Below are 57,671 nucleotides of genomic sequence, written 5' to 3' on the forward strand. Positions count from 1 at the left end.
TCGTAAGGGTGGTAAATACACCGACTCTCTTATTAAGTTATTTTTCATTATTGGTCATAGGCAAAAGCCAAACTCCCTTATATCGGTCGTGTACATTTCTCCAGCTGCTTTGATAAGGTTTAGGCCCATGTAAAAATCCAGTTTGGGTATTTAGGAAAAAATCACCTTTATATCCAAGACTTTCGGCGGGAAACCCTTCACCAATATGAAAGCGACTGCGTTCGGATTTATTTAGCTCATGCGCATCTCCCCAACCTGTTGAGGTTTTAACCTGGTACGACATGGCATTGGTGTTGATGTACACATCACCAACACTTCCCAACTCGTTGGCAGGTAGTTCCACTCCGAAATGAAAAGCTCCTGCTTGTGTGAGAACAGTTTGGTGTAGTTCTAATTCTTCTTTGCTACAACCAAGCACAGCTATTATGAGGAGTATGTTTAAAATTCTTTTCATAAAAGCAATATTGTTTAAGTTCCTCCTTAGACCAACAAAATTAAAAAATAATTAGGTAGTGTTTCCCAAAGTATGATACTCAAATCCACCCAAAATTGATGTAGAAAAACACAATTTCAAAAGCTTTTATATGGTTATCAAACTTTTTTGAAAAACAACAAGTTTTCCTCACCGCTCGACGTATCCGATGTCTCAAAAGTGTGTTATTTCCTTCAATATCAGTAGTATGCTTTTTACCCACTTTATGTGTATATTCTTGAAAAACAGACGCAAAAGCTTCCCAATTATCTGTACAAATCTCATCAAAACTAACGCCCAATTTCTTCAATTTCTCACGAAGTTTTTGGGCTGTTTTTATGTTTCGTTTGCCCCATACCCACGCTACAATTTCCTTTGTTTCAGCAGAATAAGCATAAATCAACCACTTTTTATTCTTCTTTTTTCCCACAAAAGTCCAAAGTTCATCAACTTGTAACGATTTGTATTTGTTTTGTTTGGGTTTGATTTCTCGATTGAAATTTACCAAAACCGAAAGCACTTTTTTGATGCTAACTTTTTCAATTTCAGCAATATCACGAATACCTACATTTCTTGCCAAAAGCAAGAGAATTTTCGCAGCAATATGCGAAGCCCAACCTTTGTAGGTCAGATTATGATCGCCGATAAATTGGCGTTTACAGGTTTTGCAAAGATAGTTTTGTTTTTTGTTCTTTTTATTCCCATTTTTGACTATCTTTGTGCTTTGACAATTGGGGCAATGGAGTTTAATTGTTATTAGCATTCAACAAAAATACAACTTTATTCTCTGATTGTCAAATTTTTATACCATCATACTTTTTAAAACACGACCAAATAATTACATAGCATACAAAATTTTAACACTGGATTTTTTTTGGAATCCTAAGTAGGTTGATTTGAGTTTTGTTGTATATTTGTCCTTTTATTTACAAAAAATTGAATTTATGAAAAAGAGTGCTTTATTTTTACTTTTTATTGTTGTTTTTGGATGTACTTCACACGATTCTAAATTAGTAATCATCGGAAAAGCTCCTAAGTTCTCACTTACAAATCAACATAATCAAACTGTCACAAATGATACTTACAAAGGAAAGGTCTACGTGGCAGAATTTTTCTTCACTTCGTGTCCCTCCATTTGTCCGATAATGACCAAAAACACGGTGAAGATTCAAAATACGTTTCCTAATGAAGATAGGCTTGGTTTCGCCTCCTTCTCAATAAATCCAGATTTCGATACTCCCGAAATATTAAAATCATACGCTGACGTACAAGGAATTAAGAGTCCCAATTGGCATTTACTTACCGGGGAAGAGGATACTATTTACGATTTAGCCAACGAAGGGTTTAACTTACATGCCAAAGTTGACGACGCTGCTGAGGGTGGTTTTGAACACTCTGGATTGTTTGCCCTCATTGATACTAATGGAAACATCGTATCTCGTAAAGATGTCAACGGAAATCCTATTATATACTACAATGGATTGGATGAAGAACACATCAAAATGCTTATAGAAGACATCCAATTTCTGTTACAATAAAATGATAGTAGTAATATGAGACAATTATTGACATCTATCCTTTTAGGAATTTTTGCTTACTCCTTCGGACAAATTCAAGGAACAGTAACCGATCAAAATCAACAACCTATACCATTTGTAAGCGTTTACATCGAAAACGGAACGAAAGGAACCACTTCTAACGAAAAAGGAATGTATCTTTTGAATACAACCGATAAAAATCCGACTGTGGTTTTTCAATCTTTGGGGTATAAAACCGAGAGACGTGCCATACAAATTGATAAAACGCCCTATATTTTAAACATCTCGTTATCAGAGGAAAGCTACTTGCTCAGTGAGGTTACCGTTAGTAGTAAAGAAAATCCTGCTAACGGAATCATTCGCAATGCTATCAAACACAAGACGAGAAACAGTGAAAAAACAGACCGATTTGAAGCCGATTTCTATTCCAAAGGTTTTCTGAAGCTGATGAATGTCCCGAAAAAAATTTTAGGGCAGGAGGTAGGAGACATGGGCGGTAACATCGATACAATTACCCGCTCAGGCATTGTTTATCAGTCTGAAACAATCTCTAAAATAAAATTCGAAAAACCTCGTCAAATAAAAGAACATATCATCGCATCCAAGGTAGCGGGTAACAGTAATGGATTCAGTTTCAACACTGCAGCTTCGGCAAATTTCGATTTCTATGATAACTATATGAACTTCGATGCTAAAATGATTTCACCCATTGCCGATAACGCTTTTTCTTATTACCGATATCAATTAGAAAGTACGTTTTACGATGATCAGAAACGATTGGTAAACAAAATAAAATTGATTCCACGACGCGACAAAGAGCCTGTTTTTGAGGGATATATTTACATACTTGAGGATTCGTGGGCAATTTACGCTGTGGAAGTCACAGCTAAAGGCTATCGGATGAATAATCCTGCTATTTCGGAATTGCATATCGTCCAAAATTTCGGTTTTAATGAAACTTATGGGCTTTGGACAAAGAATTTACAACGTTTCGACCTTAAGGCTAAGATATTTATGGTTTCGTTGGAAGGTACGTTTTCCTACGTATATAACAACTACCAATTCAAGGATTCTTTCTCAAAAAACGAGTTTAAGGGTGAAGTTCGACGTTTTGAACAAAATTCAAATAAAAAAGACAGTATTTTTTGGCAAAAAAACAGACAAATTCCGCTTACGGAGGCTGAAATAGTCAATTATCGGAAGAAAGATAGTGTTGAAACTGTCAGAACTTCCGATAAGTATATCGATTCAGTTGAAACGAAGAATAACAAATTCGGTTTTTTCGATATTTTCACAGGATATTCATACCGAAAGACTTCCAAAAGATACAGATTTGGCTATGATGGTTTTATCGATCCAGGCAGTATGGGATTCAACACCGTACAAGGATACTTCCTCGGAACAGGATTCTATTTCAGCCGATGGAATAAAGAAAAAACTAATAGTACTAATATAGGAGTTGATTTTCAGTATAGTTTTTCCGAAAAAAGATTGCGAACAGCAGGATATTTTACGCATTTGTTCAATCGGATTAATTACCCTCGCTTATCCGTTAGAGGAGGTAGTGAGATTCATCAATTCAATCGTTCACAACCTATTTCAGGATTGGTTAATGAAGTAATGACCTTGTTTTTCCGTGATAATTATATGAAACTCTACCACGAAGAGTTTCTGTATTTGGGATACGGTCAAAACCTTACTCCAGAAACTTACATTGATGGCTCGTTACGATTTAGCAATCGTAGTCCGTTGAAAAACAATACTAATTATTCATTTTCGAAAAAGAATAAACCTTATCTATCTAACAATCCATTATTGCCGTTGAGCGATGAACCTTCTTTTGAGCCTCACTACACTCTGTCGGCTTCCATATATGCTCGGTTTCGTTTTAATCGAACCTATACCTCTTTCCCTGACAGAAGGATATATAATGAAAATGATAGGTATCCGGAGATTGTACTTGGGATGAAGAATGTGTTGAGTGCTAGTAAGAAATCCTATCAATATCAGCAATTACATGCTCGTGTCGATTACGAACCTTCATTTGATAATAAAGGAGATATGTTTCTTTGTCTCAATGGAGGATTGTTTTTCAATGCTAAGCATATCAGCTTTGTTGATTACAAGCATTTTAACGGAAATTTGACCCATCTGCAAGTAGAGGAAGATCCCAATGCATCGTTCTATCTGTTGCCTTACTATTCGCATTCCACTAATGAGGCGTATGCAGAGTTTCACGCACGCCATCGTTTTAGAGGATACATTTCGAATAAATTGCCTCTATTCAATAAATTACAATGGCATTTTGTTACAGGTTTTCACCAACTGCACCGTGAGGGTAAACGTCCGTACACCGAATTTACGATAGGTTTGGAGAATGTTGGCTGGGGTAAAATACGTCCATTGCGAGTGGACTATGTCCGTTCATTTGATGGTAACAAAGCTGTTAATGGAGTGATGTTTGGAATCAAACTGTTTGATTAAATTTTTATAAACGAACTATCTAAACGTAAAATTCACTTGAATGAAAAAAATATAGGCTGTATAGAAAGCACCGTACAGCCTATTTATTTGTTTGTTAGGTTTTTGTTAATATCTGTGTTAAAATTTCATTTCTCCTAAATGAATAATTTAGACTATTTTGATTTGTATAGTTTATTATTTTTTCTAATTTATCAACAATTTCAATAGACTCATCTTTCATTTGAAAAAGTAATTCTATGATAATATCCAATGTTTCTATATCCTTTCCATACGAGGCAGTTATCTCTTCAAATGATGATGTTATGAAGAAATCTATACCATGTTGTGTGTATTTTTCTGATAAATTTGATATTTCTTTAAATCTTGTTTCTTTTACAGTTTTCTTAGTTAGCACTGCAACTAACTCTTGAAAAAACAAATCTATCTGTTTTTTTAGATAATCCTTTTCTATCATAACACATACAAAATAATTTGAAATCCCGTTCTTTTTTAAGTTTAAAGTTATGGCATTCCGTTCAATCTTTTACCTTCAGAGAGCACAAACCGTACCTGCTAGATATAACACTGCCTTTCCTACAGCTATAGCTGGAAGAATTCCTCCTTCAATTTCTTGTAGCTCTCTTGCATCTAATGCTTGAACTCCTTTAATGTTGTCAAGTTTCTTCATACCTTGTACTTCTCTGATGTTTTACATAGTTGCTTTTCAGTATTATTACATTTCACTCAATAATGTTAAAATAAAGAAAATCATATTATATGCTGAATGGTACAAAATTATTTTTAAAAAATTAACTCTTTTTAATCGCAACCAAGTGAGTACGGCTCCCAAAAAAAATTTCGGAAATAACTTTTTAACTTACACAGATTATGGGATACTCCCTTTTTAACTGTGAAGTTTACTCAAGCAGAGAAGATACAGACTGTCCGAAAAGATTGATTTTCACAATTTTATGAAATTAACATATTGAAAATCAATCTTTTCGAACAATCTGTTTTTTTATACTAAAGCATTTCAATAGAAAAATCAAGTACATTTTTAGTTTTGCTATTGAATATTTTCCCTTGTACCTTGTACCAATGGAAATTATTATTTTCTTTTTTGTACAAGGTTTTTATTTGATATGGATTTTGGGTTTTATTTCCAGAGCTAAAAGATTCTATGTCAGTTATTTCTCCTGTATTGTTTAAAGTGACTAAAAAATAATATTCCATGTTTTCAGAATTACTCACTACTTTTTTTATTTCATTTTCTATTGCAGTGAACTTCCATTGATTTTCAGAAACTTTTTCACATTCAAAAATTTCTAAATGTTTCTTTATGAATTTTGTGTACGGAGTGAATGCTACAAAATTAATTCCCTTTATAATGGATAAAACTTTTTTCTCTAACTCTTGTGAAACTTCCTTCTCAGAAAATATATTAATCGCTGAAACGTTGATTGTTTCTCCACTTCCTGATGATTGGTATTCTCCTGCATAAACTTCTGGAGTATTCTCTTCTTTTTTTAGAACAAAAGTGTACAATACTTTTCTTTCGGAATACGTTACATCAATATATGATAGTTTACTTTTAAAATCCTCATTATCATATTTTTGACCAAAAACAGTATGTCCTATCAGTATAAAAAACAGGAAATATTTTAAAATCAAATGTCTCATAGTGCTAGTCTTAAATAGGGATGTTCAATCCAATGCCTCCCTCGTAGTATTGAAACTCTCCAGTAATTGGTTCTCTCTTCGCACGAAACCAAACACCTACATGTTTCCGAATCCACTTCCAAACACTGCCTCCTTCAATTTCTTGTAGCTCTCTTGCATCTAATGCTTGAACTCCTTTAATGCTGTCAAGTTTCTTCATACCTTGTACTTCTACTTGTTTTGTCAATTTGTTCGTCATTTTATAATGTTTTTAAATGTTTATAGGCACAAAGATAACACTGCTCCGTGCAATGACCTTGCACTGAGCGATTTTTTTACACTATATATCAAAATTCTTTTTTATATCTATTTAAATAGCTGATTTTCAACATTATTTTGATGTAAAATTTTCTTTAATAAAAATGAAAAATAATTTCCACCTTCAATAATTCGGGCTTCTCCATCACAAATTGCAGTTACCTTGTAATCAATACGTAATTCAAAATCTTGCTCGTAATAGTACGTTTGTCGTTTCCTACAATAAGAAATGGAAGCACCCATTTCGCGTAAACCATCAACCATATAAAAAAATGTACGCCTACTTACGCCCATTTCCATGTTTATTATGATTAAAACCACATAGGAACATAGAGTAACTCTCTACATCTCTATGTGGTTTAAAGTTAAATTCACAGAAACTTTATTTTTTATAAATTTCGGAGTTGAAAAACAGGTTAAATTAATAAATTAGAAGTGATAATTTTCATGCATTTAACCCAACACTTTACAACCTATTGTAAAACCTAATCTACTCGTTGTCTTTTTTACCAAAATCTCGGTATATTTTTTCGATAAAAAACAAGCAAATTCCTATGGTAACTCCAATAAAAATAGCAAATGGAGAAAGTATCTGATTGTCTTCAGGAATTTCTAATTTTTTATAAACAACCCCCCAAATTATAATACTTAAAGGTAAGTATATCCTTACATCTTTTTTTAACATTTCAATATCCTAAAAAATTGCCTGACCAATCCAAATTAGAGAGAAAGTAACTAACCTCTCCCATTTTTTCTCCTAACCAATTAGAAATATCTCTAACAGTATCTTTTATTTTTCCTCCACCTTCAATTTGTTTAAGTTCTTCCTTGCTTAAACAAACTATTTTTTTATTATCTTTCATAATTAAAACACATTTTTATACTTTTTTTCTGCGTTTTTCACACCTTTTGAGAAACCTTCTTCAAAAGCATCGAATCCTTCAAATATAATCCCTCCTACAATAGCACCGACAACGAACCATCCCAAAGGTCCGATTCCTCCCCCTTCAACTTCTTTAAGCTCTTTTGTGTCTAACGCTTGAACTCCTTTAACGCTGTCAAGTTTCTTCATACCTTGTACTTCTACTTGTTTTGTTAATTTGTTTGTCATTTTATAACGTTTTTAAATGTTTACAATGACAAAAGTAATATCGCTCCGTGCAATGACCTTGCACTAAATGATTTTTTTGTTTTACTTTTCAAAAAATATTTTGTATTTTGTGTAAAATGTTGATTTTCAAGCATGTTGTAGTGTGAAAAACTTTCAAAAAATTATGCATAATTTCCACCTTCAATAATTCGGGCTTCTCCATCACAAATTGCAGTTACCTTGTAATCAATGCGTAATTCAAAATCTTGCTCGTAATAGTACGTTTGCCGTTTCCTACAATAAGAAATAGTAGCCCCCATTTCGCGTAAATCATCAACCATATAAAAAAATGTACGCCTACTTACACCCATTCTACTTCCTAATGAACAAGGTCTACCCGTGTTCTCATTTTTTATATGTTCGTGCAAAATCAATAATTTTAAATAATCTTTTGGTTTGGTTCTCATAACTATACAATGCTTTGTTTATTCCACAATGAATGATAAAGTCCCTGTTTTTGTAATAATTCTTGATGGGTTCCTTCTTCTACCAGTAATCCTTTTTCCATTACCAAAATGGTATCAGCGTGGGCAATAGTACTCAATCGGTGTGCGATTACAAGTATAGTTCTTCCTTTTTGTTTGAATTTTTCAATAGTCTGTTTTACAATCTGTTCCGAAGCCGTGTCAAGAGCTGATGTAGCTTCGTCAAGTAATAGCAATTGAGGGTCTTTATACAAAGCCCTCGCAATGGCTATACGTTGTTTTTGTCCGCCTGAAAGGGTTGCTCCATTTTCTCCTACTTGGGTTTCAAATCCGTAGGGTAATTTTTCTACAAAATCTGTTATTCCAAGTTCTTTTGAAATATCGTGAATACGTTGTATATTTGGGAATGGGTCTCCCAAAGCAATATTTTCTATAATATTTCCTGAAAATAAATTCACTTGTTGAGGCACTATCCCTACAAACGACCTCAAACTCTGAACGTCAATATTTCGTACATCATAATCTCCAATAGTTACTTGTCCTTCTGTTATGGGATATAAATTTTGTAAAAGGGCAAATAAGGTGGTTTTCCCACTACCACTTTCGCCTACAATAGCGGTAATCGTATTTGCTTTTATTTTAGCATTAAAATTCTCAAAAACATCTAAACGTGTTCCGTATCGAAAAGATACATTTTCAAAAACAATATCCGTGAAATTTTCTCTGTTAAGCGTTATTTTGTTTTCGGTTTTTTCGCGTTCCAAATCCATTATTTCAAATAATCGGTCAGAAGCAATCATTGCATTTTGCACGGTTTTGTTCATTCCGATAAGAGAAGCGACCGGAGAAGTAAAATATCCAATCAATGCGTAAAACGAAAAAAGTTCGCCCGGCGTTATATCTCCTTTAAGTACAAACGAAGCTCCTGACCACATCAGAACCACAGTGAAAATAGAAGCCAAAAACTGTGTGGAAGTTTCTGCAAAAACACTATTTAACCCCGATTTGTAGATAGTGAAAAGTAATTTTATAAACTTATTTTCGGTTTTTCCGTCTGAAAAATCTTCTAACGAAAATTCTTTAATTGTACGTACGTGCGTAATGCTTTCAACTAATTGGGTTTGAAGTTCTGCACTGTTTTCCATTAAACGGCGTTCTACTTTTTTGTTGTATCTATTAATCAAAAAGTAAATCAGCGCATATAACGGAATGATTATTAACATTATAACTGCCAACTTCCAATTGTATATAAACATCAACGAAAACGAGAAAATCACAATAAAAATATTAACTACCATATCGATAGCCACATCATTAATAAATGCTCTGATTTTCACAGCATCATTTATTCGTGAGGTGATTTCTCCTATTTGCATCGTGTCAAAAAAGCGTTGCGGAAGCCGTAATAAATGCTTGTAATATCCTAATATCAAACGTGCATCGATTAGTTGTCCTGTTTTCATTACAAAAATGCTTTTCTTCGAACCGATATAAGCTTGTAATAAAATGACTACTATCATTATAACACTCAACAAGTTAAGCAGGTTTGAATTTCCGTCAACTAATACATAATCTGTTATTTTTTGTATATAAATAGACATACAAAGCCCTAAAAGAGTAAATACTATTGCTCCAAAAAGTGCCTGTGAAAGTACAACTTTATGAGGAGCTATTAACTCTATAAATCTCTGAAAATTACTTGTTTTTTCATTTTTTGAGACAAAATTTTCGGCTTTTTCAACCAACACTAATACACCAGACCATATTTTTGCAAAATCTTCAACAGAATACGTCTTCATTTTGCCTTCCCCTGGGTCCATTACGTGTATTGTGTCTTTTTCTACTTTATAAATAACTACAAAATGCTGTAATTGTCCTTCTAAAATTACGTGAGCAATGGTTGGAGTTGGGATTTCAGACAATGCTTCTAACGGAGCTCTTACTCCTTTGGCTATAAGTCCCATTTTTTCAGCCCCTTCTATCAAACCTAAAAGGTTAGTTCCTCGCTTGTCTGTATGAGCTAATTGACGTATTTTTGCTATGGGTAAATGTATTCCGAAATAACTACCTATGGAAGATAAACAAGCGGCTCCACAGTCTCTTATATCGTGTTGTTTTACTATGTATTTTTTTTTCATTCTGTGTTGAAAACTATTTTTATCATTGCTTTTCTACCTGTTTTTGTGTCAAGAAAAAAACCTTTGATATTAGATATTTCTATGCCAAGTGGGTTCTTCTGATAAAAAACATCAAAATTATGATGATGATACTCAGTACTTGTCATTTTTGTATTTATTTTTGTCAAATTACCTTTTTCGTCAAACTTAGGAGAAAAAGAATAAGTATCTTCCGTTAGAATTTTTAAAAACTTCTTTGCTTGAACTGTTTTTGCCTCAAAAATCCAACTATTATCATCTATTTTTCTTTTATTGAATAACGAAAGTTCCTTGTTTTCTTTAAGTAAGAAGAAGGGTTCCTTGGTTACATCAAGAGTCATTTTAAGTATTGCTTCTTCTTTTACAGATAATGTATTGTTTTTTGTATTTTTAGTCCGAAAATCCTTTAAGACGATTATTTCCCCTTCATATTTTTCAATTTCTTGATTGTCTTTTTCTATTTTTATTTCAAACTGTGCATACCTTCCTTCGGGATTTATACGTAATGACGTGTTCTGTAATTTTTTTATGTAATCTTCTTTTTCTTGGCTACTTACATAAAAACTTACAAAAAGAACCTATCTTGACTTTTTGAAAACAAACAAGGAATTATGATTTTTGTGGTGTGAAACATAAAAACCAAAGACCTTGTTTGTAGTACTGGACAAAGATACGATAGTAGAAGAAATTATCCCATATTTGCCTAAAAGAAAAAGAGGATTTAAACCAAAATCGCCTATTAGTGAGATAATTAACTGTATTTTATACAAATTGAAAACAGGTGTTCAATGGGCACTTTTACCAATGGAACAATTATTTTCAGAGGTAGTTCCGAGCTATAAAACCGTGTTTGGACATTACCGGAAATGGTGCAAAGAAGGTACTTGGCAGACTTGTTGGGTAGAAATTTTGAAGAAAAACAAATCGAAAATAGATTGTTCAAGTTGCGATTTTGACGGTAGCCAAACACCCGCAAAAAAAGGAGGGGAACAAGTAGGATATCAAGCTCGTAAAAAAGCAAAAACAACCAATAGTTTGTACCTGTCCGACAGACAGGGATTGATGTTAGCAATGTCTCAGCCTATATCCGGAGAACATCACGACTTGTATAATATAGATACTCATTTTCAGGAAATTACATCCGTTTTGAAAAAAGCTGAAATCTCCACAGAAGGTTTATTTGTGAATTTTGATGCAGGTTTTGACAGTGAAAATCTTCGGAAAATAACCGCCTCAGAAGGTATCATAGCCAATATTTGTGAAAACAAAAGAAACCAAAAATCACCCTCTGAAACGGAACATTATTTCGATAAAAAACTCTACAAAGAGCGTTACACCATTGAAAGAAGCAACGCTTGGATGGATAGTTTTCGTTCAGTTTTAAATCGTTTTGATACTACCGTAAGTAGTTGGATAGGTTTTAATTACCTTGCCTTTATCGTCTTAGGACTCAGAAAATTTAAACAAAAGAGAAAGTCGAGATGAGTTCAACATAAAATTATCATTAATATTTTAGAAGAAGCCGATGTACATCGGCTTCTTGATTTGTTAAAATGTAAATTTACCTCCATAAACTCTTCCTATTTCATTTCCTTCGATATCTCTTACCATTTCTGTAGTTGGTTTGAAATGTTTTTTCAACCATCTCCATATTCTACACCCTCCTTGAATCTGTTTCAATTCTTCCAAATTAAGCTCTTGAATGTCTTTAATTCTGTGAAATTTCGTCATGTTTTGCATTTCAATTTCCTTTTGTTTGAAAAAAAATCATATGTATAAATATTAAAATTACAATGTTTTCTGTGTTGGATTAAGCCAATCATCTACCTTATCAAACAACAATTCGTATAAACTTCTTCGATTAATGATAAAACGAGCCGTCAATGTCATCCCTTTGGTAATTTCGGCTTTGTATCCGTTTTTTAAAGATAATGTTTTGTCATTCAATGCACAACGAACTTTAAAAAAGAAATCGCCGTTATTTTGAGATACGTTTTTATCTATATCAATAATCTTTCCTGTAATAATTCCCCATTGATTATAATTAAAAGCATCCATTTGAAATTTAACCTCTTGGTTTTTCTGTATAAGCCCTATATCTTTGGGCGCTACATAAATTTCTGCGATTAAATCATTCATCGGTGATATGGTGGCAATGGATTGTGAGGGTAATAAAAAGCTACCTTGTTGCACTCCTGAAAAATTTTCAATGGTGCCTGAAATAGGAGCTTTTATAATATAATTTTTCTCTTCTGTGTTCAGTTTACTTAACGTGTTTTCTAATGAAGTTATTCGTTCTCTTGTTGCTATAATTCGATTATTCCAATCTGAAAAATATTTACTTTTCAAATTTTGCAACGAATTAACTAATTGATTATAAGAGTACAAATGCGTTTCATATTCAGATTTGGATATAACGTGCTTGTCGAATAGTTTTTGGTTTCTTTCAAATGTAACTTTGGCTTGTTCTGTTCTGTTTGATAATTCATTGAAACTTCCCTGATATGCTAAATATTCCTCTTTCAGAGAGGGTGTTTGTAATAACGAAAAGTTTTTTTGTTGTATTCGTTCTAAATCTGAAAGTATTTGCCTTTGTTCTTGAAGTATTTTTTGTGTGTTTTCTTTGTCGGAATTTATACTTTCTAAAGAAAGTCGAACAAGCGTATCTCCTTGTTTAATTAATTGATTGTTTTTTATGTTTATCCAATCAATACGGGCATTTATCATACTATTTATTACAACGGGTTCTGACTCACTACGGACAATACCCCGTCCCTGTGTGCTTACATCTACTTTTATGATAGGGAGTAACCCTATGCAAATCACTAAAACTGCTAAAACCACAAAGTAAAGAGAAAAGCTTTTTACTTTATTTTTATGCAGTAAATTTTCATAAGTATGAAACGGATCAGTAGAGATATTCATTTTATTGTTTTGGATTTAGATATATTTTTTTTAGTGAAATTATTTTATTTGTCTTTATTTTTAAAATCATTTCTTCGTTTAGAAATTCGTTCTCTATAATATTCAATAAATCGCAATTAGGAGCTGTTGTAGAAATTGAATTTATCTCTAAAATTTCATCAAAAACTCTTACTCCGTTTTTGTAAGCGATGCTGTTTATATAAACATCTGAAACAATCAATTTATCTTGGCTAATCATTACAGAAAAACCATATTTTTGTATGTTTTTTTTAATCTGATATTTATCCTGCTGTAAAATATGTATATAATTACCATCTTTTTCTAAAATCCACATAAAATCACTTAAAAAACCTATTCCTATGGAGGGTTTCAGCCTTTCTGAATACAGTATATTAGTTAAAAAAGAAACTCCTTGTATACAAATAGAATCATTTTTCTCAACTATTCTATCTATTTGTGAACCAAAAACACTCACTCTATCTGGAAATATGTGTCTTTTTTTAATGCTAATCCCTACATCAGACCCTGTGTCAAGCATTACTTCTTCTTCTTTATTATTATGCTTTATTTTTAAAAAAATCTTATCATATTTGCCCTTTCTATGGATAGGAACTGATAAAAAACTTGAAGTTTCAAATTTCTCGTTTGAAACTTCAAGTTTTTTGTTTTTCATATCAAATTTCCAATGAGCTTTATCTAAAATATCTCTTCCTATAATTCCAGAAATATCATCAACAATACAATTTTCTGTAAAAATATAACCTCCCTCAACATAATAAACATCCACCGAACCGAAATTTATGCTTCCTAGATTGAGTTGGGTAGGAATAACATACGCATTCATTTTTCCATAATAGCTATATACTGGTTTGTTGATATTAGCACTCCTATTTACTTGTATTATTTTAGAATTTATTATGGTTACATCTGAACCTGTGTCAATTAAAAAATTACCAGATATGTGTTCGCCGTTGATTGTTATGTTGTTGATATATATTTTTTTATTTAATTGGGTGAAATGAATAATTTCCTTGCCCTCACTAAAAAAGGGAATTATAAAAAAAATAAAACTCATTATGTTTTTCATGATAGAACAAAGGCCATTTAATTTCCTACTCTTCTTCCGTTTACCCTTGTCACTGTGTCAGGATTACCATCTGTTGCAGCACAATAAGCTATAATAGCTATTATTCCAATTACAGCCCATACTACCCAACCTCCCTCAATTTCTTTAAGTTCCTGTGCATTTAATGCCTGAACTCCTTTAATACTGTCAAGTTTCTTCATACCTTGTACTTCTACTTGTTTTGTTAATTTGTTTGTCATTTTATAACGTTTTTAAATGTTTACAATGACAAAAGTAATATCGCTCCGTGCAATGACCTTGCACTGAATGATTTTTTTGTTTTACTTTTCAAAAAATATTTTGCATTTTGTGTAACATGTTGATTTTCAAGCGTGTTGTAGTGTGAAAAATTTTCAAAAAATTATACATAATTTCCATATTCAATAATTCGGGCTTCTCCATTACAAATTGCGATTACCTTGTAATCAATGCGTAATTCAAAATCTTGCTCGTAATAGTACGTTTGTCGTTTCCTACAATAAGAAATAGTAGCCCCCATTTCGCGTAAATCATCAACCATATAAAAACGAGTTGTATTGTAAAAATTATGACACTATAAAAAGCTGAAAATCATCGAAATAGTAAAACACGTCCTCTTTTCTTCCTGTTTTATAAACTGGGATGCATACACCGCTTAAAGGTTACCAATCTCCAACTTCATCAATCAGATTTGCCACTAATGATGTCCAACCAGTTTGGTGTGATGCTCCGATGCCCCGACCGTTATCGCCGTGAAAATATTCATAGAATAAGATTAAATCTTGGAAGTTTTCTTGGCGATATACATCTGAATGTAATCTATTCACAGGACGATTTTCTTGTGCATCTTTTTGGAAAATACGAATCAATCGCTTACTAATCTCATCTGCTATTTGATTGAAATTCAATGTATTTTGTTCATTTCCTGTTGGGAATTGATAGGTTGTATCGTCAAAAAAGCGATATAATTCTCGCAGAGTGTCAATCAGAATATAGTTTATGGGAAACCAGATTGGACCACGCCAATTGCTATTCCCACCGAACATATTGCTTGTTGATTCTGCAGGATCGTACGCAATTTCATACATTTTTCCTTCCAAAGGTACACGGAAAGGATATGTGTATATCTTTGATAATGAGCGTATTCCATAGTCGCTTAAGAATTCTTTTTCATCGACTAAGGCGCGTACCATTTTATCCAATCGGTTCTTAGGAACTAATGAAAGTAGCATTCCTTTGTTGTTGTCCGAGGTTTGAATAATCGGATATTTAAGTTCGTTCATCAAGTGTTTTTGAAACCATGAAAAACTGTTTTTAAATCGAGGTAAGCGATCTAAGGTTTCTTGGTCAATATGCAACACAGCGATTAGAGAAAGCATTCCTGCTACTGAGCGTACTTTTACCAATTTGGAATTACCATCTTTGAATATAATCCTATCATAAAAAAATCCTTCTTTTTCGTCCCAAATGCCTTTATGTTCTTCGCTAATATGGTTCAATGCTTTGGCTATGTGGATAAAATGTGCAAAATATTTGGTTGCCATTTCCTCGAAAGACTCATCGTGTTTGGATATTTCCAAACTGATTTTCAGCATACATAGGCTGTACAAAGCCATCCATGCCGTACCATCTACTTGTTCCAAAGTTTCCACTCCTTCAATACCTTGTGTGCGGTCAAAAACTCCAATGTTGTCCAGCCCTAAGAATCCTCCTTCAAAAATGTTGTTCTGACTGGAATCCACTTGATTTATCCACCATGTGAAATTCAGGGACAATTTATTGAACATTCGTTTGAGAAAACTAATGTCGGATGTACCATTTTGTTTCTGATCAATATTGTAAATCATCAACGTTGCCCATGGTTGTACTGGAGGATTTACATCACTGAAGTTCCATTCATAAGCTGGAATTTGTCCATTAGGTCTCATATACCATTCCTTGGTAAACAGTAGTAATTGCTCCTTAGCAAACTGAATATCAATCATTGCCATGCTCACACAATGAAAAGCGGAATCCCAAGCGGCATACCACGGATACTCCCATTTGTCGGGCATTAGCAATACATCTGAATTTCGCAAAGTTGTCCAATCGGAATTACGACCTTTCCAACGTTCTTTAGGAGGTGCAGGATGTTTACTATCGCCTTTGAGCCAACGTTCAATGTTGTAGTAATAATATTGCTTACTCCATAACATTCCCGAAAGAGCTTGTTTTTGAATTAGATAGAGTTCTTCGTTTTTCGTTTTTAACCTATTACGGTAAAAAGTATCACACTCTTGTTCACGCGATGCAAATAACTCATTTACACCGTTAAAAGGATTTTCTTTTTCCTCATTAGTAAGACGTAAATAGATAATTCGCTGTTCTTTAGTCTCAAGTTCAAAAAAGTACATCGGCGAGAATTTCGTTCCATGGTTTCGTTGCGTAGCAAGTTCGAAATCACCTGAAATCACAGCATCGTGAAACAAATCTTTTTTGTAAGGATGTTTGTTTGGATGTCCGTGTAATTTTTCGTTATTACTTTCATTTTCAGTAAATAAACATTGGTCAGCTTCTTGAAAGTAGAGGTAGTAATCTTCCTCCAAAGCGTTCGTAATTTTCACGCTATTTTCATTTCCCTTTCGGGAGATTTTCGGCAGAGGGTCTGTATCAAAAAAACTCCAATGGTTTCGAAGTAATAATGTAGGTAATACAAAAATCGGAGCTTTTTCTTTACCTTGGTTGATGATGGTGATTTTCATAAAAATATCCTTTTCATCAGCTTTGGCATATTCTACCAAGACATCAAAATAAGCGTTATTCTCGAAAATTCCTGTATCAATCAATTCAAATTCAAGGTCTTGCAGTCCTTTCTCGCGATTTACGTTTTCCAAAAGTTTGTACGGAAATTCCGTTTGTGGATACTTGTAAAGATATTTCATGTAGGAATGTGTTGGCGTGTTGTCTAAGTAATAATACAACTCTTTGACATCCTCGCCATGATTTCCTTGATTGTTACTCAATCCATAGAGACGCTCTTTGAGAAAAGGATCTTTACCATTCCACAGAGCTACCGACAGACATATTTTGCTATGATTGTCCGAGAACCCTGCTAGTCCGTCCTCTCCCCAACGATAGGCACGACTCCGAGCGTGTTCATGAGGGAAATAATTCCAAGCATCTCCGTTTGCACTGTAATCCTCACGAACCGTACCCCACTGACGCTCACTTAAATAAGGTCCCCAAAATGACCAATTTTTAATCTTCTTATCTTTCTCTTCTATACGTTTTTTCTCTGCGTTCATTACGCTATTATTTTTGTTTTATGCAGAGATACTGACCAATACCTCCACTGAATTTTCTTAATAAATCTCAATTAAAATCCTCAATACGTGATTTTTCTTAAAACTCCATTCCCTCATCTGACGATGGATTTTTATGAATATTTACAAATATACATGAAATATCATTATCGTTGGATTTTTAACCTAATCTTAACTTTTTATTTTTACCATAAATTTGGTTTCGGAGATTTTGAAATCATTTGTAATATATTGATTTTTAACGATAAATATTTTCAAAAGTAATGATAAAACTCCAAAAATGCTTGTTTCAGTGTTTGAAGATAACATATGAAAACAGAAGAAGAAAAATAATTTTATTTTTCGGTATTTTATTTTGTAATTCAAAATATTTTTTATATCTTTGTATGAAAGTTTGAGTAATGAGAATTATATCCAAAAAAGCAATCGTAGATTTTTACACAGATCACGCCGACAGCCAAACGGCTTTGAGCAGTTGGGCAAAAAAGGTAGAAGAGACAGATTGGTCGAGTTTTACGGATATAAAAAATGATTTCAATAGTGCTGATTATGTGGGCAACGACCGATTTGTATTCAACATCAAAGGCAATCATTATCGGTTAGTAGCATTGGTGCTATTCATTCCCAAAAGGGTTTATATTCGATTTATAGGCACTCACGCTGAATATGACAAAATTCAAGACATCGAAAATATTTAAGAAATGATACAAAACGAAATACAATACAAGGCAGTAATGCAACGGATTGACCAGCTTTTAGATTTGGTTGGAAATGAAACACCTCCTACCGACCCTAATTTTATAGAGTTGGATTTGCTCTCGGAGTGGGTGGAACATTACGAAAGTATTCATTATCCGATTGTTGAACCAAACTTGGCAGACACAATAAAACTCCGTATGTATGAGATGAACCTCACACAAGCCAAAGTTTCTGAATTGATTGGGGTTTCGCCGTCAAGAGTGAGTGAGTACCTAACAGGCAAAAGCGAACCGACTTTAAAAGTGGCACGGAACATTGCTAAAAAACTGAACATTAGTGCCAATATCATTTTAGGCGTTTAATATTTAAGAAGGGCAATGTGGTAAAAAATGGTGCTTTTTTAATTGATAAAAAATGCTTATATTTCGCACGTTGATTGGAAGAGGAAACAAGCTCTGCTGAGGAATAAGCGAGAAAAAGCGAATAGCTTTTACGAAGGTTACGAACATAGTTCATTGTCAGTAATACAATCAATGTTCAAAACGATAGTTTTAGGGTGAGTTTTTCTCACCCTTTTTTATTAAAACTATCGGATGAACCCTATGGCTAAAAAAAAACTTACACCCCTTGATTTTTAAAATATAAATACCATTTTATAAAGTTCTTTTTAGCCTCAAAACGAAGTCCTCTATGCAAGGTTAATTTCTCCTTCAAATGCGTAAAATAGGCTTCTAAACGATTGGTAGTATAAGGGATTTCACTATCTTTCAGATATGCAAACATATTGGGTAAGGCATTGATAATATGATAAGTAGCTAAGTGTAGATTTTTATGTTTAAACCACTGAAATCCAGATTCTTCATTCATTGATTTTTCTTCTATAAAATATTGATTTTCAACATACCACTGGTAAAATCTATTTCCCCAATCGTTAGCCTGTTCATTGGTTTTTAGATGCGTAATTTCTTTGGATAAACACAAAAGCTGTTGGCTAATAAAATGTTTTGGGCTACCACTTAAATAGTTCTTAATCTGTCGTTTAATATGCACTAAACATCTTTGGATAATCACCTCTGGAAACACCTTTTTTACCGCTCCTAAAATAGATTTATGCCCATCGCAGGTTACACTGTAAACTGCCACATTCAGCTTCTTTAAGTTTTCCAAATCTTGCTTTATATCACGAAGTTTTTCCTTGTTGGTTTGGCGGTAAAGTTGCACATATCGAATGTCATAATCGTAGTAGAGTATCAGGCATAATCCATTGGAAAAGTAGGTGCCATCAATCAAGAGATGAACCTTTGTCTTGCTTTTGATGCTGATGGTAGGAACTTGTGAAAGGTAATGTTTAAAGAGGTTTTGAAGGGTAGATTGGCTCATTGTGCTATCCCTCGAAAGGATTTTATAGACTTGCCTTTCCATTATCCATTTTCTGAACCAAATGAATTGATTTTTTCTTTTTACACCAATGTTTTTAATGGTAAAATTTGCCTGACAATCTCCACATTGAAAGCGTTGTTTTCCATTTCTTTTTCCTTTTTTGATGATGTGATTAGAACCACAAACTGGACATTTTTTATTCGTTTTGGACATAAAATAAGAGTTATAACGAAACCACTTTCATTATAACTCTTATAAGTCTATAAAAGACAATGCTTTACAAGGTTTTTAAGCACCATTTTTTGTTATATTGTCTTAAGAAATAACCTAATTAGAGAGGTTACAGGTCATTCACTTGGCTTGTAGCCTCTTTTTTATTTATGAAAACAATACAGACAACAGCAATATATTCAAGGGTCGAACCTCGCTTTCATACTCGGTGCGTATTAAATAGCTACTATTCAAAACAAAAAAATACGCCTAAAAGCGTATTTTTCATATAGTTATAATTTTGGGTGGAATACCGGGCTCGAACCGGCGACCTTCGGAACCACAATCCGACGCTCTAACCAACTGAGCTAAAACCACCATTTTGCATTTGCGACTGCAAAGATAGAAATATTTTTTTAATTACAAAAATGTAAAGACAAATATTTTTGTTGATTTTTGTAAAATATTTCTTTTTATCTATTTAATTAGCTGATTTAAAGTGTTTTGTATTTTCTTTCTAAACAACTTCATTGATGATGTTTGTGATGTATTCAATCTGTTCGTCGTCTAATTCAGTGTGCATAGGCAGTGAAATTACTTCTTTCACAAGCTGATTCGTAGTCACAAAATCAGTTTCATTGTATGAATCGTTCGCATATGCCTTTTGAGCATGTAACGGAATAGGGTAGTAGATACCGTGAGGCACTCCTTTTTCTGTCAAAGTTTTTGCCAAATCATCGCGTTTTCCGTTGGTAATCCGCAGGGTGTACTGATGATAAACATGGTCGTAACCCGTTTTAACAAAAGGGGTTACGATGTTTGGGTTTTCCATAAGTGCTTTTGTATATTTTTCAGCAGCAATTCGGCGTTTTTGGTTGTAAGTATCCAAATGTGGTAACTTGGCTCTTAAAACGGCAGCTTGTAGGGAATCCAATCGAGAATTTACTCCCACAACATCATGATGATAACGCACGTACATTCCATGGTTTACGATACCACGTAGGGTGTACGCCAAATCATCATCGTTCGTAAAAATAGCTCCTCCATCGCCGTAGCATCCCAAATTTTTCGAAGGGAAGAAAGATGTTGCTCCTACATGTCCGATAGTTCCTACTTTTTGTTTACGTCCATCTGACCACGTAAAATCTGCCCCAATAGCCTGTGCGTTATCCTCAATAACATACAAGTTATGTTCCTTAGCAGTTTTCATAATAGCCTCCATGTCAGCAGGTTGTCCAAAAAGATGTACAGGAACAATCGCTTTGGTTTTAGGGGTAATTGCCTTTTTGATGGCTTCGATATTGATGTTGAACGTGTCGTCATAAACATCTACCAACACAGGAGTAAGATTTAACAACGCAATCACCTCAACGGTAGCAGCGAAAGTAAAGTCCGCTGTAATGACCTCATCGCCAGGTTTCAATCCTAATCCCATCATGGCAATTTGTAAGGCATCTGTGCCATTGGCACACGGAATCACGTGTTTTACACCCAAATAGGTTTCTAATTCCTTCTGAAAAGCATTTACCTGAGGCCCGTTGATGAAAGCCGTAGTGTCTAAAATTTCGTTGAAAGAAGACAAAACTTCATCTTTAATCTGTTGATATTGACCATTTAAGTCAACCATTTGTATTTTTTTCATAGAAAATATATTGTCTATATTTTGATATTCAAAATAGATTCGTTTACAAACCACAAAGGTACATAATTGTTGTGAATAATCAATATTTCATTACGCAGAAAAAATGAAAAAAAGAGGCTGTCCGAAAAGTCAAATTTTAGGATTTTCACAAAAATTAAATTGCTGAAAATCAGAGTTTTATTTTTGGTGTTTTGCCCAAACTGAACCTTTTCGGACAGTCTCTTTTCTTTGAGTTATTTTACTATTTATTTACAAACTTTTTGTACAAATCAAGGTAATAGCTGCCATCAAATGTATCGCTGACTCCTGAAATGCTTTCAAATGAAAATACGCCTACTGCGATTAGAACCAGACCCGCTACAAAAAAAGCAACTTTTTTTGAAGGAGAGGTTACGTAATAATACAGTAAAACAGCTCCTAATATACTAAATATCAGATAAGGAATTACAACTCTAATACCATCTGTAAAAAAAGAGGTTATGAGCAGTAAACCCAAAATAGGTGCATTTATCCAAATTAAATTATGGCGAACTTCTTTCTTTTCTTTGTTACGAACTACAAAATATGAAACAAAAATATTTAGTAGCAAAAAAGTGATAAACATATAGTGATGATAACCACTAAAAAGAATTCCCGCAAGTAGGTATAGTCCAATACCTATCAAACTATTTTTGATGATTTGTTTCATAATGAGATATGTTAAATGATTATACATCCCCAAATGTATGCATAATCATTTAAAACTCCAAATAATCATAAATTTTTCTCTAATTAAACGTATATTTCACGGATAACCCCGTACGGATGGTTGTCATCGGGAAAGCTGTTGAAATAGCTGATTTTGAGAAATTATATCGGAAATAGTACGAAGCCAGTAAGTTTCTGCTCAACGCATATTCTGCCGTAAAATCACCAATCCAGTTGCTTTGCCCTGCGGTTACTTGGTTGTTGGTAATTTCCATATTCCGGATAACGGTAAACTCATTCAGATGCGAGAGAGTTCCCTTAAGTATCAAATCACTTTTCAAAGTGGTTCGTACGCCATTCACTTTGGTTACAAAACGTAAATCTTTGATGCGATAGCCTAATCCCATTCGAAATTCCTTACGGATAATTTCGGTTAAATAGTCGTTGTCCAAACTGATGGATATAGTGCGGTCACGATTGATTTCAAACAACGCACTGATTGAGTTTTTCATTTCCATATCAGCACGAATCAGCGGATTGAATTGCTCTACCAAAGTTACGTTGGTGAATAGTTGCTGACTTAAATAATCACCTTTAGCATTGACTTTAAACAAATTATTAGGGTCGAATTCTAAATTCGTACGGAACTCACTTAGCACATAACTCGCATTATAGCCGTGAGCTAATGAAAATCTATTAAAATATCGTTTCATTGATTCCAATCGCCCCAATCCTGTGTAGGTTATTTTCCATTCAGGAACCGGAATGTTTTTAAAGGCACTCAACGAAGTGGAATTAGCATTTCCACCTGAATAGGCCGCAAAAAACGCCGGAATCATCACCGATTGACTGGTTTTGCTGTATCCCTTTGGAAAACCTTCTTGATCAAGATTATTTGGATCGTTCAAGTCTACACCTCTTTCTGAAGCCAAACGACGTGCTATTGTGATGCGATTTTCTTTGAAACGCTCAAACGGTACAGAGTTATATTCGTCTATTTTGTTGAAAGTGGTCGCAATCAAATTGGTTGTAATGTTGAAGTTACCTACTTGATTTCCTATAAGTTTATTATATGTTAGGTTGTTTACTTCAAAGGTCTCGGTGTAATTATCGGTATACTGACGTTTTGCTTTCAAATCAATTTGCAGATCAGGAATCGGTAACAAATTGGTAGTGAATGTTAAATCACGTTCCTTTGACTGTAGGAATTGATCGTTAAAATCAACAAAATCCGTTAAATACCCTTTTTTTGCCATTTCATAACGCACATCCGCCTGACTTCCAAACATGAAACCAAAAGAGGGTTTGGTTGTACCTAAGAATCCTACATTTTGAGTATACCCTGGCAAGGTTTTCCCATTGGTTTCAGCATAATTTACGCTAATGGTTTTCAGCATCGTAGCCAACGATTTGCCTACTGACGGCTTTTCACCGCGAGGAGTTGGTTTCACTCCCAAATAGCGGTAAAACTGTTCAAAGGATGCATTGACCATCAGGTTGTGCGTATTGGCATTTTGTAAAGTATTGATATCGTGTTTTGCTAACTGCAGTAAGGTTTGCGATCCACGTTGCCAATCGAAGTCGCCTGAGTAAGTGTAATTTGCTTTCATAAAATCCAAAAATGGAAATTTGGACAGGGGTAGTTCATAACTTATTTGTAGTTTTGACAAAAAGTGATTTGGATTACCTAAATCCCAGAAATCACTCCACAAGGTTACGTTTCTGTCATATGAAGCTACATCACCATTACTGTCGTAGATGTAATAATTTCGGATAATACTATTATTTGTAGCGTTGAAACTTGCTTTCAAAGAGCGGGTTAGGTTGTAGTTTACTCCGAATTGATAATTATGTAAATAGTTACGCTGTTGTAATTCGGGTAAGGTTTTTTGCAAACTCGCGTCTACTCCTTCAAAATACACATCGCGAAATAATTGTTTTGATAATGAACGATTTACATCGGAAGAGAACATAATGCTGGTAGGCAATAAGTTAAGATTTACATCTGCCAACCATTGCCAGTATTTTTTACCCGTAAAACGTTCCGATTTTTTGAAAGGTTCAATAGTTTTATTTTCAAATCCATAGTTGTACAAGAATCCCGCTCTGACGTTTTGTTCATCTTCATAACGGAGTTCATAATCATGGTGATGCATCTCGTTATAGGCGTAGTTAAACGTAAAGTTTTCAATATTGTACATACGTTTTTTCTGTCCTTCGGAAAAATTTTTCTTCACGCCAATCAGATTGATTCCTTTGCGAACAGTCAGATTTTCAGCCTGTTCCCTGATAGCTTTGCGTTCTTCTGGTGTTTGTGCAATATTCAAACGATCGTCGAGCTTAACATCTTGATATGAAGGATCATAGAACGGTGTAGAACGTTTTTGAGCATGATTTAAACTCACGGGGACTTGTATCTGCCATTTTTCGGGTAGTAATTTCCCTGCATTTATATTCATCACCACATCGTATTCTTGAGTGTTGTCAATTGAACGTTGGTTAGGTGTCTGGTCAACTGCACCGAAACCTACCGTATGCATACGTCCTGTAGCTGAGATGTTTAACAAATCGGCCGCATTCGCATCTAGCGCTCCGACCATTGCCCAACCACCTTTGTTGGACAATTCTGCTACCCGAAGTTCATTGAACCAAAATTCTCCACTTTGGGTATTTCCTGTAATGTTTTTCACTCCAATCATCACTGAGCGGACACTTCCTAATGAAGGATTTCCTTTGATTACATAACGATTTTCTCCTATGGTATAAGGCGTATTTTCGTTTACTACATTCAGATTGGTATCGTAATAAGTAGCGTTGTTCAGTGTTTGATTTCGAAGTCCAATGGCTTTCATTTTTGTTAGTACATCCATTGACACAATTAGCTGATTTTCAGTTGGCCATATAGCCATATCAGTGTTTGCTCCTGAAGGTGTGATTTTCAATGGTATTTCTACCTGATAGTAATTTTCGTTAAAATCCGTACCGATACGCATAAATGCTACCATCTGATTGTCAGATAATGATTTATTTTGATACGCTTCTGCATGGACAAACATTTTGATATATTTGTACTGACGTAAATCCAAATTCATCACCTTATAAACAGCGCGGCTATCTAAAGGCTCTAAGTTATTTACACTGTAGGATAATGATTGCTCATTCTGTTCAACCAAAGTATTGTTAGCGTTTATACGTTCGCGGTATACTCCAGGAGGCATACGATATGGAATAGGGGTACGTGTTTCATTTTCAATTAGATTCACTGAACCTATTTCCACTTGGGTGTTATCATCTGAAGGATCGTCTAAATTAGTTTCTAAGGTTTCGCTGTAGTATCGCCAATCTCCACGAACCAAATCTAAAGTTCCGAAACGTAACAACATTTCTTGTGAAAATCCAGTCATGTACATCCGCATATGGGTAATGGAGTTCATGATGTCAATTTCTTCGTTCGGAGCTAATGGGAATTTATAACCTTCACGCACCATTTGCCCTTGAGCAATCGGAATTTTAAACTGAATCCAACGAGCGGATACGGTTCTGCCATTAGGAGCTTCCACAGCTACCGTTCTAATATCGTTTACAAAACGGTCGGAACGCGTAATATTCGGACGGATCTTCACTCGATATTCATAGTAATTATTCTCCGTATTCATAGCGAAATCCCCATTAACATCTTCAATATCAGGATTTGTAGTTGCTCCTCGGTTACTTTCAGTTACGGAAACAGGAGAATTTGCTTGTGTTCCATTGTAGTTGAAATAGCGATTCAAAATGCCTCCACCACGACTCATGAAATACTCGTAGTTGTCCAATGCAGGGTCGTTCGGAGATTCGCTTAGATTGTTATTATAGACTGAAGCCTCATCACCATCGGATAATCCGTCTAAACCAATGTCTTGTAAGGCTCTGTTCGATGAATTGGTGTCAAACGCATAGAGTAGAGACTGAGCTCCGGGTACCTTGCCCCATGATGAGGAATTGACCGCTGCTGATGATGATAACCCCGGCAATCCGTTTTCATATTGCTTCCTGCCGTCCTTCAAAACGTCTTCTGAAATGTTTCCTAAGTTAAATACCAATTCTCCAGTTCCACTGTATTCACCTGAATGATAAGGATCTAACATCCAGAACTGTATATATTCAATATTACTTTCTTGAAAATCAGAATATGTTAATCCACGCATGATGCCTCCCCATTTCTCATCAGCATTGGCAGACTGAAAAGCTGGATTATTGTTGTACGAACCTTTATTATTTGGATAATATGCCAAATCCAAGGTTGTTTGTACAAGGGATTCACCCTGAGCTACTTGCTGTTCAGGGAATATTTCTTCTAAATAGATACGCCGTGTGCTATTTTTTGAGATTTCATCACCACTCACGTCGCTCGGTTTTTGTGATGAATAGAAAATAGGGTCAATGGTATACCATGCTAATTTGGCACGACCGTAGCCGTTTCGCATATTTTCAGGATCTTCAGGTGAAGTTCCGTATAACCTTCGTGGAGAATTTCCTGATCCTGAGCCAAATTCGAGAGGAGTACTGGCTAATTTCCATGCTAAAGGAGAGCGAATATCAATAGTTGCTTGAGCCGACTCAAAATCATCTAAGTAGACGGTAGTTTCTCCATCGAAATCATCTCCTTTAGGAGTTCCTGGGACAAGGTATGCAAATTCTCCTCGTACAGACAGATTAGAGGCTACATCTGATTTTATGGTAGGAATGCGATTTACCCAACGTGTCAAAAAAGGTAATTCAGTGGAGTATGTGCCACCAAAACCAAAAATAGTGTTATTGACCGACTCTTGTCCATAGCTTGTTTTTTGGGTGAATGGACGCTCACGCAGGTTCACAACCGATGCTCCCATAATGAATTTATCACTGAATTTATGTTCGATATTCACTCCCATGAATCGAGTGGTCTGCCCACCAAAAATCAGATTATTTTCCATGGATACTTGAATCGGAATGTTTGATGCCTCCAAACTCGGATTTGTAATTTCGACCGTTCCCGACATATAGTCCACTAAATAATCAATACCCTCTTCGAGAATACGCCCTCCTGCCGTTACGGTTACTGACCCTCGAGGTACGTTGAACGCTCCTAATGAAATGCCACGCCGTCCTGAGGATTTGTAGCGTCCTTTCATTTGGAATTTATTTTTACTACCGTCCATCTGAGCCTGTGTTTTGGTATTGGCATACAAACTCGGATAGACATATTTTCGTTGGTTTTCGTTATACGTAGCAGGGTCATCGTAATTTCCACCTCCTAAGGTTTGGTGAAGAAATTTTCCAAAAGGCTCTACTTTAGTAAAAAATATCTTTCCGTACTGTTGATCAATCGTAATTCCTGGGATAAAATCAAAAAATCCGTCACCTCCAGGTTGGGGATCTTGGTATTTATTTAATCGATCGAAATTGAACAAATTTAGTAGTATTTTGTCTTCCAATCCATTATCCCAACCCGCATCGGACACTTTTGAAATATAGTTTAGCGGGGATGGATCAGAGTAGTAAATATTCATTCTGAAATCCTCAGGGTCTAATTGCCCGGATCCTAGGGAATAGACGTTTTTCATCATTAAATCCCAGATAGGATCTTTTACGTTCAAACGATTACTCTTTAACATTTTCAGTACCAACAAATTATTGGTGATAGCGTTTTGGCTTGCTGAAGTGTTATAGGTTGTCGCTGAAATACCATCATTGGCAAATTCTCCTACTTGAAACACTTCACTCCCGTAGGTGTATTGATAAGCAACGGCCAGTACTTCATTGCTACTCAAGGCAACGTTTAGCGAAATGTATCCTAATTTTGTATCTACTTTATAATCAACCCCTTCCTCTAACTTACGAGCGTTTTCAATCACCGCATAATCATAGCCTTGGTTCACTAAATTGGAAATGGCACCGAAGCCTTGTTGTAAGGTAGCCACATCGCGAATCGCATCGGTTAACACCGAGGAACCTCCAATTTCAGCAGGGTCAAAACGGTTGGCAGCATTGGTTGGCATGTTGTTAGTTGTCGATGAAAAAAAACCTATGGGAGCATTTTGGTTGATGCGTGTGTTCAACGGATTAGCTTCTCCTAAATCCTGTAGTGCGAGTATGTTACGTATGTTTCCTGTACGGTTATTACGATTTGTAACCCATACCTCCAAACGTGTGATTTGTACTTTGCTGTTAATAAAAGGATAATTTTCTAAGGCTTTATCATAATTATCACGGAAGAATTGTGCTAAGAAAAAGTTTCTATTTTCGTCATAGTCCAATGCGGTAAACTCAAATTCGGTAAGTATTCCTCCTCCCTGGGCAGTCACTGTTTTCCGTTCGGACTTTTGTTCAGAAAATACTCCTGTAATGGTAGTGCGACCGAATTTTAATTCGGTTTTTACCCCAAATAGACTCTGCGAACCGGTGATTAGAGAGTTAGACATAGGCATACTGATATTTCCTAACTCAACCTTTTGGATAATATCATCCTCGTTAGGTTCGTATTCCAACTTAAAAACGTTCTGAAAATCAAACGAAGCCTGAGTGTCATACTGAGCGTTTAATTTTAATCGTGTCCCGACTTGCCCCGTAAGTCCTAAACTGATTCTTTGATCGAAATCTAACCCATAAGTGATTCTATTTCTTGGAGTTATAGCTGGGTTGTCATTTTTATTAACATATAAACCTAAATCAATTCCTACGTTTCCTTTAGGGATAAGGTCAATATTTCGCCCTCCAAAAATACTTTCAAATAACTCGGACTTAACATACAAATCAGGAAGCAAATCACGTTGAGCTTTATTTTTCTGCTCCTCTCCTTTGTTACCACTCAAAGCACTACTTTTTTCTCTAAAATAAGCACTTCGTTGTTCTCGTGTAATCAGCGCTTCATATTCTTCAATAGTAAGAATTTGAGGTACAGTCAAATCGGTTTCACCTAATGTTTGACGGTACACATAGCGATTCAATTGCGGGTTATAGGTATAGTGATTAGCAATGCTGGATGGTGTTCGCAATCCTATTTTGGGGATATTATTCTTAGTTTGTGTTGTATCTTTCGTAATTTCTTGTCCCCAAACCGATAGGTTAGTAAGAAATGTTATGAGAAAAATATATTTTAAATATCTATTCATCTTCAAGTAGTTAGATTTGAAATAGTTCACGCTGAAGTTATAAACTTTTCAGAGCTATTTTGATAATTTGTTCAACACTAAGTTCTTCCGAATCTGATTTGATAATTTTATCTACTACTTTTTCGGCTTGTTTACGCACAAATCCTAATACTTCTAAAGCTGCTAAAGCTTCCTCTTTGTTTGTATTTGATTGTGTAAGAGCTACTTCTTCAATATTTTGCACTTTCATCATCTTTTCTCGTAAATCCAAAATAATACGTTGTGCAGTTTTTGCTCCTATACCTTTAACACTCTGAATACTAGCAACATCTCCATTGACAATAGCTCCGCGAACTTGAGCAGCTGTCAATGATGATAGCATCATCCGAGCTGTACTCGCTCCAACACCTGATACGGAAAGCAACAGTACGAATATCTCACGCTCAGCACGGGTGAGAAATCCGTAAAGTGTATGAGAGTCTTCCTTGATTTGTAGATGAGTGTAAATTTTTATGGAATCAGCTTCAGGTAGAGCTGCAAAAGTATTTAAGGTGATGTTCACGAAATACCCCACACCGTTGCAGTCAACAACCACGTGAGTAGGGTTTTTCTCAATCAATTTTCCTTGTAACTGAGTAATCATGTTTATTTAGCGTTCAAAAAAGGGAAATTTTTGGCTAAAATAGAAAATATATTTCAATTACAAGGTAAATAATACATTTTTAAGGTTTGCTTAAGGGAGTTTTAACAGAGCGTATTAAGATTTATAATCATGTAATTCAAGTATTGTTATCACTGCTTTTATAAAAAACGTCAGGAAGCTACTTTTACATTTTACTATCATGTTAAAATGTTTCACGTAACTTCCTGACGACTGACTTTTTATCAGATTATTCAATTATTAATATCCTTCATTTTGTTTCATCAGAGGATTTTTGTCAATTACAGTTGCTGGTATAGGCATGTACATTAATCGTGGCGTCCATGTTTTTTTAGCACCAGGATTTCCTACCACATCTCGTATTTGTCCTTTCATTACAACACTTGCCGCTTGGCTTCCTTTATACCCTCCATTGCGTTTGTCATCTTCATAAAGACGAATGTCAAAGAAACGGAATCCTTCTCCTGCAAGTTCTATTCTTCGTTCAGAACGGATAAAATCAAGAGCTTCCGTTTTTGATAGGGTCTCTGGAACATTAGGCATACCAGCACGTTTACGCAACTTATTGAGTTCTGTTGTAACAGTAGCATCATAACCAGCGTTCTGCGTACGAGATTCAGCGTAAATAAGCAACATCTCAGCTAAACGCATCATTGGAAAATCGACTCCTGTTACGAAATACCCTCCTCCGTAAGCAGAAATTACATCATCGGCACCAGTCATTTTTCGGAAAGCAAATCCGCTTCGACCGTAGTTTACTATGTCTGGAATATATTCTTGATATTGATCAGGAAGAAATCTATTTACCGCTGAGAAAGGAAATATAATAGAAGCATATAGGCGACTATCTCTATTCTTATATTGTAACATATAATCTCTCGAAGGTAAATCGTTTACGATACTATGAACTGCTTCACTGTACGTTTTTTTAGGCATATTCGGTTTTATGGAATTTATTTCTGCTTTTAGTTCATTGTATTTAGTAATACGTTCGTCCATTGTTGGTAACGTAGGTTGTGTTTTTCCATCGGTCGTCCAATAAGCATCTACAAGCTCTTGAATAGGCACTATGGTTGCCCATGCTTGTTTATTAACCAAATTAGGGGTCAATAAAGCTGTTACGCGTAGCCAAGTTCCTTCTTGTTCATTAGCTATAAGCTCTTGAGCAATGATAGTTTCCGGACTATTGTCTGCTTTCCAGATGTTTTGATAGTTAAAAATTCCTTTTATAAAGGTTTCTTCACTAACTCCGTATGCAGAAAAGTCAATGAATTTTTTAAAGTATTCACCGTCTTTTTTCATATCTTCCGATAGTGAAGCTACTTCATGGAGTCTATATCCACCATTGTCAATTACATATCGAGCCGCTACTTCTGCTTGGTCATATTTCCCAAAATAGTACGCCATACGTGCTTTAATGGCATAAGCTACAGCTTTATTAAAAGTACCTTTATCATTTGAAACAGGTAAAACTTCAATTGCTTCATCCAACTCTTTGAGAACCCATTCTCTGATTTGAGTTGAAGATGTACGTGCTATCCCCTCAGGAAAGTCGTTAGTCAAGTTTGGAACGAAAGGAACGTCTCCAAAATAAAGAGTCAAACCTCCGTAGAGCCAAGCACGCATCACCCGAGCTTCATTTTTATATTTTGAGCGTATTGACTCAGAAACTTTTTGAAAGTCATCAATTTTTTCAATTACTTGATTACAAGCACGTATTCCGTTATAAAACCATCCGTACCCATAATTTTGTGCTGTAGTAAGCGTATTCGCTTGTACAGAAGCACCATTACTGTCCCAAGAATTACGTGAATATCCATTGTCAGCATATCCATCCAAGAATATAGCTGAATATCCGTTTAAAGACATGCCTCCTTTGTACCCGTATATAGAATTTCGAAACCCTACTAATAGTGTTTCATCTATTTTTGAAGGGTCTAATGAACCTTGAGGTGTTTTTTCAAAAAACTCATCCGAGCATCCTACGGCTATAAAGGTTGTAGTCAGTAGAATTATTTTTAATATATTTTTCATATTGTTGTATTTTAAAAGTGAATGAATTAGAAAGATAACGACAAACCAGCTGTATAGCTTTTTAAAGCAACACTGTAGCCTCGTCCACTCGCTACTTCAGGGTCAAAATCTTTCATACGTTTATCCCCTCTGATTGTAAAAGGATTGTCGGTAGAAAAGAATATACGTAAACTTGTAAATCCGATTTGTTTTACCCACTCATCTGGCATAGAGTAGCTAAGCGTAATGTTTTTAATTCTGAAATAGGAAGCATCAAACAACCAAAAAGAAGATCTATGGTTATTATATTTGTAGCGTTGGTCCGCAGGAGTGAATAGTTTAGGATAAATAGCTCCTTGGTTATCGGTCGTCCAGTTGTCCAACTGCCATTGACGAGGTACTGAATTATCGAAAAATGCCTGTGATGCTTCTTCACTCAAATATACCATAACATCTGTTACTCCTTGACCTAGTACGGACAAACCGAAATTTTTATAATTCAAGTCTAAATTAAAACCATACGTAAATTTAGGAACGTCATTCGCTACGATCGTTCGGTCATCGTCGTTAATAACGTTATTACCATCAGCATCTATAAATTTTATCATACCTGCTTCAGGAACTTGTTTTCCATATGGAATTACCTTACCATCAGCTATGTCCTGAGTTGAGTATAATCCATCCGCTTGTAACATATAGAAATCTCCAACAGAGCCTCCTTTTCTGAAAATCCAATTGCCACTTGGTGGGAGTTGAGTAACCTTATCTCCTAAATCTTCTATCGTATTTTTGTTGTGAGTGGCGTTGAAAGCTAAATTATATGAGAAGTCTCCTATTTGGTTTGCGTGTGAAACAAGAAGCTCTATACCTTTGTTTCGTACTTTTCCTACGTTTCGAGCAGGAATCTGAGAAGAAGATAGACCTGTTTCAGTTGCAATATCATTCGCATGAACAAGAATTCCATCAGTTAAGCGGTCGTAATAATCAACATTTATTCCCAATAATCCTTTTGCGATGGAAAGGTCAAGTCCAAGGTTCGTCGTTGTTGTGGTCTCCCAAGTTAGATTTTTATTTCCAATACGTCCTTCTGTAAGTATGGTACTACTAACACCTCCTATTACGATGGTATTGTTAGAGTTATAGGTTGAATACGTGTCGTAAAGACCAATATTTTTGATATTACCATTTTTACCCCAAGAAGCTCTCCACTTAAGACCATCAATCCAAGTAAGATCCTTCATAAAATCTTCTTGTTCCATTCTCCAACCAGCTGAGAATGAAGGGAAATATCCCCATCTTCCTTCTTTGGCAAAACGAGAAGAAGCATCGGCACGGAAGTTTGCTTCAAACAAATATTTTTGATTGTAAGTGTATCCAAATCTTCCAAAATATGAATTTATATTTTCTTCCAAATAAAACGGTCCACCTTCTCCATTTGTAGGTAGTTGGTCGCTTTCTTTGATAGATCCTCCTGAGAAATCATTCATGTCGTCACTGGCAAAATTTTTACGTCTTACGTACAATTTTTTATATTGATACATATCAGCGTGTGTACCCGCTATCAGCGTAATAGAATGTAAATCATTAAAAGTTTGATCATAATTTAGCCAAGCATCGTAGTTAAATTTCTCAGAATAATTCCAATCCAGATTCATCTGGTTTTCAGCTCTTGGAGTTGCAGGGATAATTCCCGAAGAAGGATTTAAGAAACTTGGAACACCTTTTCTTCTATTAGAAAAAGAAAAACCTCTGTAATCATCGTAGTTATATCCAAATTGGTTAGTTATTTTTAGATTTTTGAAAGGGCGTAGTTCTATCCCCACAGAACCTAAAAAACGTTTCGTTGTTGAGTTTCCTCGGCCATTTTCAGCCCAAGAACGTAATGGGTTTGCATTAATTTCTTCCCCTGTAGCTTGTCGCCCGTTTCTTACTGAACCCCATTCTCCGTTCGAATGTTTTGCCACTTGCGTAGGTGGTACACGGAGAGATTCAACTAAATTAGATCCCCCACCTTCTCTGTTATATTTGCTGTAAATTAAGTTTACATTAGACGTTAATGTTAACCATGGCTTTAACTCTGCAGATGTTTTACTATTGATATTGTATCGATTAGTTGCTGTACCTGGACTCATATCTTCGTCACGTAAGAAACCTGTTCCGAATACATATTTGAATTTATCACTTCCTCCCGAAAATTGAAGATTGTGTTTAGTCAAGAAAGTTTGTTTTCTGAGTATTAAATCGAACCAATTGGTATTTGGATATCTATCAGGATCTGAACCGTCTCGATACTTTTGGATCATCTCATCAGTAAAGGTTAAATTATTTTCTGCTACGCCTGTGTTTCTCTCAGCTGTTCGATACATTTCTGCGTACTGTGCTGAATTAACCATATTTGGCAAATAGGTAGGCATTTGAATACCACTCGAACCGTCGTATGAGATTTGTAGAACCCCTGATTTTGCTGACTTCGTAGTAACAAGCACCACTCCAAAAGCAGCTTTTGCACCATAAATAGCTGCCGAAGAAGCATCTTTTAAGAATGAAACATTTTCGATACTGTTGGGATCAAGGGTGTTAAAAAAAGAAGCACTTACTTCTATCCCGTCTACTATATACAGAGGATCAGAATTTCCTATATTCCCACGTCCTCGAATGTTCAAAGAAGTTCCTCCAGGACGAGAGATAATCGTAACCCCAGGAACAGTTCCTTGTAGTGTTTTAGCGATGTTGGATGAAGGACGAGTAGTCATCTTTTTAACATCAACAGAGGCAACGGCTCCCGTTAGGTTTACTTTCTTCTGAGTTCCGTAGCCCACTACAACTACGTCGTCTAATTGTTCAGCTTCTTCTTCAAGCAAAACATTGATAATCAATGTTTTACCCCCCCCTGTAACTTTTTTACTCTGCGTATGGAAGCCCATAAAGCTGAACTCAAGTACATCGCCTTCTTGGGCTTGAATTTCATAATTTCCATCGAAATCAGAACTCACCCCTCGGGTTGTCCCCTTTACTAAAACATTTGCACCTGGTAGTGGCGCGTTGTTCTGGTCGGTAATTTTACCGGTTACCTTTACTTGTGCTAACAAAGGCGAAGTCAAAAACGCTAGCACAAATAGCATTAATACGTGTTTATACATTTCTTTTATGTGTTGGTTTTACCCCACAAAAGTATATAAAACTCGAAACAAAACAAAAGTTTAAATGTTAATTTTTTTGATTTTATTTTATTTAATTCATATATAGTTGTTTAAAAATATACTTCCCGTTTTTTTCTTATAGCCAAATTTAATTATCTCAATACAAATATGATTAATATCATTTCTTAGCTTATAGAAATAGAAAGAAAACACATTTTGTTAATCTTAAAAAAAAATAAAATCATCTTTAAAAAAATCTTTGTTCAAATATTTTGTTAAAGAAATAACAGTTTTTAAAGTGATTTGTTTCTTTAAAAACTTTCTCAAAGAAATGTAGTTTATTTAGAATTTATATAAATTGAAATGAAACAGAATAACTTTTTTTTGTATTTTAAGAATATGTTATACTTTTGTGTCTTGAATCAATAAATGTTTAGAGTTCAACTATCGAAATATTAGATAATATATTTTTAATATGAAAAAGGTTAAAAACCATAACTTGTTTGGTGTCAGTGTTTTCTCTATTTTACTGACATTCATGTTTTCAACTTCGGCTTTTGCACAGGGCGATCCAGCCAAAGGAGAGGCTTTGTTTAAGGCAAACTGTATGGCTTGTCACCAGTTGGATAAGCGTACTATTGGACCGGCCTTGGGTGGAGTTACTGAAAGGAGAACCACTGAATGGCTTCATGCGTGGATCAAAAATAGTGAAAAATTGATTGCCTCAGGAGACGCTGATGCTAAAGCTATTTTTGAGGAATTCAATCAAGTGCCCATGGCACCCTATGAAGACATTTTATCAGAGCAAGATATAAATGACATCTTAGCGTATACAGCTAATCCGCCAGTAGTGGAAGAGGTAGAAGAGGAGGTGTTTGTTCCTGTGGAACGCCCTGAGGTTGTTGCCGAAAGATCGCTCATCTACTTTATCACTATTGTTGGTATACTTGCAATTATTGTTGCGTTGATTGTTATTTTGTCGGTGTTAAATATGGCTTCCAAAGTTATTGCTGAAGGAAACATTACAACGGAAGAGTTTTCAAAACGTAAAGAAGGTTTCTTGGTTAGAGCATTTGCCGAAAATCCGTTCTTTGTACTGACTACGGTAACAATTTTGTTGTTCGGTTCAACCTATGCAATGTATGGATACTTTATGCAAGTAGATGTTAACCAAGGATATGAACCTATTCAACCGATTCACTTCTCTCACAAAATTCACGCAGGAGATAACCAAATTGATTGTAAGTTGTGTCACTCTGCAGCGCGTGTGTCAAAAACAGCGGGTATACCATCTTTAAATGTGTGTATGAACTGTCATGAAACCATTTCAGAATATAAGGGTGAGCCAGATATGGTTAATGGTTATACACGTGAATTCTATTCTAACGAGATTAAAAAATTGTATGACGCAGTAGGCTGGGATGCTCAGAACTTCAAATATACAGGAGAGACGAAGCCAGTACGTTGGGTACGTGTTCATAATCTACCTGATTTCGCTTACTTTAACCACTCGCAACACGTAACGGTAGCAGGATTGGATTGTCAGCAATGTCACGGAAAAGTGGAAGAAATGGAAATTTTACATCAACACGCTCCATTAACGATGGGTTGGTGTGTGGATTGCCACAGAAAAACGGAAGTCAACACCGATAATGGATATTATGAAAACTATAAAGAAGTTCACGCGGAATTGGCTAAAAAACTTAATGTAGAAAAACTTACTATCGCTCAGTTGGGTGGTTTGGAATGTGGTAAGTGTCACTACTAATTTTCGATTTATTATTTTTAAAGAGTTAAATTTCAGAATATAACTAACTATGGCATCAAACAAAAAATACTGGAAAAGTGTAGAAGAACTTAATGAGAATTCAGTCATAGATACACTGAAACAGAATGAGTTTGTCGAAGAAATCCCAGTAGATGAGTTTTTAGGAGATAAGGCTACCTTAGAGTCCTCATCCACAACCCGTCGTGATTTCTTGAAATATGTAGGTTTCACTACGGCAGCCGCTACTTTAGCAGCTTGTGAAGGGCCTGTTCACAAAGCAGTTCCTTATGTTGTGTTACCCGAACAAATTCGTCCAGGAGTAGCTGACTACTATGCTACGGCAATTGCTGACGGATATGATTTCGCAAGTGTACTTGTGAAAACCCGTGAAGGAAGACCTATTTTAATTGAACATAATAAAGAAGCAAACTCCCATTGTGAGGCAAATGCTCGTGTGATTGCTTCGGTATTGAGCCTGTATGACAATCTCCGTGTAAAAAATCCGATTGCAAAAGGAGGTTCAGCTATATCTTGGAATGATTTAGATGCAGAGGCTATGAAAGCCTTGGAGAAAGCAGCACAAGAGGAGAAGCAAATTGTCGTATTCAGTCATACTTTAGCAAGTCCTTCAACCTATAAGTTAATTGAGAATCTCAAAGAAAAATATCCTACCGTGAAATTGGTGGAGTATGATGCCATTTCAGAAGAAGCTACTCTAAACGCATTTCAAAAAAAATATGGAGTTCGTGCAATGGCGGACTATGACTTTACAAAAGCAGATGTAATCGTTTCTTTTGGTGCTGACTTTATTGCTGATTGGCAGGGAGGTGGCTTTGAGGGAGCGTATGCCCAAAAGCGTATCCCAAAAAATGGGAAAATGTCAAGACACATTCAGTTTGAGTCAAATATGACTTTAACAGGAGCGAATGCTGACAAACGAGTACCTTTGACTCCTTCACAACAAAAAGTTGCATTAGCGAAATTCTATGGTTATTTAACTGGGATTTCTGTATCAGGAAATTTAGATGCTAAAGTAGAAGAGCAGGTTAAAAAGGCTGCTGAACAAGTGAAAAGAGCTGGAACAAGAGCCGTAGTAGTTTCAGGTATTCAAGACGAAAATGCTCAATTGCTAGTATTGGATATTAACGAAAGATTACAAAGCGTAGCTTTCAACACAAAGAACCCTATCAACGTTCGCAAGGGAAGTCTTGTGGCTTTGAAAGAATTGATAGCTGATATGAACAGTGGAAAAGTAGGGGTTCTGATTATCAATAATTTAAATCCATTATACACTTTACCTAACGCATCAGAGTTTGAAACAGCTCTACAAAAGGTAGCTTTTTCAGTGTCTTTTTCAATGAAAGCAGATGAAACGGCAATTAAAACAAATTATATAGCTGCAGCACCTCACTATCTCGAGTCTTGGGGAGATGTTGAATTCAAAAAAGGATACTATGGTTTAACACAACCAACAATCCGCCCTCTGTTTGACACACGTCAATTACAAGATGCATTGTTAAAATGGTCTGGATCAGACAAAACATACTACGATTTTATTAAAGAAAATTGGACAGCTTCCATTTTGGGTGAAGCTAAATGGAACAAAGCTTTACATGATGGAGTATTTGTTTCAGCTAAAGAAGAATTAGCAGTAAGTAATGAGGTTTCTGTGAATGAAGCACTTAACTCGTTGGCAAAAACTTCGACCAATGGGTTTGAATTGACTTTGTACTCAAAAATAGGAATTGGAGATGGACAACAAGCTAATAACCCTTGGTTGCAAGAGTTGCCAGATCCAATCACCAGAACCACATGGGATAATTATTTGACCATGTCGTCATACGATGCTAAGGAATTGGGAATCAAAAACTGGCATGTAGCTACTGGAGCATTAGACGGAAACTACGCGGAGATTACTGTAAATGGAATTACGCTGAAGGTTCCTGTACTTATTCAACCAGGACAAGCGAGAGGTTCTGTTGGTTTAGCATTTGGCTACGGGAAAAAAGAAGCTATGAAAAAAGAGATGCAAGTGGGAGTTAATGCTTACCCACTGTATCAGAACTTCGATAATGTACAAAGTGTAACCATCAAAAATATTGGAGGGACGCATGAATTTGCTTGTGTTCAGTTGCACAATACCCTTATGGGACGTGGGGATGTTTTGAAGGAAACTACTTTAGAAGAGTTTAACACGAAAGATGCGAAAGAGTGGAATGTAAAACCAGTGGTGTCATTAGATCACAAAGAGGTATTAGCTTCCAGCGTTTCTCTTTGGGAAACTTTCGATCGTTCCTCAGGGCATCATTTCAATTTGTCAATCGACCTAAATGCTTGCACGGGGTGCGGGGCATGTGTCATTGCCTGTCATGCCGAAAATAACGTTCCTGTGGTTGGAAAGGAAGAAATGAGACGTTCGCGGGATATGCACTGGTTGCGTATCGACCGATATTATTCTTCGGCAGATACCTTCAAAGGTGATTTAGAGACTAAAGCGGGAATTGAGGGATTGAGTGCTGCACTTTCTACTTACGGAGAGATGGAAGACCCAGCTGAAAATCCGCAAGTAGCGTTCCAACCCGTTATGTGTCAGCATTGTAATAACGCTCCATGTGAAACGGTATGTCCAGTAGCTGCAACCTCACACGGTCGTCAAGGACAAAATCACATGGCATATAATCGTTGTGTGGGAACACGTTACTGTGCTAACAACTGTCCTTATAAAGTACGACGTTTCAACTGGTTCTTATACAACAATAACGATGAGTTCGACTTCAACATGAATAATGATTTGGGTAAAATGGTATTGAATCCAGATGTAACGGTTCGTTCACGTGGGGTTATGGAAAAATGTTCATTCTGTATCCAACAGACTCAGGCTGTTATCTTGAAAGCTAAAAATGAGGGTCGTGCAGTTCGTGAAGGAGAGTTCAATAACGCTTGTGCTTGTTCAGCAGCTTGTGGAACAGGAGCTATGGTGTTTGGTGATATCAACGAGAAAAATAGCGAAATCGCTAAATTGATAACCGACGACAGAGCGTATCATTTGTTGGAACACATCGGGACACGTCCGAATGTGGTGTACCAAGTGAAAGTAAGAAATACGAACGAAGCATAAAAATAATTTAATAACTAAGAAATAATATAATAAGGATATGGCGTCGCATTATGAAGCACCTATACGAAAACCCTTAGTAACAGGCGATAAATCGTATCACGATGTTACGGTAGATATCGCCCGTCCAGTAGAGGGTAAAGCGAACAGGTTATGGTGGATTGTATTTTCCATTTCATTAGTAGCTTTCCTTTGGGGGTTGGGAAGTATGATTTATACAGTATCAGTAGGTATTGGTACTTGGGGATTAAATAAAACAATCGGTTGGGCTTGGGATATTACCAACTTCGTTTGGTGGGTTGGTATAGGACACGCAGGAACCTTGATTTCTGCTGTGTTGTTGCTTTTCCGCCAAAAATGGAGAATGGCTGTAAACCGCTCAGCCGAAGCAATGACTATTTTCTCTGTAGTTCAGGCGGGACTCTTTCCAATTATTCACATGGGAAGACCTTGGTTGGCATACTGGGTAATGCCAATTCCAAACCAGTTTGGGTCGCTATGGGTAAACTTTAACTCTCCCCTTTTGTGGGACGTATTCGCGATTTCTACCTATCTTTCGGTATCGTTGGTATTCTGGTGGACAGGTCTGCTTCCTGATTTTGCCATGTTGCGTGACCGTGCCGTAAAACCTTTCCAGAAAAAGATTTACAGTTTAGTAAGTTTTGGTTGGAGTGGACGTGCTAAGGATTGGCAACGTTTTGAAGAGGTTTCTCTTGTTTTGGCAGGTTTGGCAACTCCGTTGGTACTTTCCGTACACACCATCGTATCGTTTGACTTTGCTACCTCGGTAATTCCAGGTTGGCATACTACTATCTTCCCGCCTTACTTCGTTGCTGGGGCAATCTTTTCAGGTTTTGCGATGGTAAATACGCTTTTGATTATCATGCGTAAAGTATGTAATTTTGAAGATTACATCACCATTCAACATATTGAATTGATGAACATCGTAATTATGATTACAGGTTCTATCGTAGGATGTGCATACATCACGGAGTTATTCGTAGCGTGGTACTCAGGTGTAGAGTATGAGCAATACGCTTTCTTGAACCGTGCTACAGGACCTTACGCTTGGGCTTACTGGTTGATGATGGGATGTAACGTATTTTCTCCACAATTCATGTGGTTCAAAAAATTGAGAAGAAGCATTATGTTCTCGTTCATCATTTCGCTTGTGGTAAACGTAGGAATGTGGTTTGAGCGTTTCGTGATTATAGTAACATCTTTGCATAGAGATTATTTGCCTTCATCTTGGACAATGTTCTCACCTACCTTCGTTGATATTGGAATTTATATCGGAACTATTGGATTCTTCTTCGTGTTGTTCTTGTTGTATGCACGAACATTCCCAGTGATTGCACAGGCTGAGGTAAAATCAATCTTGAAATCATCTGGCGAGAAATATAAAAAACTAAGAGATAACGACCCTAATCATTAATCATCATGAGTAAGAAAGTAGTACAAGCATTATATAATGATGATGATATTTTAATGGCAGCTGTAAAAACAGTTCGTTCTAAAAATCATCAGATTTCGGAAATATATACTCCATTTCCTGTTCACGGATTGGACAAAGCCATGGGGTTAGCACCTACGCGATTAGCGATAGCTTCGTTCATTTACGGCTGTATAGGGTTAACTGTAGCTACCTTGATGGTTAATTATATCATGATCGAAGATTGGCCACAAGATATTGGAGGAAAACCAAGTATGACATTTTTACAAAATATGCCTTCTTTTGTTCCTGTCATGTTTGAGATGACGGTATTTTTTGCAGCTCACTTGATGGTAATTACTTTCTTTTTGCGAAGTAAATTATGGCCATTTAAAGAAGCAGAAAACCCTGATGTAAGAACTACTGACGACCATTTTTTGATGGAAATCGCAGTAACTGAAAACAATGTAAGTGAAGTAACAACTCTATTGAAGGAAACAGGAGCTGTTGAAATTAAAATAGCAGAAAAATAGGAGATATGAAAAATATAGTTAAAATAGCTTTATTCAGCAGTGTATCTTTACTTTTAGTATCTTGCTTTAACAAACGCGAGCCGAACTATCAATTTATGCCGAATATGTATGAAAGTGTTGGATATGAGACTTATCAACAATCACCGGCATTTAAGGACAGTATGCAAGCTCAACTACCTGTAGCAGGTACCATCAAAAGAGGATGGCAACCGTATGAGTACGCGGACACACCAGCGGATTTGTTACTTGCAAAAGAAGAACTGAAAAGCCCATTAGTAGCTGATACAGAAAACCTTGAACAAGGTAAGTTTTTGTATGACATCTATTGTGCTGTTTGCCATGGTGAGAAAGGTGACGGAAAAGGAATTTTGGTTGAAAGAGGTAAATTTGGAGGAGTGCCAAGTTATGCCGATAAGAATCGTGTTATTACACCAGGCGGAACGTATCACGTCATTTATTATGGGCTGAATGCTATGGGTTCGTATGCCTCACAAATCAATGAAAAAGAACGTTGGCAAGTGGCGTTGTACGTAGAAAAACTACGTGATGAGTTAGTAAAATAATTTCCTAAAAGAAAGATATTTAGATTATGTATACATTTTCAAATAAATTAAGACTTACAGCAATTGTCCTTATCATCATTGGGATTATTGGAATTGGAGTTGGATTTTTCACAGCGCCCAAAACTGTAGAAGACGTTAAAACCATGGAACAAGCTCATCATTCTGACGCTCACGATGATGCTCACCACGATGATGCTCATTATGAACATGTGTTACATCAATTGCAGAACAAGCCTTGGGCTGCGGTTTATGTGGCGGCCTTGTTTTTCATGTTGATTTCTTTGGGAGTATTGGCTTTCTATGCAATCAATCGTGTGGCACAAGCAGGTTGGTCACCTGTGCTTTTTAGAGTCATGGAAGGAATCACAGCATACTTATTTCCTGGAGTGGTTATTGTTTTTACCTTATTGGTACTTTCAGGGATGCATTTCAACCATCTTTTTATATGGATGGATGAAACAGTGGTGGCTCACGATGCTCTTTTACAAGGTAAACAAGGCTATTTGAACGTGCCTTTCTTCTTGGGGAGAGCCGCGTTTTATATGTTAGGTTGGGTAGGCTACCGTTATATTTCGAGACGTTTGTCGATAGCTGAGGACACAGCAACCACTAATCGTCCTTTTGTTAGAAATTTCAAATGGGCAGCTGGATTCTTGGTGTTTTTCTTGGTTACCGAATCGATGATGTCTTGGGATTGGATTATGAGTGTTGATCCGCACTGGTTCAGTACTTTGTTCGGATGGTATGTGTTTGCAAGTTTCTTTGTATCAGGGATTACAGTCATCGCAATGATTACAATCTATTTGAAAAGTCGTGGTTTTTTACCTTATGTGAATAGTAGTCATCTGCATGATTTGACTAAGTTTATGTTCGGTTTGTCAATTTTTTGGACATACTTGTGGTTTTCTCAGTTTCTATTACTTTGGTATTCCAACATTCCAGAAGAGGTGACTTATTATGTTTCAAGAATTAGAGATTATAAAGTGTTATTCTTTGGAATGTTACTGTTGAATTTCATTTTGCCTTTGTTGGTGTTAGTTAATACAGATTACAAACGTATCAGCAAATTGGTTTTCGCTATGGGAATTGTAATTTTGGTAGGACACTACGTTGATTTTTACGTAATGATTATGCCGGCTACTGTTGGAGATCAATGGAGCATTGGAATTACTGAGATTTCCGCTGTATTATTCTTTTTAGGGTTGTTTATCTTTGTGGTGTTCACTGCATTATCCAAGTATCCGTTGTTGCCAAAAGGCAATCCGTTTATTGAAGAAAGCAAGCATTATCACTATTAGGATTCATAGTTACATTTTTAATATTTACTCAAGAAGCTATCCGAAATAAGATTTGGGTAGCTTTTTGGTTTTTGAAATGGTGGCTATAGTTGGTGTACTATAAATTTACGGATATCCTCAAAGAAAGAAAAAAAATCATTTTCAAATACGGATTCGTGTTCAATAAGGGGTTTGATTGCATATTGCATATTCGATTTAAATCCAGTTCGTCTGTCCATTTGGTAGAGAATCTTTTCCATGCCCTCTAATGAAGCATATGCTAAGAGCCAATTATTTTTAATCATATGTTGCATTATAAAAATAGTATGTTCATTCAATTTACTTTTCTCACATTCAAGGAGTTCATAAAATTGTTGAACATAGTCTTCTAGGCGGATGTCGGAATACAAGTTCCAGTTTTTTGCTAGAAAATAATCGTAAAAAACATCTGTAATCACTCCTGAGTAATGTCCAAATTCAGGGACTAATCGTTTTCGGCTACTTCGAAAAGTGGGGTTAGTATCAGTGAAAGTGTCTATTTGCCGATGTAATAAAATACCTTTTTGTATCGGTTCAGGGAAAGAAAGATACTGCTTTCCACGAACGGTATCCGCCATAAAATTTCCAATTTTTACTAAGTTGTCTTCTTCTCCCGATAAATAGATGTGTGCCAAAAAATTCATAGTCAACCTATTTTCTGGCAAAAATATAAAATACGTAGGAATTTATCTATATTTGCAATAATGATAGTTTATGAAAAATGAGGAAACGAAAAAGACAACATACCGCTAAGAAGAGAAAAGAATTTTCATGGAATAAGTTCCTCGTTGTATTTATTCTTTTTTTTAGTTTGCTAATTGGAGGGGTTCTTTATGTAAGAAAATATTATCCTGCACATTATCAACGAATATTAAATAAAGTTTTTTTGTCAAAAACGAATATAGATTATGAAAATAAGCGTATAGAACGGATTTCGTACAATTATAGAACCAAAACTTTTGGGATTGATTTATCCCATTACCAAGAACGAAATGATATTGTTTGGGACAGTTTATATTTGGAGCGAGGAAATATCCCTTTGAAATTCGCTATCTTTCGAGCCACAATGGGAAATAATACACGAGATAAAAATTTTCATTATTTTTGGGAACAAGCAAGGAAACAGAAGTTAGTGCGAGGAGCTTACCATTTTTATCGTCCTGATGAAGATCCTGTTCAACAAGCAACCTCTTATTTGCAAACGATAACATTGGAAAAAGGGGATTTTCTACCCATTTTAGATATTGAAAAACTGCCAAAGAAGAAAAAAGTAAAGCAATATCTTCAAGATATTCAAGTTTGGTTGGATATTGTGGAAAAAAAATACGGCCGAAAACCTATAATTTACACCTACATTAGTTTTTATAATGACTATTTACATGATAAATTCAAAAACTATCCTCTTTGGATAGCCAATTACAATAATGTACTCACCCCGACACATGTTCATAATTGGAAAATGTGGCAATTTACAGAAAATGGGATTACTCCGGGTTCTAAAGTGAAAATAGATTTGAATATCTACAATGGAAGCGAAGAACAGATGCAAGAGCTTCTGATTCAGAAATAATGTTTTGATTGACGGTTCAATCAGCGTTATTGTCTTCCAATTAATAAATCTATATCCCAGCAAAACTCATATTATTGATTATATAAGAATAGACTCTCTGTAAATAACTAAATTATTGATTTTTCAGAAAATAGTTCAGGTTGCGAAATAACAAGAGAACTTTTACCATAGGAGTCATCTTTTTGAACGAAAAAAACATTATCTTTGCCAAATGGAAAATAATAGACAAAAGAAAATAGCAGGGATTATTCAAGAGGAGCTTGCCAAAGTGTTACAGCAGTCTATTCGAGATGCAGGGCAACACAATTTAATTATATCGGTAACAAAAGTAAGTGTTACAGTTGATTTGTCGGTTGCTAAAGTTTATCTGAGTGTCTTTCCTGAGTCTAAAGCGGAGGATATCTTAAAAGGGACTATTTCAAATACATCTTTGATTAAGCACGAATTGTCGCAAATCACTAAAAACCAATTCCGACGTATGCCTGATTTGCTTTTCTATATAGACGATTCATTGCAATATATAGAAGGAATTGAAAAATCACTCAAAGGCGAAGAGAATCCCATTGAAAATCGTGAATTACTTTATAAACGTAAAAAATCATAGCCTTTGAAGGCAGTTTTTTACATAGCTAAACGCTACATGGTAGCAAAGAGTTCGCAAAATGTCATCAACATCATTAATCGTATTACGGCATTGGTGGTGGTACTTGGTGCGGTGTCTCTTTTCGTTGTTTTAGCAGGGTTTGCAGGATTGAAAAATTTTACACTTTCATTTTCTTCCATTTTTGATCCTGATCTAAAAATATTTCCCAAGACTGGAAAATACATCACTTTTTCTGATGAAGTTGCAAATAAATTATCAGACACTGATGAAGTTGCTTTTTTTAGTAGTATACTTGAAGAGCAAGTTTTTTTAAATCATAAACAGAAAAATCATATAGCCTATATCAAAGGAGTTGATGAACATTACCCGTTGGTGTGTGATGTTGATAGTATTTTGGTTTTAGGTAATTGGGAGATTCAAGCTCCTAATGTAGTAGTTGGAGCAACGATTTTTAACACCTTAGGATTAGGGTTTGTTGATACATCATCGCCTTTGCAAATTGTAGTTCCAAAGTCGGGTAGAGGAAGTATTACCCAAGAGGTAAAGCCTTATCGAGAATCGTTTGTAGTCGTTGCAGGAGTTTATCAACTTACCGAAGAATTAGATAAAAAATATGTCTTTTCATCACTTACCGAAGCTCAACAAATCCTAGGACTATCCTCTGACCAAGTTTCAGCTATTGAAATCCGCCTAGCGTCACATGTTTCTGAAAAAGAGGTAATTGAAAAAATTTACCAGATTTTTGGAGACACCGTAATCGTGAAAAATAGGATGCAACTCAATGATGCTCTTTATCGAATGTTAAACACAGAAAATATTGCTATTTATCTGATTTTTATATTAGTACTAATCATAGCATTATTCAATTTGGCAGGAGCTATTATCATGATGATTCTTGATAAAAGGAAGGATTTACATACACTGTATGCGTTAGGAATGAATGTTTCCCAAATGCGACAACTTTTCTTTTTGCAAGGAACGATGACTTCGGTTATCGGATCTTTTTTGGGAATAATTATTGGGATGTTGATTGTGTTTCTGCAACAGCAATTTCAGTTCGTTACTATTGGCGTTGGTTTGCCTTATCCTGTTGAAATAGAGTGGATTAATGTGTTTTTGGTTTTCTTTACTATAGTAATTCTTGGGGTGTTAGCTTCGTGGATAGCTTCTTCAAGAGTACGATTACAACCTTAAAAAAAAAAAGGAGAAAATGAGTTGGTATGATTTTATAGGTTATGCGGCGTCACTTTTTGTAGTGGGTAGTTTTTTGATAAAAGATAATATCATCTACATACGCCTTACCAATTTGATAGGGTGTGTTCTTTTTGTGATTTATGGTGTCTTGATTAATAATATTCCTATTATTTTACCTAATGCGTTTTTGATGTTGGTACAAATATATTTTATTTTCTTGAAAAGAAAAGATAAAAAAAAACAATCCTGTGATAAATAAAAAAAGGTCGTCTAATTTTTTAGACGGCCTCTCTCTGTCTTAAAGTCTATGAAATAGATATTTATTCCTTAAATGTTCCTTTAAAGTTTGACTGATATTCTTGAAAGTCAGCTCTTGTTTTTATGTTTTTATAGTCGTTATTGGCAACTAATTTTAAGAAAATTTCCAATTGAGTAGCAGGTATACCTCCTTGTACAGGCAAGATATACTCTCCGTTATCATCAAAAAATATCATTGTTGGGTAAGCATTCACTTGAAGGTAACCAGCAAAAGAGTGTTGGCTATTTCTTGTTTGAGCTTTCGAAGCATCGTATCCTTGATTTTCAAACTTTTGACCTTTGTAATTTACAACGTCATTTCCTTCAGCATTGAATTTAACAGCATAGAAGTTTTTGTTCATATACTCAACCAAGTCTTTGTTTTTAAACGTTGTTTTATCTAAATATTTACAGGGGCCACACCAATTTGTGTATACATCTACAAATATTTTTTTAGGATTTTTTTTCTGAGCTGCTAAAGCCTCGTCAAAACTCATCCAGTTAATTTCCTGAGCCGAAATAGTAGTCAATGTTCCCACCATTAGGGCAACTATTGCAAAAATTCTTTTTGTCATGATTGTTAAATATTAATTTTTATAGGTTTGAGACATCAAAAATAATGCCAAAATTGAGTGTTTTTAATCGTTGATTTTTAATGTTTTACAAATTTATCCCGTATGCTTTTAATTTATTATACAAGGTTTTTCGAGTGATGTTCAGAAGTTTTGCTGCTTCTGTCTTGTTGTAATCAACTTCTTTCAAAGCGTTGATAATCAAATCTTTTTCATTATCTTTAGTTGAAAAAGAAATTTTTTGTATGGAAGGAACTCTTGATGAGTTTATGATACTTTCAGGCAAATCATTCTCGGTAATATAGCTGCCTTGAGCAAGTAATGTTGCTCGTTTGATAGCGTTTGACAATTCTCGTAAATTTCCATGCCAAGAGTAAGAAAACATATGTTGAACGGCCATTTTTGTAAATCCTAAAATGTTTTTATGTAATTTTTGATTTGCTAAATCCAAAAAATAAGACGCAAAAATCATCAAATCGTCTTTGCGTTCCTGTAATGAAGGTACTTTTATTGAAAATTCATTCAATCTATGATACAAATCTTCACGAAACTGTCCTTTTTCAACTGCTATAAGTAAATCTTCGTTGGTAGCCGCCAATACACGTATGTTTACATCAATTTCCTTAGAGCTCCCTATGGGTTTAATTTTCCGTTCTTGCAACGCTCTTAGCAATTGTATTTGATTTTCATAGCTTAGGTTGCCTACCTCATCTAAGAAAATTGTTCCTCCATTAGCCTCTTCAAAATGCCCTTTTTTATCTGAAATAGCTCCTGTAAATGAACCTTTTACGTGTCCAAAAAACTCACTTGACGCAATTTCTTTGGGAATTGCTCCACAATCAACAGCGATGAAGGGTTTACTGGCACGTTCACTTTTCATGTGTATCGATTTAGCTACTACTTCCTTACCTGTGCCACTCTCTCCAGTAATCAAAACAGACATGTCAGTTGGAGCAACTAAACGGATAAAATCGTTTAATTTTTTAGATGCAACACTGATACCTTCTACAAAAAGTTTTTGCTTTATCTTTTCGGAAGGAAGAACATCTTTATTTTCTGGTTTTGAAGTATTTTTAATCTGGAAAGAAGCTGATTTTTTGGCGTTTGTAATTACATTAAGAACATCTTCACGTTGAAAGGGTTTCGAAATATAGTCAAAGGCTCCCAATTTCATTGCCTCAACAGCTGTCGAAACTTCGGCATAACTGGTCATTACAACCACAGGAATCTGTGGATATTTTTCTTTTACTTCTTTTAACAAAAGAATACCATCTCCGTCAGGAAGTCGCAAGTCGGTAAAAATCATACCCAACGAAGAGTCAAGCATTGTTAAAGCCTCTTCCAGCGTAGAACTTTCAACAATGTCATAGCCGTTTCTTTCTAAAAATCGAGACAGCATTTTTGAAAATGTAATGTCATCTTCTACTAAAAGTATCTTGTTCATTTACAGCGGTTTAAATTACACTATCTTTCTTCAAACCACAAAGTTACTATTTTTTGGTAGAAAAACGCTAAGCAAAGGTCAAAAAAACGAAAAGGTTCCTTCTTTCGAAGGAACCCTCTCAACAATGCATATAAATACTACTACTAACTCCTGATTTAATTCTTGATTAAATTATCAAACTTGAAAAAGCTTTTTTCATAAATTTTTGTTTGTAACAAGTTCGATAAAATCAATGTTTTGAAAAAAGTAATCTAGATGTTTTTTGATGATACATCTATGTGTAATTTAATATTTATTCAATAATTTCCCAACTATTGGTTTTAATGATAATTTTTATCTAACAATGTTTCTTATAGCAATTTTAAGTAATTCGTTTTTTTCGTTTGTGAACTAATCTTGATAGCAATAAATTTAATATGCATAAACATCATCTCTCATGGTATTGTTCGTACTTTATATTCTTCATGTTTACGTTCATTATATAGAAAATACTGTGCCAAAAAGGAGTGTAGTAAATCTTACTTTTGTAAATATTTAAAAATAAGTGTTTTATATTAAAGAGTGTAATTTTAACAATATACATAAGTGTGTAAAAAATGTAAAAGTGTAGCTTAAAAATGTGTATTTTTTACACAAATAAAATTTCATCTTCGTCTAACAGTTCTTCATTACGGAAGCGAAGTAGAATTTGAGCCACTGTTACGGTATCTTTTTGGCAATAGATAGCAATGCGGTCGATGTCTTTCTCTTTATAGAAAACTTCACGTACTTGGCTACCATCAATGTCATCTTTCGGGGATGGGATTCCCAAAATGTGAGTGAGTAGTTTCAAAGAGGTGAAATGCTTGTAGTCTCCAAACTTCCAAAGTTCGAGTGTATCTAAGTGTGGAACTTCCCAAGGCTTCTTACCAAATAGCTGTAATTTAGCTGGTATTGGTAATCTATTGATAATCATTCGTCTTAAGATGTACGGAAAGTCAAACTCCTTGCCGTTATGAGCACATAAAACGTGGTTAGGACGTGAAAAATGTGATTCAATTAGCTGAGCAAAATCTTTTAAAATGCGTATTTCATCACCGATAAAAGAGGTTACGCGAAAGGTACGTTGCTGGTTCCGGAAGGAAAAGAATCCAACAGAAATACAAACAATTCTTCCAAATTCAGCCCAAATACCTGCACGGTCATAGAATTCCTCAGCACTGAATTCCTCTTTTCGAGAGTATTTCGTTTTTTCTTCCCATAGTTGTTGTGTCTCTTCGCTGAGTTCTTGGTAGCTTTCGAACAGAGGTACTGTCTCTATATCAAGAAATAAAATATCTTCTAATGGTATCTTATTGAGCATTTTGTAACATTTTATAGGCTTGATCAATGTATCCATAGATATCATCAGTAAAAGGATTTTCGAGTTTATCCTCTCCTTTTAGATGCCCCAGGCGTACGATTATGATTTTATCTTCGGGTTGCATGATTACATATTGTCCTAGATGTCCTCGCATCATAAAGAATTTTTTTCCATTTCGACTGAGTAACCACATTCCATAGCCATATTCTGGGCTTTCCGTAAATCTGGGTTGAATAGACTTCGCTACAAAGGAAGAATCAAGAAGTTGATTACCATTCCATTTGCCGTAATTCAGATAAAGTTTTCCCATACGTGCAAAATCACGAGCATTGGAAGCTATGCAACAATAGGCTTTTTCTAAGCCTTTTTCCTCGCTATCAATTTGCCAAAAAGCATCATATTCGCATCCTAAAGGTTGCCAAAAGGTTTCTGAAAGATAGTCAGTTAGTTTTTTTCCTGTTGCTTTTTCCAGAACCATTGCTAAAAGTTGTGTGTTTCCACTTTGGTAAACGTATTTTTGTCCTGGTTCTTCTACAATCTTAACTTTTTCTAAAATGATTTTGCGAAGATCTTTATCATAATAAGCCTGTGTGGTTACAGAAAAAGCGTTGTAATACGATTCATCCCAATTGGAGCCTGAAGCCATGGAACTCAAATCACCCACTGTGAGGTCAGCTGCTAATCCAGTTGAAAACTCTGGAAAAAAATCACCTACTCGCTGATTCAAACTTTTGATGTACCCTTGCATAATAGCTTTTCCAAGCATTGCTGAAACATAAGTTTTAGCCATTGAAAATGAGTTACTAAGAGTTTTATGGCTATTGTCGTCAAAATATTGTTCATGCCACACACTGTCATTTTTGATAATCATGAAAGCGGTGGTGTGATATTTATCATGTAAAGCATCTAACTCCTCTGTGGAAGCGACCTCGTTATAATTTTTGTGAATATTCCAAGCCTGTGGTTTGCCACGCTGAATAGTACGGTTATCAAAATAAGTAAAATCCGACAGAAATGCCGTACGATGCCCACTACCATAAACCACACGAACAGCAGTGAAAACATAGCCATATCCCATAGCATAGAAGACTGTAATGGTAATGGCAATCAATAAAAGAAGTGCAATTAAAAACTTTTTCATAATCTCAATGGTTGATGCTTCACAAAGGTACAAAAAAAATATGTACGAAGAGCATTTTGCATAAAGAATACTGATTTGTAGTTGAGGATGTTGTAATTTACCTAAAATACTCCCATACTTTTTTAGCACGATATCCAATCACAGCTTGTAAGTCCTCTAAAGAGGCTTCCTTAATTCGTTTTACCGATTTAAAATGTTTCAGTAAAGACTCTTTAGTCTTGTCGCCGATACCTTCAATATTATCCAATTCTGATACAATGGCTACTTTGCTACGCTGCTGTCGGTGAAATGTAATTCCAAATCGATGTGCCTCGTTGCGAAGTTGTTGGATTAGCTTTAAAGATTCAGATTTTTTGTCTAAATAGAGAGGAATGCTATCTTCAGGGAAATAAATCTCTTCCAAACGCTTAGCAATACCAATAATGGCTATCTTTCCCCGTAGATCTAAACTTTCTAACGATTTCAATGCCGATGACAATTGTCCTTTCCCTCCATCGATGATGATGAGTTGGGGCAGGGGTTCATTTTCTTCTAACAAACGTTTATAGCGACGATATACCACTTCTTCCATAGAAGCAAAATCATTTGGGCCTTCCACTGTTTTGATATTGAAATGGCGATAGTCTTTTTTGCTTGGTTTCCCATTTCTAAATACTACACAAGCTGCTACTGGGTTTGTTCCCTGAATGTTGGAATTGTCGAAACACTCTATGTGAATAGGAGGTTCCGATAGATGTAAATCTCGTTGTAATTGTGATAAAATTCGGTTTGTATGTCTTTCAGGATCAGCGATTTTAACTTGCTTAAAACGTTCTTGTCGGAAGTGTTTAGCATTGCGTAGAGACAGTTCCAACAACTGATGTTTTTCTCCTAATTTAGGAATAGTTAATTGCAAATTATTAGGTAGTGTTACTTCGAAAGGTGTGATAATTTCTTTGGAATTAGAGAAAAATCGCTCTCGGATATCCACAATGGCAAATTCCAGCAGTTCTCGGTCGGTTTCTTCCAATTTTTTCTTGATTTCGATGGTATGAGCTCTTACAATAGCACCATAGGCCACCTGTAGAAAGTTTACATAACCATATTCTTCATCCGAAACAATAGAAAAAACGTCTATATTGTTGATTTTTGAGCTTACAATAGTCGATTTAGCTTGATAGTTAGTCAAAATATCAATTTTTTCTTTGATTTGTTGAGCTTCCTCAAAACGTAAATCCGTCGCAAGTGATACCATTTCTTTTTTAAATCGTGCTAAGGCATCTTTGAAGTTTCCTTTTAAAATCTCGATAATTTCACTGATATTTTGCAGGTAATTTTCCTCTGATTGCAATCCTTCACAAGCTCCCTTACAGTTCTTAATGTGATACTCTAAACACACTTTAAATTTCTGATTTTGAATATTTTGTTCTGATAAATCGTAGGAACAATTACGCAGAGGATAAAGTTCTTTAATAAGTTCTAATAGTGTTCGGATGGTTTTTATGCTAGTATAAGGTCCAAAATAAAGCGAACCATCCTTGATCATTTTGCGCGTTTGGAAAACACGAGGAAATCGCTCTTTTTTAACACATATCCACGGATAACTCTTATCGTCTTTGAGAAGAATGTTGTAGCGAGGTTGATATTTTTTTATGAGGTTATTCTCCAAAAGCAAGGCGTCGCTTTCGGTGGCTACGACAATGTGTTCAATGCGAACAATTTTTTTTACCAAAACCCGTGTTTTTCCTGATTCATGTTTTTTTTGAAAGTAAGAAGATACCCGTTTTTTGAGATTAATTGCTTTGCCAACGTAAATCAACGAGTCCGATTTGTCGTAAAATTGATAGACTCCTGGTTTGGATGGCAAGGTTTGTAGCGTAAGTTCAATGGACATGCATATTATCTTTTTGAAACTCTATATCATCATAGCCAATACTCAATTCTCTCTTAATCACTAGCAACTTGAAGACTCATTGCTTATGGTTCACTACCCCAAGGTTACCATTTTAATGGCAGCGATGGCAGCTTCTACTCCCTTATTACCGTGTTTTCCTCCACTTCGGTCTAAGGATTGTTGCATATTGTTATCAGTGAGTACACAGAAAATAACAGGTATGTTTTCGGAAACATTCAATTGTGCAATCCCTTGTGTAACTCCTTGACAAACAAAATCAAAATGTTTAGTTTCTCCTTGAATGACACAACCAATCGCGATGATAGCGTCTACCCTTTGGGTTTTAATCATCTTTTTACTTCCGTAGATAAGTTCAAAACTCCCCGGTACTTCCCAACACAAAATATTTTCTTCCAAAGCACCACAATCTTTAAGGGTGTCAATGGCTCCTTTTTTTAACCCAAAAGTTACTTGCTCATTCCATTCGGAAGTAACGATACCAAACCGATAGTTTGCTACATTGGGAATTTTCGTTTTGTCGTATTGTGATAAATTTTTGTTTTCTGTTGCCATAATGTATTGTATTTAAAAGACACACCCACCATTTGTTCTAAGAAAATGGCAGGTGTGGAATCATATAAATTTATAAACTATGAAGAAATTTTATCTTTTCTTATAGTGACGCTTAATTGCTTATTTTACCAATAAGAATGTCGATAGTACGAGCTTCTTCGGAAGTTGGGTACTCATCTTTGATTTGCTCGAAAAGTTTACCAGCCTCTTTATTGTCGTTCAACAACATAGCTGTTATTCCAGCTTTTTTCAAATACATCGGTTTAGTAAATTCGTTATCACTATGAGTATATGCTTTTTTATAGAAATTCAATGCTTCCTGATTGTTTTTCAACTGTGAATAGGCATCACCAATGTTCCCTAAGGCTAAAACTCCCATCACATCGTCAGGTGAATCGAATTTTTTTAAATGGTCAATAGCTTTTTGGTATTCACCTTTATGCATGTAAGCCATTCCAGCTCCATATTGCGACAAATTAGCAGCCTTTGTACCGCTATACTCTTGGATTATTTCTAAGAAGCCGTACTTCCCTTTACCTCCTTCCAACGAAAGTGTGAAAAGCGAATCTTTTGCACGATCGTCAGTAGCGTTTAATGCTTCATTGAAAAATTCATTCGCGAAAAAGAATTCGTTTGCTCCTTCTTTCTCTTTTGGAGCAGAAACAAATTGTTGATATAACAGGACTCCCAAACCTACCACAGCTACAGCGACTAACACTCCAAGGATGGTTTTTTGATTTTTTTGTACCCAAGCCTCTGTTTTTGAAGCTCCTGCATCAAGACTGTCAAAAACCTCAGCCGTAGTACTCTCTTGGTGAAGTTGCTCTTCCTCAAGTTCGTCTAACTCATCTATCTTCTTTTTTCTATTAGGTCTGTTGTTTCTTTTTTTATAAACTGCCATGTCTTTTTTGATTAAAAGTTTGGCAAAAATAAAACTTTTATTTGTATTTGAAAAATGGTTTGACAAAAAAATATAAAAAATAACGAATTAACAATTATTCGTTTTGGAGTAATAGTTCCATTGTTCTGGTTAACAGTTTGTAAATCAGTGTTTTTAGAATATATTTTTGTTAAGATAAAAATATATTTTACTTTTGTGGGATATTTTCCACAGAATTCTAAAATACATAGCGTTATGACATTAGGCGGTATGTAATTCAAATTATCTTTTATGAATAAATTTATCCGAATCACCGAATATCTTGTTTTTTTGTACCGACTTTCCTTGGTATTTTTGTTCTATTTTGTAGCTCGACTTCTGTTCATAGCATTTAATATTGACGTTATAGATGGATATAACTTTCTGACAGTGAGTAGGTTATTTGCGTATGGAATCCAATTCGACACTACAGCGATTCTTTATGTAAATTTATTGTTTATTCTATTGAGCATTTTTCCTCTGTGGGTAAACACTCGAAAGGGATACCAAAAAATGGTTTTTTGGGTGTATTTTATTCCAAATACTATAGCTTATGCGACTAATTTTGTGGATATGATTTATTATCCATTCAGTAAATCACGATTGACTACAGCTTCTTTTGCAGTGATTGAAAATGAACAAAATAAGACCGCTTTGTTTTTTACCTTCGTGGGGATGTATTGGTATGTTTTTCTAATATTTATCGCTCTGATTTTCTGTTGGATGTATTTTTACAAACGAATCAAAGTTCGTGAGAATACGATTCATCCATTACCATATGTTTTTGGTTCGTTGGTGGGGTTAGCGGGTATAGGTATGCTGGTTCTGGCAGGGATTCGTGGAGGAACGCTCTCCCATTCATCGCGTCCGATAAATATTGTTGATGCTAGTCGATATGTGTCGGTCTCAGCTCATGCGGATGTTATCCTAAACACGCCTTTCACACTTATCCGAACTATAGGAAAAAATAAGGGATTCAGAACCTATGATTTTGTATCAGAAGACTATATAGCGGAACATATCAAGCCTGTAAAGTTGTATTACCGAGAGGTAAAAAATAAACCTAATGTAGTTCTTTTTATTTTGGAAAGTTTTGGTCGAGAATATTGGGGATGTATGAACAAGGATAGAAATATCCCTGATTACAAGTCATACACTCCCTTTTTAGATTCTTTAGCACAGCATTCAATGGTTTTCGACAATGCGTATGCCAACGGTCGTCAGTCTATTCACGGAATGTCGTCTATCTATGGAGGAATACCGACCTTGCAAGTGGCATATACCTCATCGCCTTATGCTCAACAGCCTACACAATCACTGGTTTCAATCGCCAACGAATTAGGATACGACACCTCGTTTTTCCACTCAGCTCCCAACGGCTCAATGGGGTTTTTAGGGTTTTCCAACATACTTGGGTTTCAGCACTACTACGGCAAAACAGAGTATGGCAATGATGTTGATTTTGATGGAGTTTGGGGCATTTGGGATGAACCTTTTTTTCAATTTATGAATACTGTTCTTAGTCAAAAACAACAACCTTTTTTTGGGTCGATATTTACCGTTTCATCCCACCATCCTTTTAAAGTGCCTCAGCAGTACGAAGGTAAGTTCGATAAAGGAAATCTGGAAATTCACCAATGCGTTCAGTACACGGACCATGCGTTGAAGAAATTCTTTGAAAATGCTAAAAAACAATCTTGGTTTCAAAACACTATTTTCGTGTTTACGAACGACCATGGCAATCAAACGTATTACGACCTGTACAAACAACCTATTACTAAAATGGGTTCTCCAATAATGTTCTATAGTCCTAACGAAGAGTTTGTTACCATAGGAAAATCATCGGAAATTGCACAGCAAATCGACATCTATCCATCGTTGGTAGATCTAATGGGTTACAATAAGCCATTTCGTTCATGGGGGCGTAGTTTGTTTGCTGAAGCTAACGAAACACCACGAGCCTATATTTCTGATACACATGTCTATAGCTTGATGCAAGGTAGTTACATTTATGTAATGAATCAAGACGGAACGATGAACGGCATTTACGAACGTGAAGATGAAGGGTTGAAAAACAACTTGTTAGGAAAAGAAAATAATCCCGAAACAGAAAAAGGAATCCGTGATTTACAGGCTTTTATTCAAGATTATATGGATAGGGTAATTCACAAAAAGTTGGAAAATTAACTAAAAAAATCACTGTAAAAATTCCTTGTCTGCATTAAGTTTTCGTGATTGCCTGATAATATGATTTTTCCTCCGTCTAAAATACATATTTCATCGGCTACTTTTTGAAGAGAATGCAGTCGATGTGAGATAAAAATTATCATAGTTTCTTTTTTGATTTTTTGTCGGTCA

50 protein-coding genes and 1 tRNA gene are annotated in these 57,671 nt (G+C 35.4%); 16 read left to right on the top strand and 35 right to left on the bottom strand.

Going from position 1 to position 57,671, the window contains the following annotated elements:
- Positions 1-37 precede the first annotated feature (37 nt).
- Positions 38-454, bottom strand: a complete 417-nt coding sequence (locus ACF3OB_RS07735) for a hypothetical protein (RefSeq protein ID WP_095911955.1) — start codon at positions 452-454, stop codon at positions 38-40.
- Between the two features lie 79 nt (positions 455-533).
- Positions 534-1,235 carry an IS1 family transposase gene (locus ACF3OB_RS07740; RefSeq protein WP_095893393.1) on the bottom strand — a complete coding sequence of 234 codons (702 nt, stop codon included), beginning with the start codon at positions 1,233-1,235 and terminating at the stop codon, positions 534-536.
- 181 nt (positions 1,236-1,416) lie between these two features.
- Here ACF3OB_RS07740 and ACF3OB_RS07745 point away from each other — a divergent pair, with 181 nt between their 5' ends.
- Together ACF3OB_RS07745 and ACF3OB_RS07750 are read left to right on the top strand one after the other, a co-directional pair.
- Entirely contained in the window at positions 1,417-2,010 is a 594-nt protein-coding gene (locus tag ACF3OB_RS07745) for an SCO family protein (protein ID WP_392447330.1), read from the top strand.
- A gap of 15 nt (positions 2,011-2,025) precedes the next feature.
- Positions 2,026-4,494: a DUF5686 and carboxypeptidase regulatory-like domain-containing protein gene (locus tag ACF3OB_RS07750; RefSeq protein ID WP_392447331.1), complete on the top strand. Its 2,469-nt coding sequence runs from the start codon at positions 2,026-2,028 to the stop codon at positions 4,492-4,494.
- Between the two features lie 94 nt (positions 4,495-4,588).
- Here the strand turns inward: ACF3OB_RS07750 and ACF3OB_RS07755 are convergent, their stop codons facing one another.
- From ACF3OB_RS07755 to ACF3OB_RS07805, 11 genes are all read right to left on the bottom strand, one after another.
- Complete coding sequence (locus ACF3OB_RS07755; RefSeq protein ID WP_172914661.1) at positions 4,589-4,948, bottom strand: hypothetical protein; 360 nt, start codon at positions 4,946-4,948, stop codon at positions 4,589-4,591.
- A 75-nt stretch (positions 4,949-5,023) separates the two neighbouring features.
- On the bottom strand, positions 5,024-5,161 hold the full coding sequence (locus ACF3OB_RS07760) for a class IIb bacteriocin, lactobin A/cerein 7B family (protein WP_095893539.1): 138 nt from the start codon (positions 5,159-5,161) through the stop codon (positions 5,024-5,026).
- A gap of 335 nt (positions 5,162-5,496) precedes the next feature.
- Positions 5,497-6,153, bottom strand: coding sequence for a hypothetical protein (locus ACF3OB_RS07765; RefSeq protein ID WP_095893537.1), 657 nt, complete (start codon positions 6,151-6,153; stop codon positions 5,497-5,499).
- A 10-nt stretch (positions 6,154-6,163) separates the two neighbouring features.
- Entirely contained in the window at positions 6,164-6,391 is a 228-nt protein-coding gene (locus ACF3OB_RS07770; RefSeq protein WP_095893536.1) for a ComC/BlpC family leader-containing pheromone/bacteriocin, read from the bottom strand.
- 107 nt (positions 6,392-6,498) lie between these two features.
- Positions 6,499-6,744, bottom strand: a complete 246-nt coding sequence (locus ACF3OB_RS07775; protein ID WP_157909105.1) for a hypothetical protein — start codon at positions 6,742-6,744, stop codon at positions 6,499-6,501.
- A gap of 196 nt (positions 6,745-6,940) precedes the next feature.
- On the bottom strand, positions 6,941-7,135 hold the full coding sequence (locus tag ACF3OB_RS07780; RefSeq protein ID WP_392447334.1) for a hypothetical protein: 195 nt from the start codon (positions 7,133-7,135) through the stop codon (positions 6,941-6,943).
- Position 7,136: 1 nt separating this feature from the next.
- Complete coding sequence (locus ACF3OB_RS07785; protein ID WP_157909104.1) at positions 7,137-7,313, bottom strand: hypothetical protein; 177 nt, start codon at positions 7,311-7,313, stop codon at positions 7,137-7,139.
- A gap of 2 nt (positions 7,314-7,315) precedes the next feature.
- A complete protein-coding gene (locus ACF3OB_RS07790) occupies positions 7,316-7,561 on the bottom strand; it encodes a hypothetical protein (RefSeq protein WP_095893533.1) in 246 nt (81 codons plus the stop codon).
- A 161-nt stretch (positions 7,562-7,722) separates the two neighbouring features.
- Positions 7,723-8,007: a hypothetical protein gene (locus ACF3OB_RS07795; RefSeq protein ID WP_392447336.1), complete on the bottom strand. Its 285-nt coding sequence runs from the start codon at positions 8,005-8,007 to the stop codon at positions 7,723-7,725.
- A gap of 2 nt (positions 8,008-8,009) precedes the next feature.
- Positions 8,010-10,163 carry a peptidase domain-containing ABC transporter gene (locus tag ACF3OB_RS07800; protein ID WP_392447337.1) on the bottom strand — a complete coding sequence of 718 codons (2,154 nt, stop codon included), beginning with the start codon at positions 10,161-10,163 and terminating at the stop codon, positions 8,010-8,012.
- Positions 10,160-10,522, bottom strand: coding sequence for a hypothetical protein (locus ACF3OB_RS07805; protein ID WP_392447339.1), 363 nt, complete (start codon positions 10,520-10,522; stop codon positions 10,160-10,162). The genes ACF3OB_RS07800 and ACF3OB_RS07805 overlap by 4 nt, the downstream gene beginning before the upstream one ends.
- 307 nt (positions 10,523-10,829) lie before the next feature.
- On the opposite strand from ACF3OB_RS07805, the gene ACF3OB_RS07810 reads away from it, so the two are divergent.
- Positions 10,830-11,666, top strand: a complete 837-nt coding sequence (locus ACF3OB_RS07810; protein ID WP_392447341.1) for an IS5 family transposase — start codon at positions 10,830-10,832, stop codon at positions 11,664-11,666.
- A gap of 63 nt (positions 11,667-11,729) precedes the next feature.
- On the opposite strand, the gene ACF3OB_RS07815 is transcribed toward ACF3OB_RS07810, so the two are convergent.
- From ACF3OB_RS07815 to ACF3OB_RS07840, 6 genes are all read right to left on the bottom strand, one after another.
- On the bottom strand, positions 11,730-11,912 hold the full coding sequence (locus ACF3OB_RS07815) for a hypothetical protein (RefSeq protein WP_206676015.1): 183 nt from the start codon (positions 11,910-11,912) through the stop codon (positions 11,730-11,732).
- 57 nt (positions 11,913-11,969) lie between these two features.
- On the bottom strand, positions 11,970-13,106 hold the full coding sequence (locus ACF3OB_RS07820; protein WP_392447343.1) for an HlyD family secretion protein: 1,137 nt from the start codon (positions 13,104-13,106) through the stop codon (positions 11,970-11,972).
- Position 13,107: 1 nt separating this feature from the next.
- On the bottom strand, positions 13,108-14,181 hold the full coding sequence (locus ACF3OB_RS07825; protein ID WP_392447345.1) for a hypothetical protein: 1,074 nt from the start codon (positions 14,179-14,181) through the stop codon (positions 13,108-13,110).
- 29 nt (positions 14,182-14,210) lie between these two features.
- Positions 14,211-14,432: a class IIb bacteriocin, lactobin A/cerein 7B family gene (locus ACF3OB_RS07830; protein ID WP_392447347.1), complete on the bottom strand. Its 222-nt coding sequence runs from the start codon at positions 14,430-14,432 to the stop codon at positions 14,211-14,213.
- 161 nt (positions 14,433-14,593) lie between these two features.
- On the bottom strand, positions 14,594-14,752 hold the full coding sequence (locus ACF3OB_RS07835) for a hypothetical protein (RefSeq protein ID WP_392447349.1): 159 nt from the start codon (positions 14,750-14,752) through the stop codon (positions 14,594-14,596).
- Positions 14,753-14,873: 121 nt separating this feature from the next.
- A complete protein-coding gene (locus ACF3OB_RS07840; protein ID WP_392447351.1) occupies positions 14,874-17,495 on the bottom strand; it encodes an MGH1-like glycoside hydrolase domain-containing protein in 2,622 nt (873 codons plus the stop codon).
- A gap of 419 nt (positions 17,496-17,914) precedes the next feature.
- Between ACF3OB_RS07840 and ACF3OB_RS07845 the strand changes: the two genes are divergently transcribed.
- Together ACF3OB_RS07845 and ACF3OB_RS07850 are read left to right on the top strand one after the other, a co-directional pair.
- The gene (locus ACF3OB_RS07845; RefSeq protein ID WP_172914657.1) at positions 17,915-18,211 is read left to right on the top strand and encodes a type II toxin-antitoxin system HigB family toxin; all 297 of its coding nucleotides are present in this window, start codon (positions 17,915-17,917) and stop codon (positions 18,209-18,211) included.
- Positions 18,212-18,214: 3 nt separating this feature from the next.
- Positions 18,215-18,574, top strand: coding sequence for a type II toxin-antitoxin system HigA family antitoxin (locus ACF3OB_RS07850; protein WP_172914656.1), 360 nt, complete (start codon positions 18,215-18,217; stop codon positions 18,572-18,574).
- A gap of 256 nt (positions 18,575-18,830) precedes the next feature.
- Here the strand turns inward: ACF3OB_RS07850 and ACF3OB_RS07855 are convergent, their stop codons facing one another.
- The 8 genes from ACF3OB_RS07855 to ACF3OB_RS07890 all read right to left on the bottom strand — a co-directional run bounded on the left by ACF3OB_RS07855 (position 18,831) and on the right by ACF3OB_RS07890 (position 35,057).
- Positions 18,831-19,805 (bottom strand): transposase, encoded by a 975-nt coding sequence (locus ACF3OB_RS07855; protein WP_392447355.1) that lies wholly within the window; start codon positions 19,803-19,805, stop codon positions 18,831-18,833.
- A gap of 300 nt (positions 19,806-20,105) precedes the next feature.
- Positions 20,106-20,181, bottom strand: a tRNA-His gene (locus tag ACF3OB_RS07860).
- A gap of 138 nt (positions 20,182-20,319) precedes the next feature.
- Positions 20,320-21,444, bottom strand: coding sequence for a DegT/DnrJ/EryC1/StrS family aminotransferase (locus ACF3OB_RS07865; RefSeq protein WP_392447357.1), 1,125 nt, complete (start codon positions 21,442-21,444; stop codon positions 20,320-20,322).
- 241 nt (positions 21,445-21,685) lie between these two features.
- A complete protein-coding gene (locus ACF3OB_RS07870; protein WP_157908994.1) occupies positions 21,686-22,132 on the bottom strand; it encodes a hypothetical protein in 447 nt (148 codons plus the stop codon).
- 79 nt (positions 22,133-22,211) lie between these two features.
- Positions 22,212-29,264: a cell surface protein SprA gene (sprA, locus tag ACF3OB_RS07875; RefSeq protein ID WP_392447359.1), complete on the bottom strand. Its 7,053-nt coding sequence runs from the start codon at positions 29,262-29,264 to the stop codon at positions 22,212-22,214.
- Between the two features lie 37 nt (positions 29,265-29,301).
- Positions 29,302-29,886: a Holliday junction branch migration protein RuvA gene (ruvA, locus tag ACF3OB_RS07880; RefSeq protein WP_042009097.1), complete on the bottom strand. Its 585-nt coding sequence runs from the start codon at positions 29,884-29,886 to the stop codon at positions 29,302-29,304.
- A 258-nt stretch (positions 29,887-30,144) separates the two neighbouring features.
- On the bottom strand, positions 30,145-31,938 hold the full coding sequence (locus ACF3OB_RS07885; RefSeq protein ID WP_119652750.1) for a RagB/SusD family nutrient uptake outer membrane protein: 1,794 nt from the start codon (positions 31,936-31,938) through the stop codon (positions 30,145-30,147).
- Between the two features lie 26 nt (positions 31,939-31,964).
- Positions 31,965-35,057 (bottom strand): TonB-dependent receptor, encoded by a 3,093-nt coding sequence (locus tag ACF3OB_RS07890; RefSeq protein WP_172913888.1) that lies wholly within the window; start codon positions 35,055-35,057, stop codon positions 31,965-31,967.
- Positions 35,058-35,532: 475 nt separating this feature from the next.
- Here ACF3OB_RS07890 and ACF3OB_RS07895 point away from each other — a divergent pair, with 475 nt between their 5' ends.
- The 6 genes from ACF3OB_RS07895 to ACF3OB_RS07920 are packed head-to-tail and all read left to right on the top strand — an operon-like array spanning position 35,533 to position 43,766.
- Positions 35,533-36,825 (top strand): c-type cytochrome, encoded by a 1,293-nt coding sequence (locus ACF3OB_RS07895; protein ID WP_392447362.1) that lies wholly within the window; start codon positions 35,533-35,535, stop codon positions 36,823-36,825.
- A 49-nt stretch (positions 36,826-36,874) separates the two neighbouring features.
- Positions 36,875-39,943, top strand: coding sequence for a TAT-variant-translocated molybdopterin oxidoreductase (locus tag ACF3OB_RS07900; RefSeq protein WP_172913886.1), 3,069 nt, complete (start codon positions 36,875-36,877; stop codon positions 39,941-39,943).
- Between the two features lie 37 nt (positions 39,944-39,980).
- Positions 39,981-41,375 (top strand): NrfD/PsrC family molybdoenzyme membrane anchor subunit, encoded by a 1,395-nt coding sequence (nrfD, locus tag ACF3OB_RS07905; protein WP_042008345.1) that lies wholly within the window; start codon positions 39,981-39,983, stop codon positions 41,373-41,375.
- Between the two features lie 5 nt (positions 41,376-41,380).
- Positions 41,381-41,905 (top strand): DUF3341 domain-containing protein, encoded by a 525-nt coding sequence (locus ACF3OB_RS07910; protein ID WP_042008348.1) that lies wholly within the window; start codon positions 41,381-41,383, stop codon positions 41,903-41,905.
- Positions 41,906-41,910: 5 nt separating this feature from the next.
- Positions 41,911-42,468 carry a c-type cytochrome gene (locus ACF3OB_RS07915; RefSeq protein WP_042008350.1) on the top strand — a complete coding sequence of 186 codons (558 nt, stop codon included), beginning with the start codon at positions 41,911-41,913 and terminating at the stop codon, positions 42,466-42,468.
- A gap of 26 nt (positions 42,469-42,494) precedes the next feature.
- On the top strand, positions 42,495-43,766 hold the full coding sequence (locus ACF3OB_RS07920) for a quinol:cytochrome C oxidoreductase (protein ID WP_095911942.1): 1,272 nt from the start codon (positions 42,495-42,497) through the stop codon (positions 43,764-43,766).
- An 83-nt stretch (positions 43,767-43,849) separates the two neighbouring features.
- Here ACF3OB_RS07920 and ACF3OB_RS07925 read toward each other — a convergent pair whose 3' ends face one another.
- Positions 43,850-44,428, bottom strand: coding sequence for an ACP phosphodiesterase (locus ACF3OB_RS07925; protein ID WP_212896090.1), 579 nt, complete (start codon positions 44,426-44,428; stop codon positions 43,850-43,852).
- A gap of 242 nt (positions 44,429-44,670) precedes the next feature.
- On the opposite strand from ACF3OB_RS07925, the gene ACF3OB_RS07930 reads away from it, so the two are divergent.
- The 4 genes from ACF3OB_RS07930 (at position 44,671) to ACF3OB_RS07945 (ending at position 47,411) form a co-directional block, all read left to right on the top strand.
- Positions 44,671-45,354 carry a GH25 family lysozyme gene (locus tag ACF3OB_RS07930; protein WP_369800745.1) on the top strand — a complete coding sequence of 228 codons (684 nt, stop codon included), beginning with the start codon at positions 44,671-44,673 and terminating at the stop codon, positions 45,352-45,354.
- Between the two features lie 211 nt (positions 45,355-45,565).
- Complete coding sequence (gene rbfA / locus ACF3OB_RS07935; RefSeq protein WP_042008359.1) at positions 45,566-45,958, top strand: 30S ribosome-binding factor RbfA; 393 nt, start codon at positions 45,566-45,568, stop codon at positions 45,956-45,958.
- 36 nt (positions 45,959-45,994) lie between these two features.
- On the top strand, positions 45,995-47,152 hold the full coding sequence (locus tag ACF3OB_RS07940; RefSeq protein WP_172916703.1) for an ABC transporter permease: 1,158 nt from the start codon (positions 45,995-45,997) through the stop codon (positions 47,150-47,152).
- Between the two features lie 16 nt (positions 47,153-47,168).
- Positions 47,169-47,411 carry a uroporphyrinogen decarboxylase gene (locus ACF3OB_RS07945; protein WP_042344286.1) on the top strand — a complete coding sequence of 81 codons (243 nt, stop codon included), beginning with the start codon at positions 47,169-47,171 and terminating at the stop codon, positions 47,409-47,411.
- Between the two features lie 61 nt (positions 47,412-47,472).
- On the opposite strand, the gene ACF3OB_RS07950 is transcribed toward ACF3OB_RS07945, so the two are convergent.
- The 7 genes from ACF3OB_RS07950 to ACF3OB_RS07980 all read right to left on the bottom strand — a co-directional run bounded on the left by ACF3OB_RS07950 (position 47,473) and on the right by ACF3OB_RS07980 (position 55,295).
- Positions 47,473-48,024, bottom strand: a complete 552-nt coding sequence (locus ACF3OB_RS07950; RefSeq protein ID WP_392447367.1) for a thioredoxin family protein — start codon at positions 48,022-48,024, stop codon at positions 47,473-47,475.
- A gap of 85 nt (positions 48,025-48,109) precedes the next feature.
- Complete coding sequence (locus ACF3OB_RS07955; protein ID WP_042346005.1) at positions 48,110-49,465, bottom strand: sigma-54 dependent transcriptional regulator; 1,356 nt, start codon at positions 49,463-49,465, stop codon at positions 48,110-48,112.
- A gap of 628 nt (positions 49,466-50,093) precedes the next feature.
- Positions 50,094-50,807, bottom strand: coding sequence for a 3'-5' exonuclease (locus tag ACF3OB_RS07960; protein ID WP_119652777.1), 714 nt, complete (start codon positions 50,805-50,807; stop codon positions 50,094-50,096).
- Positions 50,797-51,948, bottom strand: coding sequence for a serine hydrolase domain-containing protein (locus ACF3OB_RS07965; protein ID WP_392447369.1), 1,152 nt, complete (start codon positions 51,946-51,948; stop codon positions 50,797-50,799). Before ACF3OB_RS07965 ends, ACF3OB_RS07960 begins: the two co-directional genes overlap by 11 nt.
- 97 nt (positions 51,949-52,045) lie before the next feature.
- On the bottom strand, positions 52,046-53,821 hold the full coding sequence (gene uvrC, locus ACF3OB_RS07970; RefSeq protein WP_392447371.1) for an excinuclease ABC subunit UvrC: 1,776 nt from the start codon (positions 53,819-53,821) through the stop codon (positions 52,046-52,048).
- Between the two features lie 93 nt (positions 53,822-53,914).
- A complete protein-coding gene (gene ribH, locus ACF3OB_RS07975; RefSeq protein WP_095893518.1) occupies positions 53,915-54,394 on the bottom strand; it encodes a 6,7-dimethyl-8-ribityllumazine synthase in 480 nt (159 codons plus the stop codon).
- A 112-nt stretch (positions 54,395-54,506) separates the two neighbouring features.
- A complete protein-coding gene (locus ACF3OB_RS07980) occupies positions 54,507-55,295 on the bottom strand; it encodes a tetratricopeptide repeat protein (protein ID WP_042008376.1) in 789 nt (262 codons plus the stop codon).
- A 270-nt stretch (positions 55,296-55,565) separates the two neighbouring features.
- On the opposite strand from ACF3OB_RS07980, the gene ACF3OB_RS07985 reads away from it, so the two are divergent.
- On the top strand, positions 55,566-57,500 hold the full coding sequence (locus ACF3OB_RS07985; protein WP_392447373.1) for an LTA synthase family protein: 1,935 nt from the start codon (positions 55,566-55,568) through the stop codon (positions 57,498-57,500).
- The last annotated feature ends 171 nt before the right edge of the window (positions 57,501-57,671 follow it).

The organism is Capnocytophaga canis, assembly GCF_043187445.1.
Classification (GTDB): Bacteria; Bacteroidota; Bacteroidia; order Flavobacteriales; family Flavobacteriaceae; genus Capnocytophaga; species Capnocytophaga canis.

Coding starts and splice junctions, on each gene's coding strand:
- ACF3OB_RS07735 (WP_095911955.1), bottom strand. CDS start 454: ATGAAAAGAATTTTAAACATACTCCTCATAATAGCTGTGCTTGGTTGT.
- ACF3OB_RS07740 (WP_095893393.1), bottom strand. CDS start 1,235: ATGCTAATAACAATTAAACTCCATTGCCCCAATTGTCAAAGCACAAAG.
- ACF3OB_RS07745 (WP_392447330.1), top strand. CDS start 1,417: ATGAAAAAGAGTGCTTTATTTTTACTTTTTATTGTTGTTTTTGGATGT.
- ACF3OB_RS07750 (WP_392447331.1), top strand. CDS start 2,026: ATGAGACAATTATTGACATCTATCCTTTTAGGAATTTTTGCTTACTCC.
- ACF3OB_RS07755 (WP_172914661.1), bottom strand. CDS start 4,948: ATGATAGAAAAGGATTATCTAAAAAAACAGATAGATTTGTTTTTTCAA.
- ACF3OB_RS07760 (WP_095893539.1), bottom strand. CDS start 5,161: ATGAAGAAACTTGACAACATTAAAGGAGTTCAAGCATTAGATGCAAGA.
- ACF3OB_RS07765 (WP_095893537.1), bottom strand. CDS start 6,153: ATGAGACATTTGATTTTAAAATATTTCCTGTTTTTTATACTGATAGGA.
- ACF3OB_RS07770 (WP_095893536.1), bottom strand. CDS start 6,391: ATGACGAACAAATTGACAAAACAAGTAGAAGTACAAGGTATGAAGAAA.
- ACF3OB_RS07775 (WP_157909105.1), bottom strand. CDS start 6,744: ATGGGCGTAAGTAGGCGTACATTTTTTTATATGGTTGATGGTTTACGC.
- ACF3OB_RS07780 (WP_392447334.1), bottom strand. CDS start 7,135: ATGTTAAAAAAAGATGTAAGGATATACTTACCTTTAAGTATTATAATT.
- ACF3OB_RS07785 (WP_157909104.1), bottom strand. CDS start 7,313: ATGAAAGATAATAAAAAAATAGTTTGTTTAAGCAAGGAAGAACTTAAA.
- ACF3OB_RS07790 (WP_095893533.1), bottom strand. CDS start 7,561: ATGACAAACAAATTAACAAAACAAGTAGAAGTACAAGGTATGAAGAAA.
- ACF3OB_RS07795 (WP_392447336.1), bottom strand. CDS start 8,007: ATGAGAACCAAACCAAAAGATTATTTAAAATTATTGATTTTGCACGAA.
- ACF3OB_RS07800 (WP_392447337.1), bottom strand. CDS start 10,163: ATGAAAAAAAAATACATAGTAAAACAACACGATATAAGAGACTGTGGA.
- ACF3OB_RS07805 (WP_392447339.1), bottom strand. CDS start 10,522: ATGACTCTTGATGTAACCAAGGAACCCTTCTTCTTACTTAAAGAAAAC.
- ACF3OB_RS07815 (WP_206676015.1), bottom strand. CDS start 11,912: ATGACGAAATTTCACAGAATTAAAGACATTCAAGAGCTTAATTTGGAA.
- ACF3OB_RS07820 (WP_392447343.1), bottom strand. CDS start 13,106: ATGAATATCTCTACTGATCCGTTTCATACTTATGAAAATTTACTGCAT.
- ACF3OB_RS07825 (WP_392447345.1), bottom strand. CDS start 14,181: ATGAGTTTTATTTTTTTTATAATTCCCTTTTTTAGTGAGGGCAAGGAA.
- ACF3OB_RS07830 (WP_392447347.1), bottom strand. CDS start 14,432: ATGACAAACAAATTAACAAAACAAGTAGAAGTACAAGGTATGAAGAAA.
- ACF3OB_RS07835 (WP_392447349.1), bottom strand. CDS start 14,752: ATGGTTGATGATTTACGCGAAATGGGGGCTACTATTTCTTATTGTAGG.
- ACF3OB_RS07840 (WP_392447351.1), bottom strand. CDS start 17,495: ATGAACGCAGAGAAAAAACGTATAGAAGAGAAAGATAAGAAGATTAAA.
- ACF3OB_RS07845 (WP_172914657.1), top strand. CDS start 17,915: ATGAGAATTATATCCAAAAAAGCAATCGTAGATTTTTACACAGATCAC.
- ACF3OB_RS07850 (WP_172914656.1), top strand. CDS start 18,215: ATGATACAAAACGAAATACAATACAAGGCAGTAATGCAACGGATTGAC.
- ACF3OB_RS07855 (WP_392447355.1), bottom strand. CDS start 19,805: ATGTCCAAAACGAATAAAAAATGTCCAGTTTGTGGTTCTAATCACATC.
- ACF3OB_RS07865 (WP_392447357.1), bottom strand. CDS start 21,444: ATGAAAAAAATACAAATGGTTGACTTAAATGGTCAATATCAACAGATT.
- ACF3OB_RS07870 (WP_157908994.1), bottom strand. CDS start 22,132: ATGAAACAAATCATCAAAAATAGTTTGATAGGTATTGGACTATACCTA.
- sprA (WP_392447359.1), bottom strand. CDS start 29,264: ATGAATAGATATTTAAAATATATTTTTCTCATAACATTTCTTACTAAC.
- ruvA (WP_042009097.1), bottom strand. CDS start 29,886: ATGATTACTCAGTTACAAGGAAAATTGATTGAGAAAAACCCTACTCAC.
- ACF3OB_RS07885 (WP_119652750.1), bottom strand. CDS start 31,938: ATGAAAAATATATTAAAAATAATTCTACTGACTACAACCTTTATAGCC.
- ACF3OB_RS07890 (WP_172913888.1), bottom strand. CDS start 35,057: ATGTATAAACACGTATTAATGCTATTTGTGCTAGCGTTTTTGACTTCG.
- ACF3OB_RS07895 (WP_392447362.1), top strand. CDS start 35,533: ATGAAAAAGGTTAAAAACCATAACTTGTTTGGTGTCAGTGTTTTCTCT.
- ACF3OB_RS07900 (WP_172913886.1), top strand. CDS start 36,875: ATGGCATCAAACAAAAAATACTGGAAAAGTGTAGAAGAACTTAATGAG.
- nrfD (WP_042008345.1), top strand. CDS start 39,981: ATGGCGTCGCATTATGAAGCACCTATACGAAAACCCTTAGTAACAGGC.
- ACF3OB_RS07910 (WP_042008348.1), top strand. CDS start 41,381: ATGAGTAAGAAAGTAGTACAAGCATTATATAATGATGATGATATTTTA.
- ACF3OB_RS07915 (WP_042008350.1), top strand. CDS start 41,911: ATGAAAAATATAGTTAAAATAGCTTTATTCAGCAGTGTATCTTTACTT.
- ACF3OB_RS07920 (WP_095911942.1), top strand. CDS start 42,495: ATGTATACATTTTCAAATAAATTAAGACTTACAGCAATTGTCCTTATC.
- ACF3OB_RS07925 (WP_212896090.1), bottom strand. CDS start 44,428: ATGAATTTTTTGGCACACATCTATTTATCGGGAGAAGAAGACAACTTA.
- rbfA (WP_042008359.1), top strand. CDS start 45,566: ATGGAAAATAATAGACAAAAGAAAATAGCAGGGATTATTCAAGAGGAG.
- ACF3OB_RS07940 (WP_172916703.1), top strand. CDS start 45,995: ATGGTAGCAAAGAGTTCGCAAAATGTCATCAACATCATTAATCGTATT.
- ACF3OB_RS07945 (WP_042344286.1), top strand. CDS start 47,169: ATGAGTTGGTATGATTTTATAGGTTATGCGGCGTCACTTTTTGTAGTG.
- ACF3OB_RS07950 (WP_392447367.1), bottom strand. CDS start 48,024: ATGACAAAAAGAATTTTTGCAATAGTTGCCCTAATGGTGGGAACATTG.
- ACF3OB_RS07955 (WP_042346005.1), bottom strand. CDS start 49,465: ATGAACAAGATACTTTTAGTAGAAGATGACATTACATTTTCAAAAATG.
- ACF3OB_RS07960 (WP_119652777.1), bottom strand. CDS start 50,807: ATGCTCAATAAGATACCATTAGAAGATATTTTATTTCTTGATATAGAG.
- ACF3OB_RS07965 (WP_392447369.1), bottom strand. CDS start 51,948: ATGAAAAAGTTTTTAATTGCACTTCTTTTATTGATTGCCATTACCATT.
- uvrC (WP_392447371.1), bottom strand. CDS start 53,821: ATGTCCATTGAACTTACGCTACAAACCTTGCCATCCAAACCAGGAGTC.
- ribH (WP_095893518.1), bottom strand. CDS start 54,394: ATGGCAACAGAAAACAAAAATTTATCACAATACGACAAAACGAAAATT.
- ACF3OB_RS07980 (WP_042008376.1), bottom strand. CDS start 55,295: ATGGCAGTTTATAAAAAAAGAAACAACAGACCTAATAGAAAAAAGAAG.
- ACF3OB_RS07985 (WP_392447373.1), top strand. CDS start 55,566: ATGAATAAATTTATCCGAATCACCGAATATCTTGTTTTTTTGTACCGA.